Source organism: Caproicibacterium argilliputei (genome assembly GCF_029211325.2).
GTDB lineage: Bacteria > Bacillota > Clostridia > Oscillospirales > Acutalibacteraceae > Caproicibacterium > Caproicibacterium argilliputei.
Genome location: NZ_CP135996.1, coordinates 516,602 through 574,272, shown reverse-complemented (window position 1 = coordinate 574,272; position 57,671 = coordinate 516,602). Strand labels below are relative to the sequence as shown.

The 57,671-nt window shown below is 53.3% G+C and carries 49 protein-coding genes and 1 other RNA gene (2 of these 50 running past the window's edge); 11 read left to right on the top strand and 39 right to left on the bottom strand.

Features of this window, described 5'->3' with window-relative positions; all coding sequences use genetic code 11:
* Positions 1–4,391, top strand: partial view of an Ig-like domain-containing protein gene (locus PXC00_RS02675; protein ID WP_275845689.1) — the 3' portion only. Its footprint begins 1,108 nt before the window's first position; only the last 4,391 of its 5,499 coding nucleotides appear in the window; its start codon lies beyond the left edge, outside the window; its stop codon occupies positions 4,389–4,391.
* A gap of 320 nt (positions 4,392–4,711) precedes the next feature.
* Positions 4,712–8,320 carry a lipocalin-like domain-containing protein gene (locus tag PXC00_RS02670; protein WP_275845690.1) on the top strand — a complete coding sequence of 1,203 codons (3,609 nt, stop codon included), beginning with the start codon at positions 4,712–4,714 and terminating at the stop codon, positions 8,318–8,320.
* 298 nt (positions 8,321–8,618) lie between these two features.
* Here the strand turns inward: PXC00_RS02670 and PXC00_RS02665 are convergent, their stop codons facing one another.
* Positions 8,619–9,302 (bottom strand): hypothetical protein, encoded by a 684-nt coding sequence (locus tag PXC00_RS02665; protein WP_275845691.1) that lies wholly within the window; start codon positions 9,300–9,302, stop codon positions 8,619–8,621.
* Positions 9,303–9,325: 23 nt separating this feature from the next.
* On the opposite strand from PXC00_RS02665, the gene PXC00_RS02660 reads away from it, so the two are divergent.
* The 4 genes from PXC00_RS02660 to PXC00_RS02645 are packed head-to-tail and all read left to right on the top strand — an operon-like array spanning position 9,326 to position 11,942.
* A complete protein-coding gene (locus tag PXC00_RS02660) occupies positions 9,326–9,814 on the top strand; it encodes a GntR family transcriptional regulator (RefSeq protein WP_316935056.1) in 489 nt (162 codons plus the stop codon).
* Entirely contained in the window at positions 9,815–10,675 is an 861-nt protein-coding gene (locus PXC00_RS02655; protein ID WP_275845692.1) for an ABC transporter ATP-binding protein, read from the top strand.
* A gap of 18 nt (positions 10,676–10,693) precedes the next feature.
* Positions 10,694–11,293 (top strand): ABC-2 transporter permease, encoded by a 600-nt coding sequence (locus tag PXC00_RS02650; RefSeq protein ID WP_316935199.1) that lies wholly within the window; start codon positions 10,694–10,696, stop codon positions 11,291–11,293.
* A 31-nt stretch (positions 11,294–11,324) separates the two neighbouring features.
* Positions 11,325–11,942 (top strand): ABC-2 transporter permease, encoded by a 618-nt coding sequence (locus PXC00_RS02645; protein WP_275845693.1) that lies wholly within the window; start codon positions 11,325–11,327, stop codon positions 11,940–11,942.
* A gap of 138 nt (positions 11,943–12,080) precedes the next feature.
* On the opposite strand, the gene PXC00_RS02640 is transcribed toward PXC00_RS02645, so the two are convergent.
* The 3 genes from PXC00_RS02640 to PXC00_RS02630 all read right to left on the bottom strand — a co-directional run bounded on the left by PXC00_RS02640 (position 12,081) and on the right by PXC00_RS02630 (position 15,223).
* On the bottom strand, positions 12,081–14,252 hold the full coding sequence (locus tag PXC00_RS02640) for a beta-glucosidase (RefSeq protein ID WP_275845694.1): 2,172 nt from the start codon (positions 14,250–14,252) through the stop codon (positions 12,081–12,083).
* A gap of 208 nt (positions 14,253–14,460) precedes the next feature.
* Positions 14,461–14,913 (bottom strand): phage holin, LLH family, encoded by a 453-nt coding sequence (locus PXC00_RS02635; protein ID WP_275845695.1) that lies wholly within the window; start codon positions 14,911–14,913, stop codon positions 14,461–14,463.
* A gap of 13 nt (positions 14,914–14,926) precedes the next feature.
* Positions 14,927–15,223, bottom strand: a complete 297-nt coding sequence (locus PXC00_RS02630) for a hypothetical protein (protein WP_275845696.1) — start codon at positions 15,221–15,223, stop codon at positions 14,927–14,929.
* 200 nt (positions 15,224–15,423) lie between these two features.
* Between PXC00_RS02630 and PXC00_RS02625 the strand changes: the two genes are divergently transcribed.
* Entirely contained in the window at positions 15,424–16,302 is an 879-nt protein-coding gene (locus tag PXC00_RS02625; protein WP_275845697.1) for an ROK family protein, read from the top strand.
* A gap of 77 nt (positions 16,303–16,379) precedes the next feature.
* Here the strand turns inward: PXC00_RS02625 and PXC00_RS02620 are convergent, their stop codons facing one another.
* The 33 genes from PXC00_RS02620 to serC form a co-directional block, all read right to left on the bottom strand.
* The gene (locus PXC00_RS02620) at positions 16,380–16,604 is read right to left on the bottom strand and encodes a hypothetical protein (protein WP_275845698.1); all 225 of its coding nucleotides are present in this window, start codon (positions 16,602–16,604) and stop codon (positions 16,380–16,382) included.
* The gene (locus PXC00_RS02615; RefSeq protein WP_275845699.1) at positions 16,601–16,999 is read right to left on the bottom strand and encodes a pyridoxamine 5'-phosphate oxidase family protein; all 399 of its coding nucleotides are present in this window, start codon (positions 16,997–16,999) and stop codon (positions 16,601–16,603) included. Before PXC00_RS02615 ends, PXC00_RS02620 begins: the two co-directional genes overlap by 4 nt.
* Before the next feature lie 258 nt (positions 17,000–17,257).
* Complete coding sequence (locus PXC00_RS02610; protein ID WP_275845700.1) at positions 17,258–17,980, bottom strand: N-acetylmannosamine-6-phosphate 2-epimerase; 723 nt, start codon at positions 17,978–17,980, stop codon at positions 17,258–17,260.
* On the bottom strand, positions 17,977–19,497 hold the full coding sequence (locus PXC00_RS02605; RefSeq protein WP_275845701.1) for a DUF4127 family protein: 1,521 nt from the start codon (positions 19,495–19,497) through the stop codon (positions 17,977–17,979). Before PXC00_RS02605 ends, PXC00_RS02610 begins: the two co-directional genes overlap by 4 nt.
* Positions 19,494–21,659: a GNAT family N-acetyltransferase gene (locus tag PXC00_RS02600; protein ID WP_275845702.1), complete on the bottom strand. Its 2,166-nt coding sequence runs from the start codon at positions 21,657–21,659 to the stop codon at positions 19,494–19,496. The genes PXC00_RS02605 and PXC00_RS02600 overlap by 4 nt, the downstream gene beginning before the upstream one ends.
* Before the next feature lie 12 nt (positions 21,660–21,671).
* The gene (locus PXC00_RS02595; RefSeq protein ID WP_275845703.1) at positions 21,672–22,529 is read right to left on the bottom strand and encodes a carbohydrate ABC transporter permease; all 858 of its coding nucleotides are present in this window, start codon (positions 22,527–22,529) and stop codon (positions 21,672–21,674) included.
* A 3-nt stretch (positions 22,530–22,532) separates the two neighbouring features.
* The gene (locus tag PXC00_RS02590; RefSeq protein ID WP_275845704.1) at positions 22,533–23,465 is read right to left on the bottom strand and encodes a carbohydrate ABC transporter permease; all 933 of its coding nucleotides are present in this window, start codon (positions 23,463–23,465) and stop codon (positions 22,533–22,535) included.
* Positions 23,466–23,609: 144 nt separating this feature from the next.
* A complete protein-coding gene (locus tag PXC00_RS02585; protein ID WP_275845705.1) occupies positions 23,610–24,914 on the bottom strand; it encodes an ABC transporter substrate-binding protein in 1,305 nt (434 codons plus the stop codon).
* Positions 24,915–25,002: 88 nt separating this feature from the next.
* The gene (locus tag PXC00_RS02580; RefSeq protein ID WP_275845706.1) at positions 25,003–26,838 is read right to left on the bottom strand and encodes a beta-N-acetylhexosaminidase; all 1,836 of its coding nucleotides are present in this window, start codon (positions 26,836–26,838) and stop codon (positions 25,003–25,005) included.
* 320 nt (positions 26,839–27,158) lie between these two features.
* Complete coding sequence (locus tag PXC00_RS02575; protein ID WP_275845707.1) at positions 27,159–27,983, bottom strand: MurR/RpiR family transcriptional regulator; 825 nt, start codon at positions 27,981–27,983, stop codon at positions 27,159–27,161.
* Positions 27,984–28,150: 167 nt separating this feature from the next.
* Entirely contained in the window at positions 28,151–29,464 is a 1,314-nt protein-coding gene (locus PXC00_RS02570) for a metallophosphoesterase family protein (protein ID WP_275845708.1), read from the bottom strand.
* 237 nt (positions 29,465–29,701) lie between these two features.
* Positions 29,702–30,727 carry a DUF4340 domain-containing protein gene (locus PXC00_RS02565; protein ID WP_275845709.1) on the bottom strand — a complete coding sequence of 342 codons (1,026 nt, stop codon included), beginning with the start codon at positions 30,725–30,727 and terminating at the stop codon, positions 29,702–29,704.
* Complete coding sequence (locus tag PXC00_RS02560) at positions 30,727–32,292, bottom strand: response regulator transcription factor (RefSeq protein ID WP_275845710.1); 1,566 nt, start codon at positions 32,290–32,292, stop codon at positions 30,727–30,729. The genes PXC00_RS02565 and PXC00_RS02560 overlap by 1 nt, the downstream gene beginning before the upstream one ends.
* Before the next feature lie 16 nt (positions 32,293–32,308).
* Positions 32,309–34,048, bottom strand: coding sequence for a cache domain-containing sensor histidine kinase (locus tag PXC00_RS02555; protein WP_275845711.1), 1,740 nt, complete (start codon positions 34,046–34,048; stop codon positions 32,309–32,311).
* 98 nt (positions 34,049–34,146) lie between these two features.
* Entirely contained in the window at positions 34,147–35,025 is an 879-nt protein-coding gene (locus tag PXC00_RS02550) for a carbohydrate ABC transporter permease (protein WP_275845712.1), read from the bottom strand.
* Between the two features lies 1 nt (position 35,026).
* Entirely contained in the window at positions 35,027–35,926 is a 900-nt protein-coding gene (locus PXC00_RS02545; RefSeq protein ID WP_275845713.1) for a carbohydrate ABC transporter permease, read from the bottom strand.
* 113 nt (positions 35,927–36,039) lie between these two features.
* Positions 36,040–37,410: an extracellular solute-binding protein gene (locus PXC00_RS02540; protein WP_275845714.1), complete on the bottom strand. Its 1,371-nt coding sequence runs from the start codon at positions 37,408–37,410 to the stop codon at positions 36,040–36,042.
* Between the two features lie 226 nt (positions 37,411–37,636).
* Positions 37,637–38,380 carry an ABC transporter ATP-binding protein gene (locus PXC00_RS02535; protein WP_275845715.1) on the bottom strand — a complete coding sequence of 248 codons (744 nt, stop codon included), beginning with the start codon at positions 38,378–38,380 and terminating at the stop codon, positions 37,637–37,639.
* Between the two features lie 9 nt (positions 38,381–38,389).
* On the bottom strand, positions 38,390–39,451 hold the full coding sequence (locus tag PXC00_RS02530; protein ID WP_275845716.1) for an ABC transporter substrate-binding protein: 1,062 nt from the start codon (positions 39,449–39,451) through the stop codon (positions 38,390–38,392).
* Positions 39,452–39,480: 29 nt separating this feature from the next.
* On the bottom strand, positions 39,481–40,272 hold the full coding sequence (locus PXC00_RS02525) for an ABC transporter permease (RefSeq protein WP_275845717.1): 792 nt from the start codon (positions 40,270–40,272) through the stop codon (positions 39,481–39,483).
* A complete protein-coding gene (locus PXC00_RS02520) occupies positions 40,244–40,546 on the bottom strand; it encodes a thiamine-binding protein (RefSeq protein ID WP_275845718.1) in 303 nt (100 codons plus the stop codon). Before PXC00_RS02520 ends, PXC00_RS02525 begins: the two co-directional genes overlap by 29 nt.
* Before the next feature lie 270 nt (positions 40,547–40,816).
* On the bottom strand, positions 40,817–42,208 hold the full coding sequence (locus PXC00_RS02515) for a penicillin-binding transpeptidase domain-containing protein (protein WP_275845719.1): 1,392 nt from the start codon (positions 42,206–42,208) through the stop codon (positions 40,817–40,819).
* A 1-nt stretch (position 42,209) separates the two neighbouring features.
* The gene (locus PXC00_RS02510; RefSeq protein WP_275845720.1) at positions 42,210–43,979 is read right to left on the bottom strand and encodes an FtsW/RodA/SpoVE family cell cycle protein; all 1,770 of its coding nucleotides are present in this window, start codon (positions 43,977–43,979) and stop codon (positions 42,210–42,212) included.
* Between the two features lie 140 nt (positions 43,980–44,119).
* A complete protein-coding gene (locus tag PXC00_RS02505) occupies positions 44,120–44,971 on the bottom strand; it encodes a pyridoxamine kinase (protein WP_275845721.1) in 852 nt (283 codons plus the stop codon).
* Positions 44,972–45,044: 73 nt separating this feature from the next.
* Positions 45,045–45,707, bottom strand: coding sequence for a class I SAM-dependent methyltransferase (locus PXC00_RS02500; RefSeq protein ID WP_275845722.1), 663 nt, complete (start codon positions 45,705–45,707; stop codon positions 45,045–45,047).
* A 48-nt stretch (positions 45,708–45,755) separates the two neighbouring features.
* Positions 45,756–46,181 (bottom strand): Holliday junction resolvase RuvX, encoded by a 426-nt coding sequence (ruvX, locus tag PXC00_RS02495; protein WP_275845723.1) that lies wholly within the window; start codon positions 46,179–46,181, stop codon positions 45,756–45,758.
* Entirely contained in the window at positions 46,178–46,849 is a 672-nt protein-coding gene (locus PXC00_RS02490; RefSeq protein WP_275845724.1) for a histidine phosphatase family protein, read from the bottom strand. Before PXC00_RS02490 ends, ruvX begins: the two co-directional genes overlap by 4 nt.
* On the bottom strand, positions 46,843–47,754 hold the full coding sequence (locus PXC00_RS02485) for a dihydroorotate dehydrogenase (protein WP_275845725.1): 912 nt from the start codon (positions 47,752–47,754) through the stop codon (positions 46,843–46,845). The genes PXC00_RS02490 and PXC00_RS02485 overlap by 7 nt, the downstream gene beginning before the upstream one ends.
* A gap of 12 nt (positions 47,755–47,766) precedes the next feature.
* Complete coding sequence (locus tag PXC00_RS02480) at positions 47,767–48,522, bottom strand: dihydroorotate dehydrogenase electron transfer subunit (RefSeq protein ID WP_275845726.1); 756 nt, start codon at positions 48,520–48,522, stop codon at positions 47,767–47,769.
* Complete coding sequence (gene pyrF, locus PXC00_RS02475; RefSeq protein WP_275845727.1) at positions 48,519–49,442, bottom strand: orotidine-5'-phosphate decarboxylase; 924 nt, start codon at positions 49,440–49,442, stop codon at positions 48,519–48,521. Before pyrF ends, PXC00_RS02480 begins: the two co-directional genes overlap by 4 nt.
* Positions 49,443–49,502: 60 nt before the next feature.
* On the bottom strand, positions 49,503–50,771 hold the full coding sequence (locus PXC00_RS02470) for a dihydroorotase (RefSeq protein WP_275845728.1): 1,269 nt from the start codon (positions 50,769–50,771) through the stop codon (positions 49,503–49,505).
* 136 nt (positions 50,772–50,907) lie between these two features.
* Complete coding sequence (locus tag PXC00_RS02465) at positions 50,908–52,065, bottom strand: phosphoglycerate dehydrogenase (RefSeq protein WP_275845729.1); 1,158 nt, start codon at positions 52,063–52,065, stop codon at positions 50,908–50,910.
* Between the two features lie 38 nt (positions 52,066–52,103).
* Positions 52,104–53,189, bottom strand: coding sequence for a 3-phosphoserine/phosphohydroxythreonine transaminase (gene serC / locus PXC00_RS02460; RefSeq protein ID WP_275845730.1), 1,086 nt, complete (start codon positions 53,187–53,189; stop codon positions 52,104–52,106).
* Between the two features lie 261 nt (positions 53,190–53,450).
* Here serC and PXC00_RS02455 point away from each other — a divergent pair, with 261 nt between their 5' ends.
* Positions 53,451–54,434 (top strand): YdcF family protein, encoded by a 984-nt coding sequence (locus tag PXC00_RS02455; RefSeq protein WP_275845731.1) that lies wholly within the window; start codon positions 53,451–53,453, stop codon positions 54,432–54,434.
* A 72-nt stretch (positions 54,435–54,506) separates the two neighbouring features.
* Here the strand turns inward: PXC00_RS02455 and PXC00_RS02450 are convergent, their stop codons facing one another.
* Together PXC00_RS02450 and PXC00_RS02445 are read right to left on the bottom strand one after the other, a co-directional pair.
* On the bottom strand, positions 54,507–55,685 hold the full coding sequence (locus PXC00_RS02450) for an NAD(P)-dependent malic enzyme (protein ID WP_275845732.1): 1,179 nt from the start codon (positions 55,683–55,685) through the stop codon (positions 54,507–54,509).
* Between the two features lie 717 nt (positions 55,686–56,402).
* Positions 56,403–56,621 carry a hypothetical protein gene (locus PXC00_RS02445; RefSeq protein ID WP_316935055.1) on the bottom strand — a complete coding sequence of 73 codons (219 nt, stop codon included), beginning with the start codon at positions 56,619–56,621 and terminating at the stop codon, positions 56,403–56,405.
* Between the two features lie 302 nt (positions 56,622–56,923).
* On the opposite strand from PXC00_RS02445, the gene PXC00_RS02440 reads away from it, so the two are divergent.
* From PXC00_RS02440 to PXC00_RS02430, 3 genes are all read left to right on the top strand, one after another.
* Positions 56,924–57,232, top strand: coding sequence for a DUF1292 domain-containing protein (locus PXC00_RS02440; RefSeq protein ID WP_275845734.1), 309 nt, complete (start codon positions 56,924–56,926; stop codon positions 57,230–57,232).
* Between the two features lie 6 nt (positions 57,233–57,238).
* Positions 57,239–57,435: non-coding RNA, 6S RNA (ssrS, locus tag PXC00_RS02435), on the top strand.
* 135 nt (positions 57,436–57,570) lie between these two features.
* Positions 57,571–57,671, top strand: partial view of a DegV family protein gene (locus tag PXC00_RS02430; protein ID WP_275845735.1) — the beginning only. Its footprint extends 784 nt past the window's final position; only the first 101 of its 885 coding nucleotides appear in the window; its start codon is at positions 57,571–57,573; its stop codon lies beyond the right edge, outside the window.

The following is a 57,671-nucleotide window of genomic DNA, read 5'->3' as shown; positions in this document are numbered from 1 at the left end:
TTCCAATGAACATGGAAGGCGTGCTCGGATACAACAACGGAATCACCGTCAGCGTGCCATGGGCTATGCAGGACTTAAAGTGGCTGCGTGACCCAACTTATGTGTACGGCACTTGGTTGGCACAAGGTGAATACTCTGGCGACGACAACTATAAAAACAATCCGGGTCGCCCCGGTACTTGGACTTGGGATATGATGCAAAACACCTCTCAAGTCGGTCTAGAAGCCTATAAAATCCACGGCGGCGGAAGCAAAATCCTTAAAAAATTCGCCGATTATGCAAAAGGAGATGTTCTTGGTTCTCTCACACGGTTTGGCGGCACCGGTGACTTTGCAAATCTGATTTGCTATAACCATGGGCCAATCACCGGAAATGACGGAGACTGCGTAGGGATGCACTATCAATCCTCCAAAGGAAACAACTACGCACGTATTGACGGCAGTTCTACCGTATACGCAAATGCCGTTGCCGCAGCAAAAATGTATACAGAGCTGGGCGACTCCGCGAATGCCAAACTTATGAATGACAAGGCGGAAGCAATCCGTAATGCCATGTTGAAAGAATTCTGGTACGAGGGTTCTGATTTTGATGGTGACAAGGAAAAAGATACAGATGGTGAAGGGAGTTTTCTGCATCGTCAGGTTGCAACAAACGCATATGTGCCTTACCGGGACAACAATATGTTCGCATTCAGTTTTGGTGTTGCCCCAACTGCCTTAGAAAAAACAGCCTACCCTGATTATGCGAAATATACTACGCAACTGAAAGATTACGGGGATCCTGCATTTTATCCACTGTTTCCATTCTATACAGCCGATCAAAACAGTATTACAAAGCGTGTGAATGATTTAAAGAAAGGCGACACAGACAAAACTTGCTGCGACCACTTTGCGTGGTGCAACTTTGGAAATTATATCAATCTATTGCGTTCATCCATGCGATATTACCCGGTCTCTAATATCAATGCCGATACATATAAAAAATTGTTTGAATACGGTGCATGGCTGCATACAGTTGAACCTGGCAACACGGATCACTTAGATGCAAACGAATTCTTCTGGTCAAGTGATTTCGCGATGGACGCAACTGCAAATTCCAAACCCACTGGTAATTTGGTTCGCTCTTGGATCCATCACGATACGCTCGGCATGATGGACTATTCTGTAATCGAAGATATGGCAGGCCTGCAGCCGCGTTTGGATAATAAAATTGAATTATGGCCGCTAAATGTAAATGATGATCATTTTGTTGTAGATAATGTTCGTTATCACAATAAAGATCTCACTATTGTCTGGCAAAAAAGTGCTGGGACTTATGAAGGTGTACCACAAGGCTTCTCACTTTACGTCGACGGGAAACTGGTTATGAATAACAACGAAATGTCCCATGTTATTTACAATCCGGAAACCGGAACCGTTGAAAAGCCAACCGACGATGTACCCGGCGCAGTTGGAAATAATCAAAACACAGTTGTAAACACGCAAGCCCTCCCCGACTCCTCCATTTCAGCCGCGTCCAAAACTTCACTTGCAAGTAACAGCAAGACAGTGGATCTATTTAACAAGGCAGGAATTGATCTTTCGCACGATACAGAAAATTTAGCATTATCCGCCACTGTTACATCCAGTTACAGCGGCGCAAAGATTGAACGTGTAAAAGATGACTCCACAGTTACAGGAGGCGGCAGCACTTTCCTGGATAACTCCAAAAAAGTTGCACACACTGCACTCTTTAAAGGAACACCAAACGCTTCTGACACCATTGATTTTGACTTTGGAAGCGGAAAGGCCGTTGATACTGTAAAGCTTTATTTTTACAATGACAGAATGACAAACGGGTATGGCACACCGGCATCATTTGACATCTCTTATTTGGACAGCGACGGCTCTTTCAAACCCGTTGCGGATCAAATTCGACAACCAGCTATGATTGCATCCAACTACAACAACGTCGAATTTCCGCAAGTTACCACTTCCAAAATTCGCGTAACGCTGCACCACAGCACAAACGTCAGCACTGGGGTAAAGGAAATTCAGATTTATGACAACCATCTAGGAATTACACATTCGAACAACGAAGCACCGGAAGTCAGCCTACCGGATGCACTGCGTGTTGAGCAAAACTCCGTTTTACAGGTCACACCCGACGTATCTGATTCCACTTTGCCAAATGGGGCCTTAACTTACCAGTGGACAGTCGCAGTAACACCAGATAATGGAAATTGCACAATCACAAACGCTTCCGCTTCCACTTTAAAGGCTTCGTTTGACACCGTCGGCATTTATCAGTTAAAGTTAACGGTCAGTGATGGTGACAAGGAAACAGTTGTCCCATTCAACGTAACTGTTTTCATCCCTACCAGCGAACTGACTGACTTAATGGCACCTTACCTGGAGCAAAAAACTGCAGGCGGATTATCTCTCATTCGCAATCAGAATGATTTCACCTCTGCATCTTGGAACAAACTGCAAACAGAAATTGCTGCCGCACAAAAATTACTGGATGAAAAAGATTTTACGAAAAGTGAAATCGTACAACAGACTCAAAATCTTCAGAAAGCCATAAACAATTTAAAATATGTAAATATCGGTCTACTGGCAACTCCTACAGCCAGCTATACGGCCGGTTGGGAACATTTACCCGCTGTTAACGACGGTTTTGTTCCAACTGCAAACACTGGAGCCGAAAACGACACTTCCAACCAAAAACTGCAGTGGGGCAACTGGGGCAGCGGTTCCTCAACACAAAGCCTTACTTATGCATGGAATCAAGAATATAAAATTAGTGGCAGCAGCGTTTTCTTCTATGATGATGGCGGCGGCACAATGGTTCCATCTAAATACACTATTTCTTACTATGACAAATCCAATAAAAAAGCGGATCAGGATGGATTTGTAACCATTGTGACAAAAGACCTTTCAACAGACAAGGATCGCACAACGGCCCTTGGAAAATTTGTATCAGATTCTTTCCCTGCAGTGTCTACATCAAAACTCCGTATCACATTGTCAAATCGTGATGATGCATACAACGGCATCAAAGAGTGGCGTGTGCTGACACAAGAACCTGTAGCAGCGGAAAAGCGGATTCAATCTGCCACGCCAGTGTCCGTAGAAACTTATGTCAACCAAATGCCTTCTCTCCCCGCAACCGTACCGGTCACTTACACAGATGGTACCTCCGGCACTGCACAAGTATCTTGGTCTGCTGTTGCAAAGGATAAGCTTTCGATTGCCACTAGCTTTACCTTAACCGGTACCATCAGCGGAACCGACCAAAGTGCAAGCTGTACCATTGTAGTAAAATACGATAAGCGGGAACTGGATTCCCTGCTTGCAAAACTAAACGCATACCAAAAAAGCGCTGCCTCTTATCAGCCTCTGACAGCAGATGAAAAAGCCACTGTGCAGAATGCACTTACAAAGGGCAGCCAAGTTTCCACAAATACCAGCGCTACAGACGGTGACATTCAAGGAGCAGTCCTGACACTAAAAACTGCATTAGCACTTTACAAACCAGTTGCTTCCGCGCCTGCACCTTCTGTACCTTCCTCTGATACTGTTTCTTCTGATTCCGTTCCCCGCATTTCCACCGTTTCCGTCAACACCAATCCGGAAGCAAAGCTGGCAGTTTCCAAAGCAATCTCCGGCACAGACCACAGCGAGATTGCGATGATAAACAGTAACACCGATAAATGCATTGTGCAGGCAGTGCAGCTTTCTAAGCAAAAGATTTATTTATATCGCCTTCGTGCCGGTACACTGGAATTAGCATCTGCAAAATTGTTTTCCATTGATCAAAACGGCCAACTGCCCTTGTCAAAAGCAGATGTTTCAGCAATCTCTAGGCAACTGCAAAAAGGCACCTGCTTCGTTTTAATCCCCGCCACAGAACACCCACCGGTCAGTAGCATAACAGGCACTGTAAAAGTTGCACAGGGAAACACTGCTGTTTTTGATTTGACGGGCGGCAATGCAACAAGTTACACAGCTGGCAACGGAACCGTGATGCATACCCTTGTATTTGGAAATGGCAAGCTGGGCGCTTATGCCTCCGGGAAAATCGGTAAAAAAACAGGTGCCTATGTGAATGGCGTCAAATTGTTTGAAATTGAAACCATCAAAGCACCTTACCATTCGGATACGACTGTAGATATGACTCTAAAATCCGGGCAAACCTATTGGTTTAAAATCATAGCTGATGATCCCGCACAAACGGTCAGCTACACCGCTGGAAACGGACAAGTCGGTGCCACACGCTCTAAGGGAAAACAAGCTGACGGCAGCTATTTGTTTGGTATCACGGCAACCGGCAAGCAGGGCGAACGTACGGGCTTGTATATACACATAAACAACCAGACTTACTGCGTTTTTCATTTAACAATTTCCTAATGCCATTACGAAATAGACGGTTAGAAACAGCTTCCTGTAAGTGGACGCTGTTTTGAACCGTCTGTTTTTATGCGTGCAAGGTATTTTTACGTCGGTCTCCCTTACAACTTCTCCGTTTCAATCTGTTTAATATGGCAAATGCAACAGAAATATTTATATATTTTCCATAAATTTATAAATATATATTGATTTTTTTGCGTGTTCACTTTATAATTCATGCTATATTAAATCATATTCTAGCATCTATCTAATTTATAATATTATAAATTATTTTGGGAAGCTGGAATTTTTTCAAGTTGAAAGTGAGGAGTTGACACACCATGAAACACACGCATTTCCAAAAAGTCCTTGCGGGCACCTTGGCCGCTGCAATGGTTTTTTCAATGACACCGCTCAGCGCCTGTGCAGCGACAAAAACGACTGCTGCCAAAAATTCTGCCCCAACCACATTCACGCACGCCGTTGCGCACGATCCATCGATTGTAAAAGACGCCAGTTCAAAAAACTACTACATTCTTGGCTCACACACCGCAGCTGCAAAATCAAACAACCTTATGAACTGGACACAGCTAAGCACGGATTATCAAACCCCCAGTCAAGAACCGTTCTTTGGAAATTTGCAAACCACGCTGAAGGAGTCTTTCAAATGGGCAGGATACAATGATGGTGACGCTGCAAACGGAAATTACGCTGTCTGGGGACCGGACGTTATCTACAATCCACAATATGCTTGGAGTGACGGTAGCAAGGGTGCTTATATGCTCTACTACTGCACTTCCTCCACTTGGCGTCGCTCCTGCATCGGTTACTTGGTTTCTAAAACAATCGACGGCACTTACCAGTACCGAAATACCATCGTTTATTCCGGATTTACCAAAACTGGTGAACCTGACGGCAACAGTACCCGCAACACAAAATGGGACAATGATTATCTGAATCTGAAATCTTTAATTGCAAAGGGGGCAAAGAATGGCGGTATTGACAGTATTACAGACGATAAGTGCTTTCAATCAGACGGCTCGTGGAACAATCAATACGCTCCCAATGCAATTGATCCAACGGTTTTCTTTGATAAATCTGGAAAACAAATGTACATGGTTTACGGCTCCTGGTCAGGTGGATTATATATGCTGAAAATGAATCCTGAAACTGGAGAACCACTTTATCCTGGAAAAGACGGAACCGACAAGGTTTCCGGAAACTACGTGGACCGCTATTTCGGTATCCACATTGCCGGCGGCAATCATCAGTCCGGAGAGGGACCGTTCATTCTTTATGACAAAGCCAGTGATTACTATTATCTGTATGAATCCTATGGCGGATTAGCCGCAACCGGCGGCTATAATATGCGGCTTTTCCGCTCAAAAAATCCGACAGGTCCTTATGTGGACGCAGTGGGCAACAACGCCGCTGACAACGGAACAGATAATGCAAAATACGGCATTAAAGTCATGGGCAACTACAAGTTTTACAATCAAACCGGCAAACGTTCTGCGGGTGGAAACTCCGCGTTGCTGGACGATGACGGTTCCATGTATCTGGTTTATCATCAGCGGTTCGACAGCAACCCAAGCTCCGAAGCACATGAAGTACGTATTCATCAACAATTTTTAAATGAAGATAACTGGCCGGTTACCGCTGTTTATGAATACCGCAAAGAAACGATTACCACCTACCCAGACAAAGATGTGATTGGCACTTATGAATTTGTAAACCATGGTACGGCTGCAGCCGATGGTAATATGCTGACAACCCAACTGGTTCGCCTGAATCAAGACGGCAGCGTTTCCGGCGATGTGACCGGCACATGGAAAAAGGCCGCTTCCTCTGCAGGGTATGATTATATCACGCTGAAACTCGGGAACGTGACCTATAAAGGTGTATTCTTTAAGCAATATGATGAAGAAAATACTCCAAAACAAAAGATGACGTTCACCGCTATTGGCGGTAACAACACCACAGTCTGGGGCAGCATGGTAGATACTTCTTCCGATCAGACCATCGCAAACATGGCTGCAGAGTCCTTGGCAAAGCAAGTCCCCACTTCCGCTGTGGATTCCATTTCCCTGCCGACATCTGTAATGGGTGCTTCTATTTCGTGGAGTTCTTCCAACACAAAGGTGCTGCGCGCATCCGGCGCCGTGACACCTCCCACGAAAGATACTTCTGTCATATTGACTGCTGCAGTTTCCTATAAAACAGCGAAAGTCACACAAAAATTCACCGTAAAGGTACAGCATACCGCTTCATTGATTTATGATTTTGACTTTAATAAGAATCCAGATTCTGACCGTACTCTGCACCCGGCAAACGGCTCTGCAAAATCCGGGAAAGCCATTTTACAGGGTACCGCCTCTCTTGTCACTGACACCCAGAAAGGCCGCGTGCTAAAACTGACAAACACAGCAAAAGCGCAGGGAGTCAACTATTTAAAGCTTCCAAAAGATACATTCAGCACCGTCACTTCCGCCGGCTACTCCGTGAGTATGTGGGTCAAGGCATCCAGTGATACATTCGAACACAGCGCACTGTTCGAAGCAGACGCAGTCGGCACTTCCAGCAATGGCTATCCCATGACACGCATTGGCGTCAATTTAATCGGGCGAATCAATGCAAATGCATACAGCGACGTGCAGGGCAGCCTGCTAAAAAGCAACGGATTTCGCAATCAATGGGAAAAAGTTGTTTATACCGTGGGGCCAAGCGGAATTAAAGTATACTTGAACGGTGCACTGGTCGGTGAGGAAAAGAAAGACCTCAGCACCTGTTTTGCGAATGACAACGGCAGTATTCAAAAAGCAACACAAGTTGCCGTCGGCAGCGGACCTATCTGGGGCGACGAAGATGTGCGAAATGCGGAATTTGACAACGTCCAAATTTATGACGGTATCCTCCGCGAGAAGGAAGTTGCCCATGCATACAAGCAGGACATCGGCGCCGCAAATTCTACACTTTCCACAAATAAGCAATCTAAGGAACTGAAAGATACCGAAACCGGCATTTCCGTTCATGGAGAGCAAAAAGATTTTCCGGAAAACATGAAACTTTATGCACAAATGCTTTCTACCGAAAATCCAGAAGGGAATGCCGCTGTCAAACACCTGCCTAAGACTGTACAAAAAAATGCCGCCTGTGTTTACTCCATTGGTTTAACGCAAAATGGAAAAGAAATCACACCGGCACAAAAAGTAAGCCTGCTTATTCCACTTGCGAATACATTATCTGCAGATAAACTTGCTGTTTTTCAAATGCAGGCCGATGGTTCTTCCAAACTGGTTACCGGTGTGGAAGTAAAAGACCGTACAGTTACATTTGAAACCGCTTCCCTTGGAGTATTTGTCCTTGCACAAACTGGCGACACAAATGTCCCGCTGCCTTCCGTTGCCATGAACAACCATACCACCCAACAGCCTGCTCCGTCAGACACCTTGGAAATTCCGGCTTTCGGCACAATTACCCTGAACTTTGCTTCCAGCCTGACGCTAAAGGACTTTGCTTTCAACACAGGAAACGGAAAGGCCTTGCAGACCGACACTTCAAAAAAGTGGGGAAAGAACCAAGGACAATACTTCCTTTATGCAGGCGGTAAAATTGGTGAGACCACCGGCGTCTATGTCAATGGAAAACGACTCTTTAAAGTAAAGATTGTCGACCGTCCATTCCGTGCGGACACGACGAAAGACATCCGCCTTGCAGAGGGTCAAAGCTACATCTTCTCTATCTCTCCCAAGGTCAAAACGAACAGCTTTTCATTCGTGTCCGCTAACGGAAAGGCAATTGAAACATCCATTGTAGCCGCACGCTATCCGGACGCAAGCGGACGTTACGATTGCCAAATAGCCGTTAAGAGTCCATTCAAGGGAAAAGTCGGAATATACTGCAGTCTGAACGGCAGCACTTATAAAGTCTTCGCAGTTAGCAGTAAATAGGATAAAAAATCACTCTCCCTCCTGCTGTCAGCCGCTGCCGGCAGGAAGATACTTAGCAAAGGGGTTCTTTACGCCGATATCCTGCGTTCTGCCATACCTTCCTGCAGTAATCCCTGAAAATTTGTGATATCCTTTCTTTATGCCATGGGGCACCGATTGAATGAATGGTTCCGTTACCATTCCCTCACCGATGCCCCATGGCTTTTTATACATTTACAAAATTGCAAACACTCTTACACTCTGTCAAACACTGTGAGTCGTCCAACGAACATTAGTCTTTCCCCGCGCATCGTGCCGGCTATGCGGCGCTGTCAGCCGGTGTGGACTCTGGTACCGGCGTAATGCCACCGTTCTGCCCCGCTGGCGCTTCCTGGCTTTCCGGCTGTTCCGGCTCACTGGAAGAGGATGCCTCCGGCGCGGTACTCTGTACTGCTTCTGTCTCGCTTTCCGGCTCCTGTGGTGTGCTTTCCTCTGACTGTTCCGCTTTGCTTTCCTGTGGTTCCGGCGTGCTTTCCGACCGCTGCGGTTCACTTTGCTCCGGTTCGGCGGCATTGTCCCGGGTGCCGTCCTGCGCCATACTACTGTCCTGCTGCACCACACCCTGCTGCGCGGAAGGAGCCGCAGAACTGAGCGCCGAGGAAGGCGCGGAAGACGCCGTGTCGTTTGCCACACTGCAGGAACGCCCCACCACAGCAAGCAGCAGCACCGCAACAATCACCGCAACCACAACACCCGCAATCCAAAGCGGGCGGCTGCCGCTGCCGGGGTCCTCCACCGGTTGCTGCCTGTCTTCGTAATATCCCGTATCCCCCTCATAGGGATATTCCTGTTCCGGCTGCTCCTCATCATAAGGGTCGTATGCCTGCTCATCATATCCGTCTTCGGTAAAATCCCGCGTATCTTCATCGGTTTGATCCAGGTCTTCCCGCGGAATGTACTGGGTTTCGTCCTGGTCTTTTTTCCCGTATCTGTCTTTTCTCATGCTGGGTCTGCTCCTTCCCGTTTTTGGACAGTATAACACAAATTTTCATAGAAAGAAATGCTCCGATACTTGACAGCACCACAAAACTGTGTATACTGTTCATATACAGTAATGAACAGGAAGGAGGCTCTCCCACGGAAATTCTGATCAGTTCTGCGTCCGGTCAGCCGATTTACAACCAAATCCACACCCAAATTAAAGCGCTGATTCTCTCCGGACAGCTGCACGAGGGAGATATTCTCCCGTCCATCCGCGCACTGGCCCGCGACCTGCGCATCAGCGTCATCACCACCAAGCGCGCCTATGATGAATTGGAACAGGAAGGGCTTGTTTACACCGTGGCCGGAAAAGGCTGCTTTGCCACCCGAAAAAACATCCGGCATATGCAGGAAGAAACGCGCCGGGAAGTGGAATCCAAACTGCACGATGTCCATTCGCTCGCCAAGGCCTGCGGCCTTTCTACAGAAGAGGTTATCAACTTGTACCGCGCTTTATCCAAGGAGGAGTTATAATTGAACGCCATCGAAATCAAAAATCTGAGCAAACACTACAAAGACTTTTCGCTCGACAATGTCAGCTTTTCCCTGCCGTCCGGCTGTATCCTCGGCCTCATTGGTGAAAACGGCGCCGGAAAAAGCACCACCATCCGCATGATTATGAACACTGCCCGCCGGGACAGCGGCGAAATTTCGGTGCTCGGCACCGACAACCGCCTGCCCGCATTTCAAGCGGTCAAAGAAGACATCGGCGTTGTGCTGGACGAGGCGAATTTTCCCGAAATGCTGACTGCCAAGCAGGTGAACAATGTCATGAAATACACCTTTGCCCGCTGGGACGAGGCCATGTACTTTGACTACCTCAAAAAATTTGCCCTGCCGGAAAAGAAAGCCTTCAAGGACTTTTCCCGCGGCATGAAAATGAAGCTCGCCATCGCGGCAGCGCTTTCTCATTCCCCAAAGCTGCTGGTGCTGGACGAAGCCACCGGCGGTCTGGACCCGATTGTGCGCGATGAAATTTTGGATATTTTCAACGACTTTACCCGGCAGGACGAAAGCCACTCCATCTTGATGTCCTCTCACATCGTGAGCGACCTCGAAAAGCTCTGTGACTATATCGCGTTTCTGCACAAGGGCAAGCTGCTGTTCTGCGAGGAAAAAGACCGCCTGCTTGAAACCTACGGGGTGGTGCACTGCAGCAAAGAGGAATTGGCTGCTCTGCCGAAGTCTGCGGTTCAAGGCGGCACCCGCACCTCTAAATACGGCGGCGCAGAAGCGCTGGTTTTGCGCAGCAAAGTGCCCGCGGATTTGAAAGTGGACTACGCCAGCATTGAAGATATCATTGTTTTTCTGGCAAAGGAAAGGTCTGCAAAATGAGAGGGCCGCTGCTGAAAGATTTTTTACATTCTGACAGGAAAGCTGAAACTCTTTTTGTTCATTCTGTTTTTTCCTGTGCTGCTGCTGCCAAACAGCTATCTGTTCACCTTTGAAATGACTTATATCACCTGCTTAACCTTCACGCTTTTGCTTTCCGATTCGGATGTAAAATGGGACCGTTTGGCACGCACCATGCCGTGCAGTGCTTTTCAGGTGGTTTTCAGCAAGTATTTTCTGGTGTATATTCTGCAGTTTCTGACTGCTGTGCTTGCCTTCTTCAGTTCCCAGATACTCGGATCTTTGCTAGAAAATGTCGTTACCCCTGCTGTTTTCTGCCGCGCCTTTCTGCTGCCGGGGGGCTTGATTGGGCTGCTTTTTCTGGCGGTCTGTATGCCCTTTGAAATCCGTTTCGACATCCGGAAGAGCCAGTGGGTGGTGACTGTTCTCTGCATCGTTTGTGCGCTTCTTTTTACTTTTCCCACACAGACCCGTTGCCTAAAAGCTTTCTTCCTGCAGGTTTCCCCGCTTGCCTGGATTCTATTGGGTATTACCGCCGTTCTGCTGAACGTCGTTTCCATTTTTCTTTCTGTTCGTTTCTACAGTAACAAAGAATACTGACCGCTGCTTTTACAGAGGAGGATTTTTCGATATGAAAGCACTGTTATTAAAAGATTTTTATGTCATCATCAAGCAAATGAAAGTTTTTCTAGTGCTAATTGTTCTATTTGCGTTTCTTCCGGGAACGTCTATGACTGTTTTTGCCATTGTCTACGCGGCCTTGCTGCCCTTTACCGCCTTGGCATATGATGACCGCGCCAAGTGGGACACCTACGCGCGGATGCTGCCCTACCCCGAAACCTCCGCCGTCATGAGCAAGTATGTGCTGGGGTACTTGCTGATGGCCGGTTCTGTGCCGGTTGCCATTCTCGGCGGTGTCTTTAAAATGCTTGTTTTCAAAGATGGCACCAATTTTAACGAAGAAGCTCTGCAAATCGGTCTAAGTGTTTTGTGCGGTCTGCTGTTTCTGGCAATTGAACTGCCATTCGTCTATCGCTTTGGCGTAGAAAAGGGACGCCTGGTCTTTATCGGTCTTTGTGCCATTCTGGGCGGTGTCGCCGGCGCCTATTTTGCTGTCAACGACGGTTCCCTGCATTTCCCTGCAATGTCTGAAAGTCTGTTCATCGTGATTGCCTGCGTGGCGGTCGCTGCGCTGCAGGCACTTTCCGTTTTCCTGTCTGTCCGGTTTTACAAAGCGCAGAAAAAATAAAAATCAGCTATCCAAATGACGAGCACCGCACGGCTTCAAAAACCGTGCGGTGCTCTTTCCTTTTGGGAATGATATGAAAAGCAGAAAGTGCAGAGGCCGTCCCGCACTTTCAAACGTATAAGCAATACCTGCCGGCAGTCACTCCGCTGTGATGTGACGGTAAACCGTGCGCAAAGATTCGCGCAGGCGGATATCGCGCGAAGAGCTGCCCGCCAAAAGCTGAAACTCGCCCGGCTCTGCCACAAAAACCTGCAGTTCCGGATCATAAAACGAAAAGTCTGCCGCAGACAGCGGGATTTCCACGGTTCCGGTTTCTCCCGGTGCAAGGAAAAGCTTTTGAAAACCGCGCAGTTCCTTTGCCGGACGTGCCGCGCTGCACACCGGATCGCGCACATACAACTGCACGGTTTCTTTGCCCGCGCAGCTGCCGGTGTTGGTCACAGTGCAGACCGCCACGGCACGCAGGCTGTTTTCGCCCTCCTCCAGCTGTACAGAAAGATGGTCGTACCGGAAAGTCGTGTAGGAAAGCCCATGTCCGAAACAAAATTCCGGCTCCACAGAAACTGTATCAAAGTGCCGGTAGCCCACGAATATTCCTTCATGATAGTACACCGTCTTGCCGCCGGGAAATTCCCCAATGCTGTGGGCAGGGCAGTCCTGCAGCCGCTTTGCAAAGGTTTCCGGCAGCTTGCCGCTGGGATTCACATCGCCGAACAGCACTTCGGCAAGCGCACGACCACCCTCCATGCCGGCGTACCAACCCCAGACAACTGCCTTCGCCTGCGGCAGCCACCGACCCATCTCAACCGGCGAACCGCCAGTCAGCACAACTATGGCATTCGGATTCACCGCAAGCACTTCAGCAATCAGCCGATCCTGTTCATACGGCAGCTCCATGCTGCTGCGGTCGCCACCTTCGGTATCCTGCCGGTGGTTTAAGCCGCACACCAGCACCACATTCTCGTACTCTTCGGCGAGCTTCCGTGCCTCCTCCCGCAGAGCCTGCCGCTTTTTCTGCAGCGATGCTAACACCGATTTGAGAGTTTTGCCCGCATTTTCCTTGAGGCTTTCCGCCTGCCACGCGGTGCTGCCCTGGTCGGTCTCTGCGTCCGGACAGTAGCCGCTGACCCAGCGCACCTCGGTATTGCCGCCGAGCACTGCCTTGATGCCCAGCAGCGGTGTCACTTCGTACAGCGCTTTAATCTCCGCGCTGCCGCCGCCCGGCGCATGGGTACGCACCGCGTTATCCCCGATGACCAAAAGCTTTTTCAGCTTCTTTTTTTGCAGTGGCAGCAAGCCACCCTCATTTTTCAGCAGTACCACCGACTCCCGCGCCGTGTCCAACGCCGCCGCCCGGTGCGCCGCCGTATCGTAGCAGCCTGCCTTGCGCTCCGCGCCATCCAGCATATGCAGTTTCTGCATCAGCACCAGAATCCGCTCCACTTTTTCATCGAGCAGCGACTCAGAAATTTTACCCGCGCGAACCGCTTCACAAAGCGGCTGTGCCAGATAATACTGGTCAAAATTGTCCGTCACGGACATTTCAATATCCAGTCCGCCTTCTGCCGCAAGCTGGGTGTCATGCACCGCGCCCCAGTCGGAAATCACCACGCCGCGGTAGCGCCACTGCCGCCGCAGCAAGTTGTTGAGCAGCGCCTTGCTCTGGCTGCAGAACTCGCCAAACAACCGGTTGTACGCACTCATCATGGTGTAGGAAACCCGTGCGCACGCACGGAACGATGGCAGGTACAGCTCGTGTAGGGCGCGTTTGTTAACCTGCACATCCACCTGCAGGCGCTCGGTTTCCTGATTGTTGAGCGCAAAGTGCTTCACACACGCCGCCGCATCCGACTCCTGTATGCCCTCAATCAGCGGCACTGCCAGATTTTTGGTCAGGCAGGGGTCTTCGCTCATATATTCAAAGTTTCTGCCGCAGAGGGGGCTGCGCTTCAGGTTAATGCCCGGCGCAAGAATCACGTCTTTGCCACGCCCGCGCGCCTCCTCTCCCAGCACTCTGCCGGTTTCGCGGGCGAGCTGCGGGTTCCAGGTCGCGGCAACGGCACTGTTGCTCGGCAGGTAGGTCACATAGTCATCCGGCAGGCCAACCGGCTCCCAGTGGTCACCGTGGATTTCGTTGCGCACGCCCATCGGCCCGTCTGACAGTTTCAGCGGCGGAATGCCAAGGCGCGGCACCCCCGCTGTGCAGAACAGCTGCGCGCCGTGCAGCATACCGACCTTTTCCTCCAACGTCATCTGTGCGGTCAGCTCTTTCGCGTGCTCCCAAAAGCGGGTTTCCTCTGCTTTGCCCATGTATCTGCCTCCAAAATTCCGGTTCGTTACGCTTCGTAAACCAACCAGAGAAATTTCCTGTTTCATTATAACCGTTTTCCGTATAAAATTCCTATCGGAAGATTTACAGAAAAAGCACCGGAATTATTAGAGATATTTCTTGGTTTCCGCTGCAAACGCCAAAAAAGGCCGCCGCAGAACTGAAACTCTGCGGCGGTCACGGGCAAATTCAGGAACCCTGCTTTGTGATTTCCTGCAGCTGCGCCGCAAGATTGGAAGCCGGCAGCGCGGCGACGGCGCACTCTACCGCACCATCAATCGCCGTTTGGATTTCCGGCGTTACCTCCACCCCTGCCGCTTTCAGAACCGCCAGCAGATAGTTGGTAGCGGTTTCCTTGCGGGCCTTGGCATCAATCTGCCCGCTTTTTGCCAGCTGCTCCGCCGCCTGCACCCCGATTTTTGCGTAATCTACAATTTTGTCGAGCAGCAAAACCCCTTTGTTGTCCGGCAGCACCTCTTTCAGTGCATCTGTAAGTTTATCCGCCGCCTCCGCGGCAGTTCCCGCCGCCGTCAGCCCCTTCAAAACCGTTGTTTCGTTCTTGCCAAGTGTGTGCACCAACCAGCAAACCGCCACCAGGCAAACTGCCGAAGCCACCACCACAATTGCTGCTGTCAAACTCATAAAAACTTCCTCCTCACTTCAAAAACAAAACCAAAGCCGCACTTACCAAACCCGTTGAAACCGAAGCGATGACCGTGTTGACCAGCAGCTCCCATTTTCTGCCCGGCCGTGCAGTCAGCACCGCAAGATTTTTTTTGACATCCCCCATGTCCTCCTTCATGTTTTCCATTTCCTTTTGGGTTGCAGCCATTGCCTGCGCCAGTGCGTGAATATCCTTCACGTCCGCTTCCAGACGATCCAGACGATGGTGCGCGGAGCGGGCGCTCTGCAGCGCCAGGGCCGCAGTCTCCGGCTGTCTTTCCGTTTCCACACTGCTCACCTCCTCTGCCCTGCCCGCGAAAGCGGGGCCAGATTCGCCTGCCACGACGAATTTTTCAAAAAAGCAGTTTCAGAAGAAAAATTGAAAGTACCTTCAGAATACGGCCGTTTCCTTGCAAGTTTGCGGCTGCTGCGCGATAATAGAAAAAAGAAAAACCGTTAAACAATCCTTTGCCTGGAGGAGGTGCCCGCTTGAAAATCGCAGCATTGGACATCGGCGGAACCGCAGTAAAATCCTTGCTTTACACCGGTCAGCCGGTTTCTCAAAAGGAAGTTTCCGAAACACCGACCAACGCTTTTCTGGGAGCAGAAACTTTGATGCAGACTGTGCAGAAAATTCTCAAATCCATGGGCAGCTTTGACCGCATCGCCGTCAGTACCGCAGGGCAGGTAAATCCGGTTTCGGGTACCATTCTGTTTGCCACAGAAAACCTGCCCGGTTACACCGGCACGCCGGTCAAACGCTTGTTGGAAGAAGCCTTCGGCGTTCCGGTCACCGTGGAAAACGATGTCAACGCCGCCGCACTGGGCGAAGCGTATTTTGGCGCTGGAAAGCCCTATGACAGCTTTCTGTGCCTGACCTACGGCACCGGCATCGGCGGCGCCATCGTGCAGAACGGCAGCATCTATCACGGAGCGTCCTGTGCAGCCGGCGAATTCGGTCACATTCTGACACACGCAGGCGGTCTCCCCTGCACCTGCGGCGGCCACGGCTGCTACGAAGCCTACGCTTCTGCCGGCGCACTCTGCCGCCGAGTGCAGGAAGAAACCGGCCTGCAGCTTTCCGGTCGGGAAGTTTTTGCCCGCTTGCCAAAGCAGCCGCAATTGTACCAAATTGTACAGGACTGGATTGAGGAAATCCTCTGGGGGTTGGTTTCGCTCATCCACGCATGGAACCCGCCCTGTGTCGTTTTGGGCGGCGGCATCATGAACGAACCGCTGATTCTGGACCGCATTCGGCAAAAACTCCCGCAGACTTTAATGCCCAACCACCGCGCTGTGCACCTGGAAAAAGCCGCGCTCGGCAACATGGCCGGTCTGCTCGGTGCCGTGCATCTTGCCGAAAAATAACTTGGCACTTGGAAAAGTGGGCCGCCGGACAAAAAACCGGCAGCCCACTTTTTTTCTCCACGAACAGCTTGGAACCCTTAGGCGCACGAAAACCGCGTGGGCGGCAATCCGCCGAAACGCAGCCTGCACGCCAAGCCCTGTGTTTCCGCCGCGCGGCGCTGACTGTCACACTGTGCCTGCTTGATGGCGGCAATGGACTGCCCCAGATTTTCCGCGCTGCCGGCATACATCTGCATCGTCGGCTGCCAGCTGCTCTGTGTCGAGCTGCTGTTTGAACGGCAGTTCCGTCTGCAGTTCCTCATGAAAGATCGCTCCCTTCGTTCAGGACAGAGGTAATCTCCCTGCCCGAAATTTCCGCCGCGTACACTTCAATGCTCCGCAGATCCGGCCCGCAAGGTGGAACAAACCGGTACACCCGCCCCTGCACGACCACCGTGCGGATTGCCCCATCCACTGGCAGTTCCATCTCCAGTGCGACCAGGCTGTTTGCCTCCATTTCGTCCATTTTCCGGCCGCAGGGTTCGCTGAACAGACGAAACCAGGCGCGGCCGTTTTCGTCAAACCGCCACCGGTAATACATGGGAACCACATACGGCTGATCTTCCTGTGCGGTTCCCAGCCTGCAGTATTCGGCACTGTCCAGCACCTCAAAAATTTCATCCCGATTCAAGTTCCTGTAACTCTGACAAACTGCCATGAAACGTCACCCTCTCTGTGATTTGCTGAAACCCGACAGGTTCTTTGGCTCATTGGGATACGGTCAGCCTTTTTCTGCCTTATGAGAAAGATTCCGCAAAATTCGCAGAAGCGGCTGCCTTGCCTAATTTGATTCTGGATACCCACAGCCCATACTATGCTTTCCCACGCCGGTAGGACACTTTTGCAAAACAGAAAACGGCTGCGCCGCATTTTCATGCAGAGCAGCCGTTTTTCTAATTTGCCTTTCGCATTTTGCTCAGGCGTTTTTTCGTGTTTGGCAGCCATCTTCTTTGGAAATTGCCTGCACGTAACGCCGGGTAATTTCCCGTGGGCGGGTAATTGCCGTACCGATAACAGCCGCGAACGCGTGCTGCGCGAACGCCTGCTTCAAATCCTCGGCTTCCCAGATGCCCCCCTCGGCAATCACGGGAATCCGCAAGGCATCCGCCAGCCGGCCAACAAGCGGCAAGTTTGGCAGCAGCGTATGTTTTGTATCCTCGGTGTATCCGCACAGCGTCGTGCTGATGATGTCAAAGCCGAGTGCCTGCGCGTGCACGCCCTCTTCAAAAGTTGCGCAGTCCGCCATAAAAAGCTGATGCGGATATTTTTCGCGGACACGGGCAAAAAACTCGTCCAGTGTCAGACCGTTTGGGCGCGGCCGGTTGGTCGCATCCATCGCAATGACTTCCGGATGTTCTGCCGCAAGCGCGTCCACTTCCGCTCCTGTCGGCGTAATGTATACCGAAGAGTCGGCGTAGTCCTTTTTATACAGTGCCAGAACCGGCAAATTGACCGTCGCCTTGATTTCATGAACATCCTCCGGTGTGTTGGCACGGATGCCGACTGCCCCACCCAGCATCGCCGCATATGCCATGCGGCTCATAATATAGGAGCTGTACAGCGGCTCTTCCGGCAGCGCCTGGCACGAAACAATCAGGCCGCCCCGAAGCGCCTGCAGGATTTCCTCGTTGGTTTTCATGACGATTCTCCCTTCCTTTTCCCCGTATAAACAGCGCGCACGCCGACTTCAAACATTCGCCGCCAAGGCATCCAGACTTTTTGCAGCACCACTTTCCCCGCAAGTGACGGCAGATACGCCGCCGCAAATGCCTGCAGACCGTCAAATACCAAGTTGCTAACCGTACCCTCCTGCTCCTGAACATCAAAGTAATTCATGCCGTACTTTTCCAGTACAGAATTGACCTGCCAGCGCACCAACGCACAATACCCGGCGTCTTCCAGATACCGCTCCATCAGGAAATCCATGTGTTCCTGTGTGCAGCCGCTGTGACAGGCGTCCACGCCCTCAGCAATTGCAGTGCCAAGGGTATTTGCCGAGGTGTTCCACCCGGCATAGCCCGCCACTTTGTCCAACAAGCCGCACCGATCCAGCATACTGATGAGTTGCAGCTCGCCGCCGTTTCCGTAAGCATTGTCTGCCACGGAAACCAGCTTGCCTTCCTTCACTCGCTCACAGAGAAAATCCAGCAGCTCCGGCAGGCAGCGTTCCACGCAATAGCCCTTTGCGGCGGAAGGCTGCCTGTCCGCTTCTTCGATTTTCTCTGACGGCGCGGTCACAGCCAGAATAAAGTCCGCCGTATCGTAGGTATCCGTGAGCTGGCACCCTGCGGCAAGAATCTGGAAATGAACGGTGGTGTCCAGAGAATTTCCTTCATAAATCGGCAGGACGCTTTTAGCGCCTTCTGCGGCGTACTTGACATATACCTTGGGCTTGCACCCGCTCATATGGTTGACCATGCGGGCAAGCAGCGTCATGCCCACTTCATCCGCACCAGGGTACATGAGGATTTTTGTCTGCAGACGCTCCTTCATGATTTTCTCCCGTACATCCTGCTGGTCCATTGCGGCATAACCGTAAGCCGCAGAGTCGTCCTGCGGAATAATCAGCATATCTAAAATGCCCTCTTTGACATAGCTGATCATCAGGTAGTTTAACTCCCGATTGCACTCGCGGCGGGAAACATAATCTGTCAGTTCCTTTTCATCAATTTTTTTGAGAATCGACTTGAGCTGCTGCTCCTGGCACAGCCCCAGACGACTGCGGTGCAGCGCCTCGCCCGCCTGATGAATCAGCGCGCCGCTGTGTTCATAGTAGTCCGGTTCCTCATCGCTGCTGGAATAGCTTGGGCAACGCATAATGCACTGGAACCCGTAAATCAGCAAGCCGGGATTTTCCTGCCGGATTTCCTTTAAAATCACCGCCGCCTTTTTCAGTTCCGCCGCGCTGTGGTGGTGCAACCGTGAGGGCACCAGCCCGCCGTACAGCAGCATATCCACAGACACCACCAAACCGTCTGCGGTTCTGCAGGCTTTTTTCAGAAAGGCCGCAAGCGCCGCCCGGTCGGCGGGTTCTTTTTTGTTTCCCAGCTTTTCAGGCTTCACAATTTCAAAGTCACCGTGTGAAAAAAGCCGGTCTGGAAAGTCGTAATTGCACGGCCGCTCATCAAGTGGCAAAAACACAATTTTCTTTTTCATTTTTCCTGCACCTGCTTCCAGCTTCCCCGGTAGGTTCTAACCGGCTGAAAGCCGAACTTTCCGTAAAAATCTTTTAAAATAGTCCAGTCGATGCACACTTCCCGCGCCCCAAGGGAGCGCAGATGCATGAAGGACTGCCGCTGCAGATATTCGCCGACGCAGTGCCCACGCACCGCTTTGGCAATGCCGATGGGGCCCAGACCGCCGCTGCCGTCCTCTTTCACAGAAACATGGCAGAACCCCTGCACCTGCCCCGCTTTGTCTTTCAGCAGTACAAAATACGGCTCCTGCCGGCCCTGTGCAAGTTGTTCCCGCGCTTCCAGCGCCCAGCGGCCCGGAAACTCGCGGTCAAGGAACGCAAAGAGCGCTTCCTTTTCCACCGGAGAAAGCTGTTCCGTGGAAAACTTCTGCGCAAACGGCGCCGTATCAAAGCGGTCAATCAACGGATTGTTCGTAATATCCGCCGTGAGGTCATAGTGGTCTTCCGTGTTGTTGGTACAGCCGAGGTTTGCGAAAAAGCGGAGCTTTTCCGGCGTAGGCGCCGGGATACCGGAAAAGAAATTGCAAAATTCCTGCCCCAGAAAAATCTTTCCGATGCCTTGCCGGCGCAGTGCCCGTTCGCAGGCGAAAAATAACTGCGTGCCGAAGCCGCGGTTTTGCAGCGCTGGGTCAACCAGCAAAGCACTCAGGCAGCCCGCATGCCGGTAAAGCTCCACATCTTCGTGAAAAGCCTTGCCCACCACCGCGCCAAGCAGGGTACCGTCCGCTTTTTTCAGGGTAAAGGAAGCCTCGGCGCAAAAGTCCGGGTCGCCGAAAATGCGCGCCCGCAAATCGTTTTGCCGCATGGCAAACGCGGGTGGAAAACTGCGCCGCCACAGCATTTCCAATGCAGGCAGGTCGCTTTCCTGCAGTGGCCGCAGCTGCGGCACACCATCTGCATCCACACCCACCAGCGGCCACCAGTTGTTTTGTTCCAAATACGAAAGGTCAAACAGCATACAGCCCGCCGAACGTGCAAAGCACATTTGCACCGCTTCCGGCATAGCGGCTAAGTCCTGCGCGTACTGCTCCAGAAACAGCCCGCCAAACACCGGCGCCACGCCCCGCGTCACTGTTTTTGCCATACGTGCGGAGCCTTCCACGCTGTACCACCACGCGGGGCGGTCCGCTGCCGCCGCGTCTGCTTCCCGCACTTCCGGATAATAGAATCCGGAAAGCAAGCCATCCAAAAGCTCCGCATAACCGGTTTGGGCGTAAGCCTGCGGGTTTACCCACGGATACTCTTTTTCCGGCACATACTGCGCGGAAGCCCAGTTTGCGCCGACCTGGTGGTACAGCGGATACCAGGAACCGGTGTAGTCCAGAAAGCGAAACTTTCCGTCATATCGGTCAACCAATGCCCGCACCTGCTCCACAAACTGCCGGATGGTTTGGGCGCGGAACTCCAGGAAGCTTCCGAAATCCGCCCCCGGAACCAGCCGCAGTTCCCCGCCGTCCGGCTCCAGCTGATAAACGGACGTTGGCCAGCCGGCGCTGCTCCTGCCGGTAAATGCTTCCCACTTTTTGCGCGTGAGCGCACCAAAGTCGGAGCTTAGCCCAACGTAGCGCACACGGTCCAGTGCAATGCCGTCGATGTCGTACCCATCCATCAGTTCTTCCAGCAGAGAAAGTTCGTAGCCGCGCACTTCCTCCTTTGCCGGATTTACAAAAATCTCGCCGAAATCATCAATGCTGCCCAACGTCCGCAGCGGCTGCGGGTCTGTGACCGACTGCACATGGGCAGCGCCCTGCGCGTCCAAACCATACACATCCGTCTGCCAGTCCGGGTGCAGCAGGCCATGCATCGCAGGGTGCGGACGCTGCTTGTTCCCTTCGGCAAAAATGTCGATGGAAGCATAGCAGTGCATTCCCAACTCTTTAAGAATCGCAAGACACTGGGCAAGGTAGTCCTTCCCCGGCACAAAGGTGGTATCATACCGCGCATAATGCGGTGCAAATCTGCTGTTGTAAATGGCAAAGCCGCTGGTATCCTTTACGCTTAAAATCACAGAGCCAATGCCTGCGCGCGCGCATTTCTGCATCTGGCTGCGAAAATCAGCCGGATTGCAGATGGTCTTTTTGTTTGCCTGAATTTCAATCCATACAGAATATTCCGGATACATACAAGCCTCTCCTTATCCTTTGATTGCGCCGCTGACGGCTTCGATATAGTTTTTCTGGCAAAGGACAAAGACGATGATAACCGGAATAATGGAAATAATCGCACCGGCGGCAATGTAGCCGAATTTGTAGTTAAAGGAGCCGTTCAGGTACTGCAGGGCAGTTGCCAGCGGATACTTCGCCGGGTCCTGCAGGACGATGACAGGCCACAAAAATTCGTTCCACTTGCCGATGAAATCAAAAATAACAACCGTGCTGATGGTTGGCAAAATGCCCGGCACCATGATTTGTCCCCAAATGCGCATTTCGCGTGCGCCGTCAATGCGTGCCGCTTCAATCAGCTCTTTCGGCACCCCCAGGTACGCCTGCCGCAGCAGAATGATGCTGAAAACCTTTACCGCGCCGGGAATAATCGCGCCGGTCAGGGTGTTGAGCAGATGCATGGAGGAAATCGTCAGGTAATTGATGACCATCCCTGCCGCCGCCGGAATAATCATAGAAGCAATCAGCAGGCTTAAAATCGCGTCGCGGCCTTTAAACTTCATGCACGCCAGCGGGTACGCGCACAGCGCGGAAAACACCACATCCAGCGCGATGCTCGCCACGGTCATAATCACCGTATTGAGCAGATACTGCGGTACGGAAAGGAAGTTCCAAACACCCAAATAATTTTCCATCGTCGGGGAAGTCGGCAGAAGGCTCAGGTCGTAAATATTCTGACCGGACTTAAAGGAGGCGCTCAGCATCCAAAGGAACGGCCCCGCGCACACCACTGCAATCAGCAGCAGCATGAGGTAAGTCAGAACCAATTTCAAAGTTTTCATTCCCTTGCGCCGCCGGTGCAGAGCCACGGAATTGGTTATGGTTTTCATCTGTCATTCCTCCTCTGCTTTTCTGCCGTACCAATACACGAAAATGCTGAACACACCGGTAATCAACGCCTGAATGAAACCAACCGCGGCAGAGTAGCCGAACTGGAAGTCATTGAACGCCTTGATGTAGGAATAGTAGTTAATGACCATGGTTGCATTGTCCGGGCCGCCTTTGGTCAGCACATACACCGCATCAAACACGCCAACGGCAGAAATCACGGAGTTCAGTGTGCAAAACCAAATGTACGGCTTGAGCAGCGGCAGCTTCACTTTAACAAAGGCAACCGCCGCATTTGCGCCGTCCACCATGGCGGCCTCTTCCACATCGTGCGGAATGGACTGCAGCCCCGCCAAGTACATCATCATGTAGTAACCAAGTCCCTGCCAGATGGTGATAAACATAATGCACAGCATGGCGGTTTTGCTGTCTGTCAAAAAGCCAAGCGGTGATTTAATGGCGCCCATGTTGAGCAGCAGGGTGTTAATCAGCCCATTTGGGTCGAAGATAAATCCCCACATAATGGACACCGCCACCATGGAGGTGACAACCGGAATGTAAAACAGGGTACGGAACACCGTGATGCCCCGCAGCTTGCGGTTGACCAACACGGCAAGCAGGATGGAAAGAATCTGGATAATCGGCACAACCACCACGAAGATGACTGTGTTGACCATGGCGATTTGAAAGTCGCGGTCCGCAAATGCTTCCTGAAAGTTTTGCAAGCCGATAAACTTTGTTTCCCCCAGCACAGAGTAATCCATAAACATCAGCGGCAGGCTGCCCAAAATCGGAGCGAACACGAAAATCGCCAGCATAATCAGCGCCGGTGCCATAAACAGATACGCGCGCAGTGTTTCCCGTGCGGCAGGCGTTTTCAGCAGCCTGCGCGAACGCTTCGGCGGCTGCGCCGCGCCTGCGGAACTTGTAGTCCTCATAAAAAATACCTCCTGATAAAGCACAATCTGTTTCAAGCACGCAGGCACCTGAAACAGATTGTCAATACTTTAACTATGCGCTTGCTTTTGTAAAACGCCTTGTTTCAGTGCCCGCACAAAGGCGGCGTTTCGGGACAAAAGCGCTTATTTTTTCAGCAGAGAGTTGACCTTGGTTTCGGCATTCTTCAGGGCTGTGTTCACATCCTGACCGCTGGTAATGGCCGCTTCATACACTTTGTTGACCGCATCCTGAATGTCGCTCTGCCCTTCCACGCCGAGAGAATAGTCCTCAGAAGTCTTGCTGACTTTTGCGGACATATTGCGTGCCTGCCCTTCCAGCGTGCTGGTGTCGGAAGTAAAGTAAGAGTCTTCGCTGGCTTTGGTGGTAGAGGGGAAGATGGCTGTCTGCTTGCAGAAAGCGAGCTGGTTTTCATCGTTGGTGATAAAGGCAGCAAACTTGATGGCTTCCTCGTGGTTTTTGCTCTTCGATGGAACAACCAGATTCATCAGGGCGTTGCGGCTGATGTCTTTGCTGCCGGTCAGCGGCGCCGCCACACCAATCTTTTTGTACACGTCCGGTGCCTCGTCCTTAATGCGGGTCAAGGAAGAACCAGAAGAACTGACAATGGCAAGCTTCTGAGTTTCAAACAGCTTCAGTTCAGTGTCCCACTGCCCCCAGTTGGTCTTTGGCAGGTAGTCTTTGTCGGTCATAGTTTTAAAGCTGTTGATGAGTTTGACGGTATCTGCCGTATTGAACGCCGCGGCTGTGTTGTCGCTGTTAAGCACCGGAATGCCCTCTTCAAACAGCAGATTAAAGAACTCCGGCGGATTGTACAGGTATGCGCCGGTCTTCTCTTTCATGGTCTTTGCTTCGTCAAAAGCTTTCTGATACTCTGTCGGCAAATCTTTGATGCCCGCCTTGGCAAACAAATCCTTGTTGTAGAACATGATGTTCGGGGAAGCGTACCACGGGAACGCATAGGCGGAGTCACCGATTTTTGTGGAGTCATACAGGCTCTTGATGTAAATGCTGCGCTGCGCATCGGTTGCTTCTTTTTCCAAGTCAACCAGTGCGTTTTTGCCTGCCAGTGTCAGCGCCATCTGGGTGTTCAGATTGACAACATCCGGGGAGGTGCCGCCGGCGGTTGCGGTCACCAGCTTCTGCTGAATGGATTCGTAAGGCAGGTCCACCCAGTTGACCGTGATGTTCGGATTTTCTTTTTCGTACTTTTTAATCAGGTTGTTAAAGAAAGTTGTAAAGGTAGGCTGCAGGGAAATTGTCCAGAACTGAAGCGTGGTCTTTTCACCGGTGGCAGCGGCACTGGAAGCGCCGCCCGCTGCAGCGGAGGCTGTAGAAGCGGTGCTGCCGCTGCCGCAGCCGGTCAGCGCGGTGCTGATCATGGCTGCCGCCATCGTAAAGCCAAGAACTTTTTTCAACATCTTTCTCATAATTTTGTTCCTCCTTTAATAAGCGAAACTTTTCTGGGCTGTATCTTCAGGAAAGCGAAAAGTCGTTTTCCGTATCCTGCCTTTGCATTCATCCAATCACGCCGGGCGTCACAATCACGCTCCAAAGATTATAATTGAGCTTTTCAAGATCCTGCTCCTCAAAATAAGAAAAGGGAATGCGCGGCGCTTCCAGCTCTTCAATGCAGCTCAGCTCCCCGTTAAGGTACTGCAGAAGCACCCCTCGCACCTCCTGCAGGCGCGCTTCCAAACCACCCAGACGAATGGTCTGCACTTCAAACCCAAACGGTTTGTTGTCCTGCATCCACTGCCGCCGAAAGACCTGCCGGAACGCGCCAAGGTCTGCAAGCAGCTGTGGCATCTCCTCCTGTGCAAGCCGCTGCAGGCAGCCGCGGTCCTGCGCGTGGTAGGCTTCGTAAATCGTGCGGCTCAGTGCCGCCTTGTGGGAAAGCACGCGGCAAAGCTGCCTTTGCGTTTCAAACACATAGCCGAAGCGCGGCGTTCCGCACAAAGGCTCCAGCTGCTCCGCCGTCTCGCTGTAAAAAGCAGCAATTCCGTCCGGCACCACAGAGTCAAAGGTTCCGTACAGTGCATCCTGATACAGCAGGTACTTGCTGGCATTGTTGTGCACACCGGCGCGCTCGGAAAAGCGGCACGGCAAGTCTATTTTTAAGAAGTCGTGCAAAGAAATCCCGGTGATGGAGCAAAAACGTGCCGCATCTTCCGGCGCATCGTAAGCCAGCTGTGCGTCCGCGTAAAGTGCCGGCAAAACTGAAAAAGGACTTGCTTCCGCGCCGTTGTCCCCCCAGGTGGTTACGACTACCGACCGCACACCGCTTTCCCGGCAGGCAGCCAAGCCTGCCCGCCCGGTTTCCATGCTGTAGGAATTGTGTGGCGTAAAGCCTGTCCATTTCCAAGCTCCGGCGGCAAATGCCACGCGGTCGGTCATCTGCCGGTGCTGGCGCAGAATCTCCTTGTAGTGTTCCTTGTCGCAGGAATAATAGTCCCAGTATGCCAGCTCTACTTCCGGCGGTATCCGCGGCACATCTCCTGCGTTCAAACAGGTTTTGCCGTCCATCTGGTGAAAGAACAGGTCACTCCACATCTGTGTCTGAAAGCCGTACTTTCTGCAAAGCTCCAAAACGCGGTGCAGGTGCTCCAGCAGCACCTCGGTACGGGGATGGTAGCCGTTGCGGTCCAAATATTTGCCAAGACCGGCCATGTGTGCTTCGTCCATACCGATGTTGAGCTTTCGGCTGCGAATATTCTGGGAAATACTGCCCAGCAGCCGGTCCAGCAGTTGATAGGTGCGTTCGTCCCCCACCAGCAGAATGTCGTCTGTGTCGATGATTGGCTCATAAGTCTGGTACCTGGTAATCTGATTGATGTGCGCAAGCGTCTGGATATAGGCGCGCAGTTCCACACCAAGCGACTCCGCATAGTGGTCAAGTGCCTGCAGTTGTGCGCCGGTGTAAGCACCGCGCTGATTTCCAAAGCAGGGCTCCCCCTCGACCTCAACCGTATCTTCCAAGTACAGTCCCACAAAACGGTACCCCATCAGAGCCGCCAGCCGCAGAAAGCGACAAACCGCTTCCGGCTTCATGACCGCATTTCGGGAGCAATCCAAAGAAACCCCAAAGTCATCAAAAACGCAGCTTTCCTGTGCCTGCCAGCCGCTTTCACCAGCATGGGCACAAACCGCCGCGAGCGCCCGGCAAAAATCCACACGACTGCCATACTGAACCGTGACGGTGCCGTTTTCTTCCTGCACGGTAAAGCCGGGCTTTTCCATGCTGTGTGCCGCAAGGCAGATGCCCTCTGTACATAGCTGCACATCCAGCTCCTGCCGCATCTCCTCCAAAAGGAACCGCGCGGTATGGTCACAGTCGTTTGCTTGTATTTTCACGCTTTCCGCCTCCTCTCCTGCATACTCTTTTTCTTGTTTGTTCATTTTTTTGTGGAACACCTGTATTATAGCAACCCCAATTCTGCATTGCAATGCATTTGCCGTATCCTGAAAGTAGTTGCAAATCTCTTTTGAATTGGGCGTTTCACTGAAAGTACATCCACAGCAGGCTTTCTTTTTATTGGTATTGAAGCAGAAATTCTTCACTTTGCAAAGTCCTTCTTGCTTTTTCTAAAATACAACCGAAAGGGTTTAAAAAAGAGCCATGCAGCTTTCTTGCAGGATTTTTTCAAGAAAGTTGCATGGCTCCGATTTTTTCTTCAGCGGCGATGCTCTCGCTGCAAAGCCTCCAGGGTTTCCCGGTGCTTTTGGGTTTTTAAACTCATATCGCTTTCTAAAAAGTATGTGTACAGCATATCTAAAATAACCAGAACCGGAAACTGCGGTGAAATCATCGCGCCTGTGTCCAGACCTTCCACGGCCGCAAGTGCCAGCACTTCATCATAAGTTCCCTCTGAGGCAAGCTTTGTCAGCCCTGTCAGCAAAACCGCGCGTGCATGATTTCCCTTGGCAAGATGCAGGCTTTCCAGAACCTCTTTCGTTTTTCCGCTCAGCGTAATGCCGACCACCATATCCTGCGCGCCCAGCACCGCAGAATTCATGCGCATCATCTGCGGGTCGGTGATTGCCTCCACCGCCAGCCCAAGCCGCATAAACCGAAGCTGAAATTCCTGCGCCGCAAAGCCGGAACTGCCCATGCCATACACAAAAACCCGCCTGCTGCTGCTCATCAGCCCGGCAACACGCGCCACCTGCACCTCATCCAGCATCGAAAATGCATGCTGCAGCAGCTCCCAGTAGCGGTCGTGCACCTCCTGCGCCATTTTGCTGACATCCGGCTCATCCGTTTCTTGCACCAGATCGTTCTGATAATTAAAAATCAACTCCCGATACCCTTTGTAACCGCATTTTTTCGCAAAGCGGGACAGTGCGGCCTCTGAAACATACAGAACTTTGGAAAGATTCTTCGAAGAAAAGTCCATCTGTTTGGTATTGTGCAGAAAAAAGTCAGCCAAACTGTTTTCAACCGGCGTAAATTCTTCCTTCACGCTCAGGATGCGCTGCTTTACAGCACTCTGATACATTTGATTCCGTCCTCCCGTCTTTGTATAGAAAAGGGCCGTTCAAAATGCGTACATTTTGAAGGCCCTCTTTGTCCCCGTCTATGTCGAAAGCGAGCCGGACAGCCACCGCCGCCGCTCCTTTCGGACAAGCAGATTATACAGCTTCATCGTCATAAAAGCAAGAGCACCTAAAGTACCGCATCCACTGCAGGACTGCACAGAGGTTCACTCAGCTGCCCAAACGCGGTTGCTGCGCACACCTGCACGCGCCACGTTCCCTGAAAGGGAACCGCCGTTTTTACACGCACGCACCAATCTTCGCGCTGCTCCCGCCGGTAAATGTCCGAGAAAATCCACCGACACACCGGCTCTCCGCCATCCTCCCGCAGGAGCTGTATCCGATACGCCTGCACCCGGCTGCAGGCACCGGTGTCGGCCGGCCACGCGCGCGGAAACTGAACCGCAGCTGTATCTGCCCGCTCAAACTGCAGCCGCGCACGCGCGTCCGGCAAAAACACCGGAGCAGTCCCGGTACGGCCTGGCGTATACGGAAAGCACAAAGGCTGCCCCGCCTTTTTTGCCTGCAGAAGTGCCGGAATGTCGATTTCCCACGGGGCGGCGCAAAAGCGGCCCGCCGTCAGGTTTAACCGGTGCACCACCACTTTTCCGGACGCCAGCACATCCGCCAGCAGCGCCTGACAGGCCTCCTGCCCAAAGGGCGGCACCGTTGCCGGTTCTCCGGTTTCCGGGTCCTGTTTGCCGGTTTCATTTTCAAAGTAAGCACCGGCGGTGCTGTCCTGTATCGCTGTAAACCCCAGACTTTGGTCAATGGAGCGTTCATCCTCCAACACCGCGTGCGAATGCCCGGAAACATGAATGACCTGCGGGTACTGCTGCAAAAGCCGCACCAAATCGTGCTCGGTTCCCTCACCGTAATTCCCGTACCACTCGTCCGTTGCGTAGGCAGTGCCGCGAATCCCGTGGTGCGCCAACACGAAAATCGGAAGCCCCGGCACCTTGGAAGCTGCCGCATACAGACTCCGCTTCAAAAAGGAATAACAGCCGGTGTAGTCATCCTCCGCGTTTGGTCCGGGTGCCAGCTTAATCACGGGGACAAGGTTCACCCATGTCAGTTCACAGGGATTCTGTCCAGTCTGCGCAGCAAAAACCGCTTGGGCACGGTGCACGCCCGGCTCAAAGGTATCGTGATTGCCCATGCAGTAAAGAATCTGCGTCGGCGCACCGGTCGTGCCTCTGTGCCCCGCTGTATATTCGGCAGTAAACCGGCGCAGAGCCGCATACTGCTGTGCATTTCCACAGTCGGTTAAATCCCCCACAAAGGCAGCGGCGTCCAGCTGCGGAGCCAGCTGATAAAAAGCAGAGAAAACAGCACCGAGTTTCTCGCGGGAAGGATAAGCTTCACACACGTGCAAATCGCTGCAAATCCCAATGCGCGCGCGGACACCCTGCCGCGGCAGCGGCTGCCATTTTTGTTTTTCCATCTGGTTCCCTCCGCATTCCAAACTGTTCTATTCTATATTGTACATCAGCTACAAAAATTCCGCAAGTATTTGTTGAAATCTGAAAGAAGCACACACTTTTCTCGGAAAAGCACGCGGATTTTGCAGGCTGCTTTCAAAGGCACCGAATTTTTGCTCCCCTTTTCGCTTGAGCAAATATCCGCTTTATTTAGGATAAAGCAAAGGGCATCCCGGAAAATTTCCCGAATGCCCTTTATCTTACCCGCACCATTCTGCAACCTTCTGAACCAGCGCCTGCACCTGCGCGCGGCTCACCGTAAAAAATGTGTGGCCGTTAACGGTCAGCGTTTCCGTATCTCCACTCTGCGGTGTGTAAACATAGCGCATTTCCGGCGCCGCCGCCATGCTGCGGTGAAACGTGACTGTCAAATCTGCCGCAGTGCCGGAAGCAGGTTTTGCTTTGACCTTTCCGGTCAGCTCCACACCCAGCAAGTCCTGATACAGCGTGGTGAAATTTGCCTTCGACAGTGTCCTGCCGCTGCCCGTGCGGTATGTGCCGCTGTCCACGGAAACCGTATAAGTTTTGCCGCCTGATTGAAGCGTCAACCCTGATACACTAGCAACATTGACAACACCTGCAATCTTCAGCACATAATCGTAGGGCTCCAGCTGGCGCAGCGTATCCGCTGTGGATTTTGATACGCGAAACACTGCCGATGCATTTCCCTTGACGGCCGCATACACATTGCCGCTGCCGTCTTCCTTTCCCAGAAACACCGTTGCCGTGCTGTCCGGATTCACGGATGCCACCGCGGTGGACTCCTCTTTGGTCTGCAGGAACTGCACCGTAAAGGAATCCTCACTGGAAGAAAGGCCGGTGTCGGTATCCTTTTTGACCTGCACGGGCGCAGAAAAATCAATGGCGGCAAGCTTGTCAAACAATTCATACAATGCCTGTGTATCCACCATGACTGTGTTTTGGTACGGCTGTGAAAGCTGCCAGCTGTCAAAACTGCTCTTATAGGAAGCCGGCGCGTAGGACGCCTGAAAAACCACTTGACCGTTCTTCTGCACGCACAGCGAGCGAATGCCTTTGGCAACAAACTGCGGCCGCGTCTGCTGTTTAAAAGACGCTGTCGACTGCACTTCCGAAGAAACCGTTCCTGTGGATTCTTCCGTAGAGGAAACCCCCGTGCTGCCGCCCGAGCGGACTTGACATCCGCCGAGGAGCGCAGCTGCCAGCAAAAGAGAAATTGCCGTGCTGCTATATTTTCTTCGCTTCATTACGAAACCTCCGTTGTATTCCTGCGTATTTCCTCCCGGTACTGCGTGGGGGACTGCCCGGTATGTTTTTTAAAAGCAAGGGAGAAGTAATTGGTGTCCCGGTAGCCGACCATCATCGCAATGCGGCCGGTTTTCAAACTGGTGGTTTCCAGCAGGGACTTCGCCTTTTCAATGCGCTTGCGCACAATGTACTCGTTGCAGCCCTCGCCTGTTACCCGCTTAAACAGCCGTGAAAAGTAATTGGGGGTTACAAACAGGGAGGAGGCGATACTTGCCACCGAAAGTTCCTCTTCCAAGTGGGCGTCGATATACCGTCTGGCTGCAGAAACCAAGTCATGCACACCGTGGCTGCCCTGCTCCAACAGTTTGGTCAGGTACATCCGCGTCATTTCACAGGCATCCGCGCGGACCGCGTGGGTCAGGCTCTGCGCCAGTGCGTTCAGGCTTTCCCCGTTTTCCACACTTTTCTGCGTCAGAATAGAATAATAAACCGAACTGGCGATTTCCAGGCAGCAGCGCCGGGTGTTGGCAGCAGAAAGGTTGTAGGAATCCACTGCTTTGCAGAACGTTGCATATGCTTTCAGCACTTTATCCGTGTCGCCCACATTGGCGCACATCATGCCCTTGAGCTCTGTATACACATCCTGAAACAGAGTTTCCCGCCTGCGGTCCGGCACCGTCTGCACAATGCTGCAGAACTCTGTCTTTTCATCCTGCAGCATCATGCGTGCGTCATTGTAGGAAATGTACAGATTGGAAAATCCCTTCTCGCAGCTGCCCAGCACGATGCGCGGCGCCGTATCGAAATCGTCCGCCAGCACGCCGGTCAGCGACTCCGCCTGCTCAACCCCGCTTTCCGCGTTTTCTCCCAAAAAGAAGACCAGAATAATGGTTCCGTCACTGTCGGCAAAAGTGACACCCTTGCCCTGTCTGTCCACCATGCTGATACAGATGCTGCGCGCCATCATCGCCCGAAACCCGTTGGCACCCTGCTGCTCCATGTACAGTTCCGGCACCAGCACAGCCGCCTGCAGCAGCTGCCCGCAGTCAAAGCGGTTGCGGCGGCACAAATCCGCAGTTTCCTGCTCAGAAAGCTTTCGGCGCACCAGCGCCCGCATTTCCTTTTCCAGCCGCATCTGTTCCTGCAGACCGGTGGCGCGCAGCTGTGCGGGCCGGCTTTCCTGCTGCAGCTCATCCAGCGCCTGTACCTGGCGGAAGATGGATTCGCGCAGCACCTCGCCGTCAATCGGCTTCAGCAGAAAATCCTCCACGTGCAGGCGCAGACACTCGCGCGCGTAGTCGAAGCGGTCATAACCGGTTAAAACAAGAACCCGCAGGCACGGTACGATGCTTTTGGCAGCTTCAATCAGCTCAAGACCTGTCATTTCCGACATATAAATATCCGTCAGCATAATCTGCGGGCGGTGTTCCCGAAGCTGCTCCAGAGCCTCTTTTCCGGAAGACGCAGTGTAAACCCTGTTAATGCCCAGCGTGTTCCACGCCAATGCGCGTTTGATTCCCATGCGAATCATCTGCTCGTCATCCACCACCAATATCTGATACATCTCTAATCCCCCTGTGTTAGTCCTCGTCGACCGGCCGGTCCGGCAGGCAGATGGTCACTGTTACGCCTCCTTTCTCATTGCGGGAATAATGCAGGCCATACGGCGACCCGGCAATCAGCTGAATCCGCCGGTGCACATTGCGCACACCATAGCCAAAACGTTCGTCGTACTGCGAGATAGCCTGATTGATTTCCTGAACCTCTTCCTGTGTCATACCGGTGCCGGTATCCGCCAGCGTCAGCCAGATGTCACCGCCGCCGCGCCGCGCGGAAAGCACCACACAGCCTCGCCGGCCTTCCTTGACCTTAATGCCGTGATAAATGCTGTTTTCCACTAAAGGCTGCAGCGTCAGTTTAGGAATCGCGATGTTTTCCAGGTTAGGGTCAATGTCAAAATTGCTGTCAATAATATTGCCGTAGCGCATATTCTGAATGATGAGATAGCTGCGCACACACTCGATTTCCTCTGCCAGAGAAACAATGTCGCGCCCCTCGCTCAGGCAGATGCGGTAATACTTTGCCAGCGCCATGACCAGCGTGGAAATTTCCTTATTGCCGTCTGCTTCCGCCTGCCAGTGCACACACTCCAGCGTATTGTACAGAAAGTGCGGCTTAATCTGCGACTGCAGTGTATTGAAGCGGATCTGCTCCATTTGGTGCTGCTCCTCTTTCACCTGATCCATCAGAAGCAGCATTTTATCCATCATGGTGTTGAATCCGGCGGCAAGCTTCTTAAAATCCGCGCCCATGTGCTGCTCGTTAATGCGGGTCTGTAAAGAGCCGTTGGCCACCGCGTCCATTTTTCGAACCACTTTGTCCAGGGGTTTGTACAGCACGCGGACCATGCTGTTCACCACAAGCAGACTGAGCACCACCGCACCCGCCACCAGCACCAGCAGCAGTGCAACCGTTCTTCTGCTGGATGCGTACAGATCTGCCGCCGCAACACTGCTGACCACATAAAACGGCCAGCCCGTAACGCGCTGATACAGGTAAAACCGCCCGCCTCGCTGGCAGGAACCGCTGTCACCGGAAAACCACGAAACGTCAATTCCTTCCGCAGCGCCGGACTGGCTGCTGCGCGCCATGACCACGCCTTCGTCGCTGAGCACCGCAACACCGCTGTGCATACTGTCATCCTGATGCTGCAGCACTTGCTCCAGACTGCTGTCGTTGAAACTAAAGCAGAGCATCCCGCGTTTTTTGCCGATATAGTTGGTGTCATACACTGGAAAGTACACATTCAGCGTGTAGCGATTGTAGTAAGACTTCGTATAGTTAAGATGCATACCTGCGCCGCTGCTGTACAGACAGCCACGGTAATCTTCCGAATAGACCTCGGCAAATCGGGTCGTAAAGGAAGAGCCGTTGCCTTTGTACAGAAAGTTGCCGTCCGGATGAACCAACGCCACAAAGTTCAGCGAGGAATACATATTCAGTGTGCTGCGCAGAACATTGCGTGCGCTGTTTGCGCGCGTCACGTCACCGGGATTATAAAGGTAGCGCTGCACCGAGTCGTCCAGCACCAAACTGTATGCCAGCGACTTGTAGTTGTTCAGGGAATCTTCAAAGCCGGCGGCAACCGCCCGGTTCTGCTCCTGCAGCAGCGAGCGGGACTGGTCAGTCAACGCAGCGGTGGAGGATTGCAGCGAAACCAAAAGCATGATGGTTGCGGTTGCGATGAGCGCGGTGGAAACCAGAGCTTTGATTTTTTTGTCAAAATTCCAGCGATGTACAGAATTCATCAATTTGCTCACTTTGACACCCTCATTAAACTGATTTTTGTGTCATAAGCATAACAGACAGCGTCGCTATTTGCAATACACTGTCTGTTTCTTTTGTGTCCGCAGTTCCTTCAGCCCTTAACAGCGCCCGCAGTCATGCCTTTCACGAGTTTGTCTTGAAAAATAATAAAGATAATCACCATGGGCAGCAGGCTCAGCGTCAGCACCGCCATAATCATCGGCGTATTCATGCTGTACTGCCCCTGAAAGTCCCACACGGCCAGCGGCAGGGTACGCGAGTTTGCCGACTGGGTTAATGTGTATGCAAAGCTGAACTCATTCCACATATTGACGCCATTGTAAATGGCAAGTGTCGCCAGCCCCGGCTTGGACAGCGGCAGAATCATTTTGAAAAAGATCTGCACTTTGTTGCAGCCGTCAATCTCAGAGGATTCCTCAATTTCGCGCGGAATTTCTTTCATAAAGCTGGTCAGAATGAACACGGAAATCGGCACGCCAAACGCCACATACGGCCCAATCAGCGACCACACCGAGTCATACAGGTGCGAAGCCTTTGCCATGCGAAAAATCGGAATCAGCGTGATATGTACCGGAATGCACATACACGCCACAATCACCGAGTAAATCGGCGCGCGCATCTTAAAGTGGAAGCGGCTTAGCGGGTAAGAAGCACACGCGGAAACAAACAGCAGAATGAGCAGGGAAATCACCAGAATCATCACACTGTTCAGCAGATAGTGCAGGAAGTTTCCCTGCAGCACTGAGCTGTAATTCGAAAAGCTAAGGCTTTTCGGCAATGCAAACACACCGCCGACCAGCATTTCAAATTTCTCTTTAAAGGAATTCATCACCATAAAAATGAACGGTGCCAGAGAAATCACCAGATAAATAGCAGAAAGCACCCCTGCCACGGTCCACGCCAGCACTTTTTTACGCCTGCTCTGCTTGATTTTCAAGGCAAGCTCCTGCGAATGAATGGTTCCTGTCATGTTACTTCTCCTCCTTTCCGGTAATGGCACGCATGGTCAGCAGCGAAATGACGGTAATCAGAATAAACATACCGCCCGCAATCGTTGAGCCGTAGCCCATGTTGAAGTTTTTAAACGACTCCTTGTACATATACGTTGCCATCAGTTCCGTAGAGGTGCCCGGGCCGCCGCCGGTCATCACATAAATCAAATCAAAGTATTTGAGCGAACCGACCATTGAAAGAATCGCGGCACTTTTCATGGAAGGTGCCAGCAGCGGCAGCGCAACGTGCAAAAAATACTGTCCGCGCGTCGCGCCGTCAATGGTGGCTGCCTCGTAAACATCAAACGGAATGTTAGTATACGCCGCCATAAAATACACCATGTAAAACGGCGCAAACTGCCAGCAGATGACCATGATTACCGTCATCAGCGCATTTTTCGGATTGCCGAGCAAATCTACATTTCCCCCGCCGAACAATGCGGAAATCGAACTGATTAGGCCGCCGTTTGTCGCCAGTGCGTAGGTGAACAGAAAGCCGATGGCGACGCTGGACATCAGCATCGGGATGAACCACAGAACCTTAAAAACCGTCATTTTCTTGCCGCCGAAATCAATGAACGTTGCCATGGCAAGCCCCAGCGGAATTTGAATGACAATGGACAGAATCATGATAATGATATTGTTGAGGAACGCCGTCCAAAACTTGCTGTCCTGCAGCAGGCTGCTCCAGTTTGCAAAGCCCACCCACTGCCGGTCAGCGGAAATTCCGTTCCAGCGGTACCCGCTGATTGCGAATGTATCCACAATGGGGTAAAAAACAAACACCAGCAGTACAATCGCCACCGGCGCCAGAAATGCCAGCGCATACAGTCTGGTGCTGCGGCGCCTTCTGACTGCCAGAGATTTTGACGCATTCATTATGACAGACATCTCCTTCTGTATCGTACATCAGCCGCCGCTTCCGGTAAAAAAGCGCCGCCCCGCAGCAACTTGCAGCACAGGCGGCGCTTTTTAGCGGCGTGTTTCTTGTTTTACTTTTTGGAGCTGCTCTTGCTTGCCAGATAATCCTTCATGGATTTCTGCATTTTTGCCGCGGCTTCCTTTGGTGTCATGGTCAGACCAAACAACTCCTGGCAGGTATTCAGGTGTGTTTCCGCCACAGCCGGCGGCAGGTACTGGTCGTACCAAAGCTGCACACTGGAGGCTTTGTTGGCTGCCTCGCAGATCTGCTTGGTCAGCGGGTCGCTCAGCTTGTTTTCCACGCCTTTTACCGGCGGAATCTTGCCGTTTTGAATCATGAGGTCGACCGCTTCATCCGAAGAGTAAAGGGAAGCGCACTCAAAGGCAGCCTTCAGTTTGTCGCCCTTACAGTTAAAGGAAATGAACTGGTCGCCCACGGTACCGATTTGAATGGTATCGTCTGCGGTGCTGCCGTCAATCTTCGGGAAGGGGAACCAGCCGACTTTCTTATAAAACTCTTCGCTGTCGGTCTTGATATTGCCGGTGTACCAGGAACCAATCAAATCCATGCCTGCTTTCTCCTGATACAGCAGCTGACGTGCCTGCCCGTCATCCTCACTCAGGGAGTTCACGCCGTCCGGGAAGTAGCCTTTCTTGGTCCACTCCTGAATCTTCTCCCCCGCGTAAGTAAAGCAGTCATCCTCAAAGCTGCCTTTACCGGCCACCGCGTTGCGGAAGGGTTCCAGCCCAGCTTTACGTGCCGCCAGGCACTGGAAGTACATGGAACCGGTCCATTTGCTGCTGTTTGCAAGCGCAAACGGTGTGATGCCGTTCTTTTTCAGTGTATCCGCCGCTTTCTCCAGTTCAGAAAGCGTGGTCGGCACAGAAATGTTGTACTTTTTGAACATCTCCTTATTGTAGAAAATGCCTGCCATGGAAACGTTCAGCACAGGCACCGCATAGATATGTCCGTTGTAGGTTGCCTGCGAAATGGATGCTTCCATCAGTTTGTCCTGTACGCCGGACGACTTCATCAGGTCGTCAATCGGCTGCGCGTAACCAGACTCGATGTATTCATTCATCGGGCCGCCGGACCAGCTGGTGTACATATCCGGACACTCGCCGGAACTCATGGCAACAACCAGCTTTTCCTTGTAGTTATCGTTCTGCGTCGGCACCATGGTGACGTGGTAACCATCCTTGTTGGTCTTATTGAACTTGTCGACCGCGTACTCCATGATTTTTTTGTCCGGATCCTCTGTGGCGATGTTCCAGAAGGTAATCTCCTTGTCCCCTTCCGCCTTGGCGGCGGTGCTGCTGCCGGACGCAGCGGTCGAGCTGCCCCCGGAAGTGCTGCTTTCACCACCGCAGGCGGTAAAAGAAACCGCCATCGCTGCGGTCAGGGATACAGCGATGAACCTTTTCAAAACACTCTGCTTCATGACGCATTTCCTCCTTTATTTCTTTCAGCTTCGTTCCTCCCTTGAGCGTATTTATATAATATCACAATAAATTTTCAATTATAATAAAATAAACTGTCCTTATTCTATAAATTTCTTACATATCGTTTTTTGCACACCGCTAAAATTCCCCAAAAACGCAGCAAGACCGCGGCATACTGCATACCGCGGTCTTGCTGGAATCACTCTGACTTTCGATTCCCTATATTCAAATTTTCAGCAGTTCAATAATCCTGCGCTTGTAGCCCAGAAACGTTTCTGTCAACGTAAAATCCCGGGTGCGCGGGCGCGGCTCGGTCACCGGCATCTCCGCAATCATGTGTCCGGGCCTGCCCGCAAGCACATAAATACGGTCGGAAAGCAGGATGGCCTCATCAATGTCATGCGTAATAAACAGCGTGGAAAGCTCAATCTTCTGCATGACATTCAGGTACCAGGTGTGCATGGTATCCTTGGTGATGGTATCCAGCGCAGAAAACGGCTCATCCAGCAGCGCAACCCCCTCACTGCTCAGGTACGTGCGCAGCAGCGCCGCGCGCTGGCGCATTCCGCCGGAAAGCTGCGCCGGCCACTTTTTCTGCGTCCCTTCCAGACCAAAGTCCGCAAAGAGCGCGCCGGCTTTCTGCCGCGCCTCTTTTTTGGGTACGCCGTGCAGCAGCAGCGGCAGCGCAACGTTGTCTACCACAGAGCGGTACGGCAGAAGCAAATCTTTCTGCAGCATATAGGAAACGTGGCCGGCCTGCCCGGTGATTTCACTGTCTTTCAGAAAAACATGGCCGCAATCCGGCTGTGAAAGCCCTGAAATCACATTAAAAAGCGTTGTCTTTCCAGCGCCGCTGACACCAAGCAGACTCACAATCTCCTGGTCGCGCAGCTCCAGGCTCACGTTTTCCAGAATTTTTACGCCATCGTAGCTTTTGGTGATTCCCTCTGCTGTCAGTTTCGTTTCCATAGGCGCTCCTTACTTTTCCAGATAAGCATCCGAGAAGCCGGTGCCCGCCGGAATCTCCTTGCTGATGAGCTTGTTGTCGTACAACCATTTGTAAAATGCATTCCAGCGCGACGGGTCAATGTATCCCCACTGCTGCACTTCTGCCTTGTACTGGTCTTTCAGCCATTCCTGACTTTTGATGACCAGCTTCTCACTGCTTTTAAGATCCGGCACCTGCTGCATGAGCAGCTTTGCGGCTTCATCCGGCTTTTCAATGGCGTACTCGTAGCCTTTTTTTGCGGCGCGCAGGAACTTCTTCGCGGTTTCCGGTTCCTTTTTCAAAAATGCATTGTTGGCAATGAGCACTGGCGTGTAGCAGTCCAGCACCGGGTCGATATCTTTAAACGTAAAGAAATTCAGCGGTACGTTCTGCACCTCTGCCGCAATGCCGTCCCATGCGTAGTAAATCCAGGCGGTGTCCGTATTGGTCTGAATCTGCACGATGGAGTTGTCGCCGGAAGGAATCATCTTTACTTTAGAATAGTCGCCGCCATCCTTGTTAATCACATACTTGAGCATTCCCTTTTCCACCGGTGTGTCCCAGGTGGCGTAAGAGTGACCGGTCATATCCTTCGGGCGTGTGATATTTTTGCTTTTGACCGAAGCGATGCCGGAAGTGTTGTGCTGAATCAACGCCGCAACCGCCGTAATCGGCAGCGGTGTGTCTGAAGTCAGCGCAGATGCCATGTCTGTGTCCTGAAACCCGACGCCGAACTGCGCATTGCCGGAACCGACCAGCGCGGCAGTGCCGGACTCCGGCGGCTGTTCAATCTCGACTTCCAAACCTTCATCCTGAAAGTAGCCAAGCGCCTGCGCCACATAGATGCCGGTATGGTTGGTATTCGGCGTATAGTCCAGTACGAACTTAATTTTCTCCAACTTGCCGGTCGCAGCGGAAGCGGACGCTGCAGATGCCGCTGTGCTTCCGGCAGAAGAGGTCTGCGATGCGCCGCCGCACGCAGACGCCGCAGCAGCGACTGAAGCCGCCAGCACTGCCGCCGTGATTGATTTCCAAATTTTTATCTTTTTCATGGATTTTTCTCCTTAAACATACCTTACCCTCAAACTTTTGCCGCATCGGGTGCGGACTGTACCGCCGCTTCCCACGGCATACACACCCGCTGCAGCACATCCACCAGTTTCATCAGCAGAAGGCTGATGATTGAAACCAGAAAAATAACCGCAAACATCCGGTCATACGCATAGCTTTTGCGCATATGCGTCATATACACACCAAGGCCGCTGTTGCCGCCCAGCCACTCCGCGACCACCGCGCCGATGACCGAATAGGACACACTGATGCGCAGACCGGAAAAAAAATTGTTCAGCGCACTGGGAATTTTCACATGGCAAAAAATCTGCCAGCGGCTGCTGCCCATGGTGCGCATCAGGTTAATCACATCCGGATCCGCACTGGAAAAGCCATTGAGCAGCCCCACCGCAATCGGGAAGTAGCAGGAAACAATGACCAACACAATCTTTGGGGTCATATCGTAGCCAAGCCACAGCACCAAAAGCGGCGCGATTGCCACCGAAGGAATCGTCTGTGTGAGAATCAGAATGGGGTACAGGCTCTTTTTGACCAGCTGAAAGCGGTCCATCAAAAATGCGGAGCCAAATGCCATCGCTACCGCGATGAGCATTCCCCAAAAGGTTTCCTGCAGAGAGGTGGAGGCATTCAGCATCAGTGCCGGAAAGTCATCTACAAACGCCTGCACCACCTGCACCGGACTCGGCAGCATGAAATTGGGCACTACACCGAACGAAACAACCGCCTGCCAGACAATCAGCACCGCCGCCAGCAGAAACAGCGGCGAAAGCTTGTCAGTGATACTTTGTAACTTTCTGTGCAATCGTCAGCACCCCGCCTTCCGGCTTAAAGCTGATCTTCACATACGCCGCCACCTGCGGACAGCCGGCCTTGACGGCAATGTACTGGCACTGCTTCACAATCTCCATCAGTTCTTCGTAGTCGCCCTCCAGCGTTGTTTCAAACGGGCCGACATAGTAATTGACGCCGGTACTTTTGATATACGCAATGACCTCGTCCACAATCCGCACAACTTCCTCATCGGTATCGACGTGCGGCAGAACCTGAATAGCTACGCTTGCTGGGAATTTTTCCATGTTTCACAATCTCCTTTATAAAAAATCATAGAATTGCATCCCGGATACCTGGACAGCTTGAGAACGCGCAGAAAAAATGCCGCCTGTCTTGACAACAGGCGGCAAAAGGTTTGCAACAAAACTGTTATGTTACCTCCGCCGGCATTGTCCGGATCAGGCAAAAGGGTTCGGGATTTCTCCCGTCTCAGCACGGCCCCGTAAGGCCCAGCACCCCATTTGTAGATGCATAGTTATTGTAGCGCAGACCTTGTCATTTGTCAAATTCTCAGTTCAGTCATGGTTGTCGACCGCTTCGTTAAGCAGCGCCCGCGCAATCGGGCCTGCCGCGTTGATGCCAAATTCATCGGTGTTCTGTACCACCACGGCAAACGCATACGGGGTGCTCTCATCAGCAGAAAAACCGACCATCCAGCCGTTGTTGCCCTTCTCACCGCCAAGTTCGGCGGTGCCGGTTTTTGCGCACATTTGCTTCATATCGCCGAAGAAGTCATCCCCATAAGAAATCTTCACATCGCCGCGCAGGTAGTTTTTCAGCCGACTTGCCACATCTGTTGTCATAAGCTGGCGGCCAAGCTTCGGCGTGCCGAATTTGTTGGGGCTGGTCAGGTCGCCGGTGACACTTTTGATAATGCGCAGCTCCTGCGGCGTGCCGCCGTTGGCGATGGCACCCAGCAGACGAACCATATACGCCGGACTCACCTGGTCCGTGTACTGCCCGACACCGGACCATCCCAGCTGATTGTCACTAGCATTGGCCACATTGTAGTTAGACTTTGGAACCGTGAGCGTATCGATGTTAAATGATTCATTCAGCCCCAGTGAATTTGCCGCCGCAGTCATCTTATTCTTGCCCATTTCGATGGCCAGCTGTGCAAACGTCACATTGCAGGAATCCGCCAGCGCGTGCTGAAAGTCAATGGTGCCGTGCTTTTCGCCATTTGCGCAGGTGATCGCGTTGCCGTCTACAATCACGGAACCGTTGCAGTGGAAGGTGCGGCTGTCCAGATTTGAAATGTTCTGAATGGCAGCGGCAGACGTGATGATTTTGAAAATAGAGCCGGGTGTCAGCTGACCGGTCAGCGCCTTGTTCACGTAAACCCCCTGATAGGCGCTTTCATTGGTTTTCAGGTCAGAGGGCGGATTGGCGGGGTCAAAGGTCGGCGTACTGACCAGGCACAGAACCTCGCCGGTTTTCCAGTTTGTCACAATAGCGGCGCCCTTGCGCCCCGCAAGCTTGCGGTATGCCAGCTTGTTTAAATCCGCATCGACTGTCAGCCGAATGCTGCCGCCCTGTTTCGTCGTTTTAATGTCGGTCAGGCCGGTCACAATGTTGTAACCGGTCAGTTCTGTTTTAAAAGCATTCTGCACGCCTGTGGAAATATTGCCGGCAGAGTCCCCCACCAGATGCAGGGTGGATTTGCGCACCGTTTCATCGTCACTATAGGTGCGCTTTCCATTGTTGGTTGTCAGCAGCTTCAGCCCGTGGCGATCCACCACGCTGCCGTTGGCGGTTGTGGAGGTACCGCTTAAATGCGCGTTGTAGGGCTGCATGGCCCACTGCCCGCCGTCTGTGACATATTCAAACAGGAAAAAGCACATACCGCCTGCAAAAAGCAGCAGAAAGAAAAACAGAAAAAGGGAACGTTTTCCGGTTGTTTTCACGTCAACTTCGCCTCCTGACTGCATATGTCCGCTCGTCGCTGGATTTGACAAATGCTAAAGCCCCCCAAACCGCCATCATGCTGCTGCCGCCTGCACTGATAAAGGGCAGTGTCACGCCGGTAAGCGGAAACACATCGGTGCTGCCGAAAATATTCAGGCACGCCTGAAACAGCAGCATCCCCGCGGCGGCGCAGGCGGTAATGGAGTAAAAGGTGGAGCGGGAGCGCGTGGCGTCACTGCGCGCAAAGAAAAGGAACATTGCAATCACGCCAACCAGAACCACCGCCATGAGCAGCCCCAGTTCCTCGTTCATCATGCCGAAAACCAAGTCGCTGGTGTTGGCAGTGACATTGGTGTAGCCCTTGAGCGGGCCGGTGCCGCCGCCCAGACCGCCGTTGCCGATACCGACACCGAACAAACCGCCGCTCGCCGAGTAAGTCAGCACGCGCGTCTGCTGAAAGCCTTTGTCGTAAATGTTATTTGCGTCCCACACATGCCGCCAAACTGCAAAACGCTCTTTAACATGGGAGAACATTCCCAGCACCGTCACAATGCCCACACCCGCGGCCGCAACGCTCAGCACCACGGTTCGCATGGAACCAGAACGCATAAAAGCGATAATCAAAAAGGTTGCAAAAAACACCGCTGCGCCGCCGATATCTTTTTCCAAAATCAGAATGCCCATCACGCAGGTCAGCAGGCCGATGAACCCAATCAAGTTGCGTCTGGTCTGCAAATGATCCAGCGTTGCCGAGCCTGCAAAAATGAAGCACAGCTTCACAAACTCACTGGGCTGTACCGAAAAACTGCCCAGATGAATCCAGTTTCTGGAGCCGTTGATGCTGCTGCCAATGCCCGGCAGCAGCGGCATTGCCAGCAGAAGCAGCCCGATGGCGGCAATCGGCGTGCGCCATTTGTTGACACGCGTAAGATCCTTCATAAACCAGATTAGGAAGCTGAACAGTACCAGCCCGCCAATCATCATGATCACCTGCGAGTACACGGCATCCATGGTCGGATGAAACAGCGCATTCGCCGACGGAGCCGTCTGCGTTTTTGTCAGCTTTTCCCGCGTGCCGCACAGCAGCGCAATGCCCACGCCGGAAAGCGTGAACGCCAGCGTTTCCAGTTCAAAGTTTGTACGGCCCAGAACGTGCCGCGAAATGACGTAAAAGCCCCACTCCGCCCCAATGACCGCCGCCATGGGCAGAAACGGCAGCATGGAAAACTGCTTATCCGCAAAGAATGCCTGCATAAAGTACAACACCTGAATGATGCTGCACAGCACCAGCAGGCTGGCTTGATTGGCAGCGCGGCGCGGGCGGCGGCGCGGCGCTTTTCCATTGGCATCCGTCACACGGCGAAAAACCAAGTTGGTGCGCCCGATGCCGATTAAGTCACCGGGAATTACCTTGACCGTATCCTTTATACGCTTGCCGTTCAGGTAAGTGCCGCCTTTTGAGCCTGTATCCGTCAGGAGCCAGCCGCTCTCTCTGCGCATAAGCACCGCATGGTCACGGCTGACCGCGCTGTCCGGCAGCATGATGTCACAGCTCTGGCTGCGGCCAAGGCTGTTCTCCCAGTACAGCACCGGGATGTTTTTGTGGTTCCTTTGATTTTCCAAAAAGACAACCGGTTCCTCGCGGCGGCGTCCCGCCCGCATGGAGGTGTAGCAGCAAATGACCAGGAACACTGTCAAAACCGCTGCCACACCGCGCAAGACAAAGAAAGCAGGTGTCAATACAGAAAGCATCGCCGAAATATCCGGCACGTGCCCACCTCCTATGATTTCCGCAATTGCGCAAAGCAGCCGAACTGCTCTGCAAATAACAAAGAATCAAGAAGCACGGCTCCTTGATTCTTTGCTTACTTTTATTAGTATATCCTTTTTGCCTGTATTTGTAAAGATGCTTACAGGCCCAGCTCATGAATCAGCCGCGGCAGTTCCGGCTCAAAGCACACACCCCAGCGCGGGTCGCCGCGCGCTTCCCGTGTGCGGCGAATGGCGCCGGCCGTAAAATCCACCGCCAGCTGCAGCGCATCGCGCAGCTTGACGCGGCGCAGCAGTGCCCCCAGCAGCACTGCTGCAAACAAATCACCGGTGCCATGGTAGCCGCCCTGCACGCGGGCAGAAAGCGCATAGCTTAGCTCGCCGGTCATACGGTCGTACCCCGCCGCACCCAGCAGCTCCGGCGAAAACCACACACCCGTCATCACGGCGGTGCGCGGGCCAAGTTCCGTCAAGCGGTGCAGGGCGTCCTCCACCCAGGCACGCGTGTACGGCCCCTCACGGTACGGCTCGCCCAGCAGCAGGCACGCCTCCGTCATATTCGGCACAATCAGATCCGCCTCTCGGCACAGCTGCTTGGTGCCTGCCGCCATTTCCGGTGTGTATGTACGGTACAGGCTGCCGTTATCCGCCATGGCGGGATCTACCATAACCAGTGTATCCTCCCGGCGGAACGTCTTTATGAAATCATGCACCACCCGCAGCTGCTCCGCGCTGCCCAAAAAGCCGGTGTAAATGCCGTCAAACGGAATCTGCAGCGCGCTCCATTGGCGCAGAAAGCCGGGCATTTCCGGTGTTAAATCCCGCACGGTCACATCCGACAGTCCGCCGGTGTGAGAGGAAAGCACCGCCGTGGGCACACAGCACACCTCATGCCCCATGCTGCTGAGCACCGGCAGGATGACACTCAGGGAGCACTTGCCGAATCCGGACAAATCATGGATGGCCGCCACCCTTTTTTGTATTGGAACCATATCATCACCTCAAACCGTTTTACAGAACAGATTACCACATCGGGCCTGCCCGGCGCAAGCAAAAGCTGTCGGCTCAGTCCGGTTTTTTTACCAGCACATGATAATGCCAGCCGCCCGGTACGCCATCCGTCAGAATATCCTCAATTTGCTGCACAGTCAGAATCTGAAATGCGGCGCAAAGTTCCCTAATCGTGTCATAATCCGCAAAGAAGTGCGGGATACCGTTTTCCGGGCCGTCTTCCACACGGATTTTCGTGTTGGCGTCCACCACCGGCCAGTCCTGCCCGAATCCCCACGAGTTTTTGGAGCACAGGGTAAAGTAAAACTCGCCGCCTGGCTGCAGGACTCTGAATGCCTCGCGAAAAACCTTGCGCACGCCGGCTGTGTCCGAATGGGAAATCACGTTGCGGCAGAAAATGCAGGAAAAACTTTCCGGCGCGTAGGGCAGCGCCAGCATATCGCCGCTTTTGCAGGATAGCGACAGGTGCTCGCGCTGCGCCCACTGTTCCGTTTCCGCCACCGCCGTTTCGCTCAGGTCAAACGCAGAAACCTCGAAGCCGCCTTTCGCAAACAGAATGCTGTGCCGCCCCAGCCCGCAGCCGAGGTCTAAAAGGGTGCGCCTGCCCTGCTGCTGCCAGCGGTGCAGCAGATAATAGGATTCTGCACTGGGCGTTTGCCAGTATGTGCGGTCTTTTTCCCCGACAAGGTTCCAGTTCCATGGCTTTGATGCTGTCATAGCTGTTTCTCCAGTTCTGCCCGCGCGGGGCGGGCGTTTTGTCCGTTATTACGAATGGTTCCCCAACTTTAAGGAATCCAGATAGCCCTGCAGAATCACCGTGGCCGCAACGGCATCTACCACCGCCTTGCGCTTCTTGCCGCGCACGTTGCTTTCATTGAGGTAGCCGTGCGCGGTGATGGTCGTGCAGCGTTCGTCCCACAGAATTACCGGCACACCGGCAAGCGCTTCCAGCTTTTCGCCGAAAGCGCGTGCATTCTGTGCGCTTTCGCCCTCTGTGCCGTCCATATTTCGCGGTAAACCGACCACCACTTTTTGGGCGCCGGTCTGCTTGATTTTCTCTGCCGCAGTCGGCAGCAGCTTGTCCCAGTTGTAGGATGGCACCACTTCCAGCGGCGAAGCGAGAAAACCGCTTTCATCACTCACTGCGAAGCCGGTGCGCGCGTGGCCAAGGTCAATCCCCAAAATTCTCATGCTTTCTGCTTCCCCCAGCCAAAGCTGCCCAGCACCGAAAGGCCGTCACCTAAGTGTGCCGCGTCACCCATGCGTACCACCGTACAGCTGCCGTCATCTGCAAAACGAACCTCGGAAATGCCGGTGTTGTCGCTCAATGGGATTTCGGAAATCCGTGACAGCGGTAGTCCCTTTGCCCGACAGAGGAAGCATCGCAGCGCACAGCCGTGTGTTGCGATGCAAACGGTTTTGTCCGTTCCCGGCTCGTTTTCCTTTTGGAAGATTGCCTGTACGCCGTTCCACATCCGCTCGGTTACCTGCATAATGCTTTCACCCTGCGGGGCAACAAAGTCCTGCAGGTGGTTTTTCCACGCATCCGCTTCTTTGGGAAAGCGCTTAGGCAAGTCTTCCCACTTCATGCCTTCCATCTCTCCCACATCAATTTCAATCAGGCTTGCATCTTCCGTAACCGGTACATGGTGATACTGATTGATGGCGTCCGCTGTTGCGCGGGCGCGCTTTAACGGACTGCTGTAAATTGCCGCAAACGGCACATTGCGCAGCCGCGCCGCAACCAGTTCCAGCTGCTTTTTCCCGATTTCCGTAATGTCGCTGTCGATTCGTCCCTGATAGGTTCCGTCCACATTGCCCTGCGCCGCGCAGTGTCGTACCAGATAAATAGTTACCATGGTTCCACCTTCCCCGTTAATTCCGTTACGCTTGCAATTCCGTTCTGCTCCAAATATGCATCCAGCCCTTTTAAAATCTTCACCGGCGCATACGGGTCTGTGAAAAACGCCGTTCCCACCTGAAACGCCGACGCACCTGCCAGCAGCATTTCCACCGCATCCTGCCAGGTGGAAATGCCGCCCAGACCGACCACGGGGATTTTGACCCGCCGCGCCGCCTGCCACACCATGCGCACGGCAACCGGAAACACCGCCGGACCGCTCAAGCCGCCGGTGTTGTTGCGCAGAACCGGCCGGCGCGTGCGGATGTCGATGCGCATACCCGTCAGGGTATTGATGAGCGAAACCGCGTCCGCACCGGCAGCCTCCGCCGCCGCGGCATTTTCCGCAATATCCGCAACGTTTGGGCTTAGCTTCACCATCAGCGGTTTTTTACAAAACCTGCGCACCTGTGCGGTGATGCTTTCCACCCCCTGGCAGGTGACGCCGAACTGCGCGCCGCCCGCTTTCACATTCGGACAGGAAATGTTCAGCTCCAGCATATCCACATCCGTGTCGGAAAGTCGCTGTGCCATGGCGCAGTAATCCTCCGGTGTGCTGCCGGCGATATTGGCAATCACCACCGTGCCCTGCCGCTTGAGCCACGGCAGGTCTTCCTTTATAAAATGCTCCACGCCCGGATTCTGCAGACCGACCGCATTGAGCATGCCCGCGGGCGTTTCTGCAATGCGCGGCGGCGGGTTGCCGGGGCGCTCTTCCAGCGTAATGCCCTTGCACGAAATGCCCCCCAGTGTGGAAAGCGGGTAAAACTCCGCATACTCATGCCCGAACCCCACGGTGCCGCTGGCGCCGATGAGCGGGTTTGCAAACGGCACACCGGCGATGTTTCCACTTAAATCTGCCATACCTGCCCTCCTTTACAGCACAAGCCGGTCTGCTGAAAAGACCGGCCCGTCTTTGCACACATGACCGTAATACCGACTGCCGTCCGGTCGGCGCAGTTCCACCGCACAGCCCAGACACGCACCGATGCCGCACGCCATGCGCTGCTCCATAGAAAGATAACACGGCACGCCGCGCTTGGCACACAGCGCCGCCACGGCACGCAGCATTGGCAGCGGTCCGCAGGCGTAGCAAACGTCAAATTCCAATTTCTGCAGCACATCCGTCACAAAGCCTCGCACGCCGAAGCTGCCGTCCTCGGTGGTTAAAAATGCCTCGCAACCCGCATGGATAAAGTCCTTCATTAAGATAACCGCATCCTTGCTGCGAAAGCCCAGTACCGCGGCCTTTCTGCCCGGAAAAGCTGCCGCCGCCCCCAGCAGCGGCGGCACGCCGATGCCCCCGCCGACAAAAACCGCGTGCTGCTTTTCCTCGCCGTGTGGAAAGCCGCTTCCCAGCGGCGCCAGCAGATTCAGCGTATCGTCAACCTGCAGGCGCGCCAACTGCGCCGTTCCCTCGCCGCGCACCTGAAACACAAACCGCAGGGTGTCCTGCCCGATTTCGCACAGGGAAATCGGCCGGCGCAGCGTTTTCCCCGGCACCAGAATCTGCGCAAACTGCCCCGGCTTCGCAAGCGGCGCAAGCTTTGGCGCCAAAACCGTCACGTCAAAAATATCCGCCGTCAGTTTTCGCTTTTCCACAATGGAACACTGTTCTGTATCGTATTTCATTCGAACCCTCCGACTTCCGCAACAATCTCGTCGCGCATCCGCACCGCCTCCGCCGCCGCTGCCTTGGCGTAATCCTGCTCGTCTGCGCCGGTCTTCTGCCACGCGGTCAGAATACTGCGGGAAGCGTTGATGACCGCGCCCCTGCCGTGTGCGTCAAACGCGGGCGCGACATCCTTTGCGCCGCCGCCCTGCGCCCCGTAGCCGGGCACTAAGAAAAACGTGTGCGGCAGTGCCCGGCGCAATTCGCCGAGCTGCGCCGGATAGGTCGCGCCGGCCACTGCACCGACGCGGCTGTAGCCGTACCGCCCGCGCGTCTGCGTCCCCCAGTCTTCACACAACGAGCCTACTGTCGCATACAAAGTGCGGCGGTCTTCCAGCAGGCGGTCCTGCAGTTCTCCCGATGAGGGATTGCTGGTTTTTACCAGAATAAAGACAGACTTATCCCGCTGCGCGCACAGGGGCAGCAGCGGCGCAACACCGTCTGTACCCAGATAGGGATTCACGGTCAGCGCATCGCCATCAAAAGCCGACAGCTCCGTCCCGTCCACCTCCACGGTGCCGAGAAGCGCCTTGGCGTACGCTTCCATCGTGGTACCAATGTCGTTTCGCTTGCCGTCCAGAATCACATACAGACCCTTTTCCTGTGCATATCGAACCGTCGCTTCCAGTGCGCGCATCCCCTGCCAGCCAAACTGCTCATAGTAGGCACACTGCGGCTTGACCGCCGGCACAATCGGTGCAAGCGCGTCAAGCAGTCCCTTGTTAAACTGAAGGACGGCAGCCGCCGCGCCCTCCAAAGTTTTGCCGTACTGCGCGTATGCCGCACGCCGGATGAACGCCGGAATATAGGCAAGCTTCGGGTCTAAACCGGCAACTGTGGGATTTTTCTTTGCGCGGATGGCATCAATCAGTCTGTCCATATTTTACTCCTTGTTATATCGTTTATATTCTATACAATTTGTTCATTAAAAAGCAGCCATTTACGCTTGGTATACCAATCTGCCGCCGCAGTAAGTCCGCTTCACCCTACCCTGCAGGGTCAGCCCCTTAAAGACGGCATTTTTGCTTTTGCCGTGCAGGGCTTCGGGGTTTACTGTCCACGACTCGTTCGCGTCAAACAGCACCAAATCCGCCGCCGCCCCCGGTGTTAATCCCCCGTACGGCAGGCGCAGAATTTTCGCGGGTGCAGCACTCATTTTGTATAAAAGCTGTGCCAGCGTTAAAAAGCCCGGCTCAACCAGATAGGTAATACCTGCCGCCAAACTGGTTTCCATGCCGACAGCCCCGTTCGGTGCCGTCAGAAAATCCGCCTTTTCCGCCGGTGTGTGCGGCGCGTGGTCGGTGGCAATGGCATCAATGGTTCCGTCGCACAAACCTGTAATCACGGCACGACGGTCTTCCTCCGTGCGCAGGGGCGGGCTCATGCGCAGGTCGGCATCTTTTTGCCGCAGGGCTTCCTCGGTCAGGGCAAAGTAATGCGGCGCCGTTTCGCAGGTCACCTGCACTCCACGCTTTTTGGCGCTGCGAATCATGGCGACACTGCCCTTGGTACTCACATGACAAACGTGCACCGGCAGTCCGAGCGCTTCCGCAAGCGTCAGCACCTGCATGGTACCGCACTCCTCCGAAGCACGCGGTACGCCGGGCACGCCCAGTTCGCGGCTGACCGCCCCCTCATTCATTTTGCCTCCGTCGGTCAGCTCTGGCACCTCGCAGTGGCACAGCACCGGCAGCTCCAGTACCGCTGCCTGCTGCATGGCCTGCGCAAGCAGGCGGCTGTTTTCAACCGGACGGCCATCATCCGAAAGTGCGGTCACTCCCGCATCGCGCAGCATCTGCTGATTCGTGCGCTTTTCACCCCGCAGCCCCATGGTCAGCGCACCGGCCACGCAGACACGCACATCCGCCTGCTGTGCCTTTTCCAGAATATAAGTCACCGTGTCCGGCTCGTCCACCGGCGGGCGTGTATTTGGCATACACAGCAGGGTGGTCACACCGCCTGCGGCGGCAGCGCGGCAACCGGTCTGTATATCTTCCTTTTCAGTGAAGCCCGGGTCTCGCAGATGCACATGCATATCCACCAGACCCGGCGCCACTGTCAGGCCGGTGCAATCCACCGTTTCTGCATCCTCCACAGTGATGTGCCCGCCCGCGCCAACAATGCGCCCGTCCTCCAGCAGCAAATCTCCGGTTTGGGGGGAGCTGCGCTCCGGGTCTGCCAGCTTGGCATTCTTCAGCAAGATTTTCATGCGATGCCCTCCTTGTCATTCTCCATTGTATTATACAATATTTTATAGTAAAAAGACAGGGGCAGCGTCGGCAGCAAAAAGAGCCGGCACACAGTGCTGCTGTGTACCGGCTCCAACTTGCTTTTCTGTTGAAAACTCAGCGAATCACACGTGCGCGGATGACTTCCTCCAAAGCAGAAAGTTCCTCCACTGCCTGCGGCGTTACCACACCGGTGACATCCAGAATGGTGTAGGCGTAGTTTTTGCGCGACTTCGACTGCATATTCTCAATGTTGATACCCAGACTCGCCACCTTGCCGGAAAACTTGCTGATGGTGTTCGGCACGTTGCGGTGCAGAATACAGATGCGCTCGCTGCTTTCGCGCGGCATGGAAACCGCCGGCATGTTCACACTGTTGTGAATATTGCCGTTTTCCAGATAATCCTTCAGTTCTTCAGCCGCCATGCGGGCGCAGTTGTCTTCGCTTTCCGGCGTAGACGCACCCAGATGCGGCACAGGCAGCACATTCTCCATGCCAATCATCTCTGCTGTGGGGAAGTCGGTTGCGTAAGCCGCCACCTTGCCGCTGTGCAGTGCCGCCACCATAGCCTCGGCATCCACCAAGCCGCCGCGGGCAAAGTTCAGCACGCGCACACCGTCCTTCATTTTAGCAAGAGAATCCTTGCCAATCATTCCCTTGGTGTCCGGCGTCTGCGGCACATGAATGGTCACATAGTCACAGGCAGACCAAATTTCGTCAAGCGAGCGCGCGTGCCGAATGGAACGGGACAGCCCCCACGCAGCATCTACCGAAAGGAACGGGTCGTAGCCGTAAACCTCCATGCCGAGGCTGTGCGCGGCGTTTGCCACCAAAATGCCGATAGCACCCAGACCAATGACACCCAGCTTTTTGCCTGCGATTTCCGGTCCGACAAACTGACTTTTCCCTTTTTCAATCTGTTTGGGAATATCCTCGCCAGTTAAGGCTCTGCACCAGGAAACACCGGAAACAATTTTGCGAGAGGTCATCAGCAGCGCGCACAGCACCAGTTCTTTGACAGCATTTGCGTTTGCGCCGGGGGTGTTGAACACCACAATGCCCTGCTCGCTGCATTTGTCCAGTGGAATGTTGTTGACACCTGCGCCCGCGCGTGCAATCGCCAGCAGCTGCTCTGGCAGCTCCATGTCGTGCATGGAAGCGGAACGAACCATGATTGCGTCCGGATTCTGCACGGCTTCGCCGGTTTCGTAATTATCCCCGAAGCGCTTGGTGCCCGCTGCGGAAATCTTATTTAAATATTGAATTTTATACATGACTCTAACGCCCCTGTTCTGCTATAAGCGGTTTTTCTTCAGCCATTCACTTTTTCAAATTGCTCCATGAACGAAACCAGTTTTTCCACGCCCTCGTACGGCATTGCGTTATAAATGGAAGCGCGCATACCGCCGACCGTGCGGTGCCCTTTGAGGTTGACCAGACCGGCCTGCACCGACTCTTTGACAAACTTCGTGTTCAGTTCCTCGCTGTCGGTGACAAACGGAACATTCATCAACGAACGGTCCTCCGGCACCACGGTGCCGCGGAACAGCTTGCTGCTATCCAGAAAATCGTACAGCAGCTTTGCTTTTTTCCGATTGCGCTTCTGCATTTCCTCAAGACCGCCGACCGTGTCGCGAATCCACTCCAGTACCAGCATACACATATAAATAGTCCAGCAGGGCGGGGTGTTAAACATACTGCCGCCGTCCACATGGGTTTTGTAGTTGAACATGGTGGGCGTCAGTTCCTGTGCATGACCGACAAGGTCTTCGCGCACAATCACGATGGTCAGTCCGGCGGGCGCAAGGTTTTTCTGCGCACCCGCAAACAGCAAGCCAAACTTGCTGACATCCAGCGGCTCGCTGCAGATGCAGGAGGAAATGTCCGCGACCAACGGCACGCTGCCGGTTTCGGGCAGTGTGTGGTACACGGTTCCGTAAATGGTGTTGTTCATACAGATATAAAAATAATCCGCATCCGGCGTAAAGGTCTTGGGGTCCAGCTTCGGGATATATGTAAACGTTTTATCCTTGCTGCTGGCAATGACCTTGGTTTCGCCGTAGCGGGAGGCTTCCTTCCAGCTTTTGGTTGCCCACTGGCCGGTCAGCACATAGTCGGCTTTGTGCGAGCCGGTCATCAGGTTAAGCGGCACCATGGCGAACTGGCTGGAAGCGCCCCCCTGCAGAAACAGGACTTCGTAATTGTTCGGAATACCCATTACTTCACGCAGGAGGGACTCCGCACGATCAATGATGCCCTGAAACGTACTAGATCGATGGGACATCTCCATGACTGACTGGCCGCAGCCCTGATAATCCAGGATTTCATCCGCGGCCTTGCGGAGTACTTCCTCAGGCAGCATGGAAGGACCGGCAGAAAAGTTGTACACACGTTTCATACGACTGAACCTCCAATTTCTTTAAATAAATACGTTCGTAACGGCTGCAGCGCACTTTTGGCTGTTCCGAAACTAATACAGTAAATTATATTGCTTTAAAATGATAAAGTCAAGATATGCCCCGAAAAAAGTGTTTTCCACCTGTTTTGGCAAATGAAACTTGCAATTCCGTTGTTCTCCGCCGCAAAAAATGGTATACTGACAAAAAAGGTCCCGCCGCGACAGTTCAAAAATTGTGCCGCGGCAGAGGGAGGGATACTCATGGACCACAAGGAACTTGAAGCAGCAAAACCAAGCGGCGGCAATCCACTGCTGGTGCCGGGGCTGCTGGCAGTGACGGTTTTTTCCGTCCTTGCTATTGTACGGATGTTTCAGCTGCAGAAAATCTGGAATGCAGGCAAGCCGGACACCGACCTGCTTTTGCCGCTGTTTCTGCTGCTGATGGCGGCAGGACTGGTGCTTGCCCTGTGGAAATCGCTGAAAAACGCAGCCCGGCACACACCCGCGCTCGGTTGGGTGCTGCGCATTCCGCTGGTTCTGCTGTTTGCTTTCACGTTGTATTCGGCGATTCGCCAATACAACATTATGAATCTTGGCAGCTGGCTGTTCTGTGGGGCGGCTGTGCTGGGCATTGTGGGCTGCCTGCTGTGGCCTCTGCTGCGCAAGCACCGTGTGCCGCGTATGCTTTCCACAGTTTTCGCTGTTTTGTATCTGCTTGCGGGGTTCGTCTGCCTGTTTCTGGGTCTAAATATGTATTTGGGAACACAGGGGCCGTCCGCGCCTGCCGGCACGCCGGCGCTAGTGCTCGGCTCGCAAGTAAACGGAACCACGCCAAGCGCAGACCTGCAGGTGCGTATCAACACCGCTGCCGCGTGGCTGAAAAAGAACCCGAGTTCCAAAGTTGTCGCCTGCGGCGGCAAAGGAAAGGGCGAATCCATTACGGAAGCGGAATGCATCCGCCGCGGTCTGACCGCAAAAGGAATCGCCGCCAACCGCATCCTGCTTGACGACAAATCCGTCAACACAGATGAAAACATCAAAAATGCCAAAAAGCTGCTGGGAAGCGCAAAGTCTGTTGCAATTGTGACAGACGACTACCACACCTGCCGCGCACGTCTGCTGGCTGAAGCTGTCGGTCTGCAGGCGTATCCGGTACCTTCCAAAACGCCGGACAGCTGCCGCACCGTCAGCGTCATGCGCGAATTTCTCGCCCTGCCGGTACAGATGTTGAACCTTCATTCTTAAATCAGCAAAAACGCTGCCACTTATAAAAATGCCGCTCTCCGAAAAGGAGGCGGCATTGTTTGTTTTGTCCGTTTATGCTTGGGGCGCTGCGGCGCCGCTTCTGACGGCTGCCTCTGCCACTGCCTTTGCCACAGCGGGCACAATCCGGCTGTCAAATGCTTTTGGCAGGATACAGTCCGCCGCAAGCTCTTTGTCTGTAATAATACCGGCAATCGCATACGAAGCCGCTGTTTTCATCTCGTCATTGATGTCGGAAGCACGCACATCCAGCGCGCCGCGGAAGATGCCCGGAAATGCCAGTACGTTGTTGATCTGATTTGGGAAGTCAGAACGGCCCGTTCCCACCACGGCAGCACCTGCTTTGAGGGCTTCCTCCGGCATGATTTCCGGCACCGGATTCGCCATGGGAAACACAATCGGTGACTCTGCCATGCTCTGAATCATTTCGGGCTTCAGCACACCGGGTGCGGAAACGCCGATAAACACATCCGCGCCGGAAAGCGCATCCGCAAGGCTGCCCTGCCGGTGCTCCGGATTGGTAAGGCGGCTCATTTGCTCATGCGCGGGATTCAGCCCTGCCATCCCCTCGCAAATGATACCAAAGCGGTCGCACAGAATCACATTACGCACACCGAGGCGCATTACATGCTTCGCAATGGCGATGCCCGCGCTGCCCGCACCGTTAATCACGCAGCGGACGCTTCCCATTTTTTTACCGACCACTTTCAGCGCATTCATCAGCGCTGCGCCAACGATAATCGCGGTTCCGTGCTGGTCATCGTGAAACACGGGAATGTCGCACAGTTCCTTTAAGCGGCGTTCCACTTCGAAGCAGCGCGGCGCGGAAATGTCCTCCAGGTTAATACCGCCGAACGAACCGGAAAGCAGGTAAATCGTGCGCACCAGTTCATCCACATCCTTTGTTTTTAAGCAAAGCGGCACGGCGTCAATATTCGCAAATTCCTTAAACAGCACACACTTGCCTTCCATAACCGGCATACCGGCCTCCGGGCCAATGTCCCCCAAACCAAGGATGGCTGTACCGTCTGTAATCACGGCAACGGTGTTCCACCGGCGTGTCAGTTTGTAACTTAAAGAGGGGTCTTTCTGAATTGCAAGGCACGGCTGCGCCACGCCGGGAGTATAGGCGATAGAAAGGTCGTGGCTGTCGCGGATTTTCACGCGAGACTTGACTTCCAGTTTTCCCGCCCACTCCGCGTGCATTTTCATGGCTTCTTCTTTCACGTCCATAAACATCCTCCTTGTAGTAAAACAGCAAAATATACAATTTGTATTATTTGCGGAATTTCCTACTGTTACAGTATCACAAACCTGCGCCGGTTGCAATGCTGAATACCTGCGTCGCCCTCTTTCGCACATAAAAAAGCGGCCCCGGCACGCCACGTCTGGCTGCACCGGAACCGCTTCGGCTATGAAAACGTGCTTTGCACGATTTTACGTTGGACTACTGCATGGGACTTCTCCTTCTGCACAAATGCATATTTGCTTTTCAGGTGTTTTCGACTGCTGCATTGGTGGCATCCCATTTGCAAACGCCCTCTTGAAAGGGCAGCCTTTGAGCAAGGCAAGTAAACTTTGGGGCGGCCAATTCCAGATCACCCTGCGAGCTGACTTAATCCAGTCTTATCCGTAACGAATATCCATCCTTTCGGGAATATTGCGGACTGCTTCTCCTGTATTTGGGAATCAAATCCTTTCCGTTACCTTGTCTGATTTTCTGCAAACAGATTTCATGCGGAAGAACGCCTTGTCTGTCAGTACATATACCGGCAGAAACTTTGCTTTCTGAGCCGCAGAACCCGTTCTATTTCCTGTGCATGGGACTCAAACTCCTCCGCCTGACGTCTCGTTTTTCATCTGCCTGCCGCTCCGGGGAAAGCCCCGCAGCGGGTAGAGCACACACACAAAACCCAACGCCTGTAATCCGCTTGCCGGACGGGGCAGCGCTTACTTTGCCGCGCAGGCTTTCACCGATGCCCGCCCCGGTTCCTTGGGGAACCACTCCGTTGTTTTATTACGCAGCGCAGCCGCATGAACTGCACTGCTGTAAACTGCCGATTGGATCTTCGCCCATGGGACTCGCTCCTTTCTTCCTGCCTGTGGCAGGTTTTTTGTTGGTTGTTCTGAAACAGTGAGCCGCTCGCGCTCCGCCTTTGCACCACCCACACTGAAAGTTCCTTTTTGGGAACCCCCTTGCGGCTGTGCCGGAATCTGTTTGCCAACTCCCTGTTTCTGCTTATAGTATACCCGCATTGATATGCAATGTCAATACTTTTTTTGCTATTTTATATTTTTTTTTATAAAATTCAGCAAGTCCCCCGAAAATTGATTCTTGACTTCTCCACACCAGCTGTGTACAATAGATATACATCAGCGATGTGCCGGTGCAGGCTCTGGCAGCACGCGCTTTTTTACCGCACGCAGAAAAATATGCCGGTCATTTTCCGGCCGTTTGGAGGAACTCTATAATGAGCGACGAATTTGGAACGGATTTGCTCACTCTGGTGGACGAGGAAGGCAAAGAGCATGAGTTTGAGGTTCTCGATGTGATTGACAACGACAAGGGAACCTTCTACGCGCTGCTGCCGACTTTTGACGATGCACAAGAAAAAATCGAAGACGAAGGCACCTATTTCATCTTCCAGAGTATCGATGAAAACGGCGAGCAGGAGCTGGCAGAGGTCGAGGACGAAAGCCTTCTGGATGCACTGGCTGCGCAGTTTGAAGCACACTTTGAAGAACTTTATACGGACGAGGGCGAAGCGTTCGGCGAATAAATAATCCGCTTCCTGCCTGGTACGCGGACCTGTGCTAAGAATAACCCTACAATTTTAAATTGGGAGCCCGACTCCGGCGGCGGAATGCAGACCTCCCGGCTGTTTTGACAGCCGGACGATGGGAGTATGAGTCCGCTGGGAGGACACCCACCTGTCTTTCGTAGGCAGGTTATTTCTGCACTTTACGGCCAGGCGGGCATTTATGAATGTTTGTGCCGCCGCGGACCCCCTGTCGGGGATTCGCGGCGGCCTTTTTGTGCTGTGGACTTTTTTCGTCCGCTGTGGTATGATATTGAAGAATTGTCCGACTGTATGCCGCAAAGGAGGCCGTCCATTTTATGGACCGATCATATCAAATCATCACCGACGCAACCTGCGACCTGCCTGCCGATTTGGTGGAAAAATTTCATTTGGCTGTCATCCCCATGCCTTTCATGAT

Coding starts and splice junctions, on each gene's coding strand:
- PXC00_RS02615 (WP_275845699.1), bottom strand. CDS start 16,999: ATGGCAGTTTGTCAGAGTTACAGGAACTTGAATCGGGATGAAATTTTT.
- PXC00_RS02670 (WP_275845690.1), top strand. CDS start 4,712: ATGAAACACACGCATTTCCAAAAAGTCCTTGCGGGCACCTTGGCCGCT.
- PXC00_RS02550 (WP_275845712.1), bottom strand. CDS start 35,025: ATGACAGGAACCATTCATTCGCAGGAGCTTGCCTTGAAAATCAAGCAG.
- ruvX (WP_275845723.1), bottom strand. CDS start 46,181: ATGAGAATTTTGGGGATTGACCTTGGCCACGCGCGCACCGGCTTCGCA.
- PXC00_RS02620 (WP_275845698.1), bottom strand. CDS start 16,604: ATGAGGAACTGCAGACGGAACTGCCGTTCAAACAGCAGCTCGACACAG.
- PXC00_RS02500 (WP_275845722.1), bottom strand. CDS start 45,707: ATGACAGCATCAAAGCCATGGAACTGGAACCTTGTCGGGGAAAAAGAC.
- PXC00_RS02585 (WP_275845705.1), bottom strand. CDS start 24,914: ATGAGAAAGATGTTGAAAAAAGTTCTTGGCTTTACGATGGCGGCAGCC.
- PXC00_RS02610 (WP_275845700.1), bottom strand. CDS start 17,980: ATGAAAACCAACGAGGAAATCCTGCAGGCGCTTCGGGGCGGCCTGATT.
- PXC00_RS02485 (WP_275845725.1), bottom strand. CDS start 47,754: ATGGCAGATTTAAGTGGAAACATCGCCGGTGTGCCGTTTGCAAACCCG.
- PXC00_RS02570 (WP_275845708.1), bottom strand. CDS start 29,464: ATGGAAAAACAAAAATGGCAGCCGCTGCCGCGGCAGGGTGTCCGCGCG.
- PXC00_RS02455 (WP_275845731.1), top strand. CDS start 53,451: ATGGACCACAAGGAACTTGAAGCAGCAAAACCAAGCGGCGGCAATCCA.
- PXC00_RS02540 (WP_275845714.1), bottom strand. CDS start 37,410: ATGAAGCAGAGTGTTTTGAAAAGGTTCATCGCTGTATCCCTGACCGCA.
- PXC00_RS02665 (WP_275845691.1), bottom strand. CDS start 9,302: ATGAGAAAAGACAGATACGGGAAAAAAGACCAGGACGAAACCCAGTAC.
- PXC00_RS02440 (WP_275845734.1), top strand. CDS start 56,924: ATGAGCGACGAATTTGGAACGGATTTGCTCACTCTGGTGGACGAGGAA.
- PXC00_RS02465 (WP_275845729.1), bottom strand. CDS start 52,065: ATGTATAAAATTCAATATTTAAATAAGATTTCCGCAGCGGGCACCAAG.
- PXC00_RS02450 (WP_275845732.1), bottom strand. CDS start 55,685: ATGGACGTGAAAGAAGAAGCCATGAAAATGCACGCGGAGTGGGCGGGA.
- PXC00_RS02645 (WP_275845693.1), top strand. CDS start 11,325: ATGAAAGCACTGTTATTAAAAGATTTTTATGTCATCATCAAGCAAATG.
- PXC00_RS02575 (WP_275845707.1), bottom strand. CDS start 27,983: ATGTATCAGAGTGCTGTAAAGCAGCGCATCCTGAGCGTGAAGGAAGAA.
- serC (WP_275845730.1), bottom strand. CDS start 53,189: ATGAAACGTGTGTACAACTTTTCTGCCGGTCCTTCCATGCTGCCTGAG.
- PXC00_RS02635 (WP_275845695.1), bottom strand. CDS start 14,913: ATGAGTTTGACAGCAGCAATTGTGGTGGTGGCTTCGGCAGTTTGCCTG.
- PXC00_RS02545 (WP_275845713.1), bottom strand. CDS start 35,926: ATGAATGCGTCAAAATCTCTGGCAGTCAGAAGGCGCCGCAGCACCAGA.
- PXC00_RS02565 (WP_275845709.1), bottom strand. CDS start 30,727: ATGAAGCGAAGAAAATATAGCAGCACGGCAATTTCTCTTTTGCTGGCA.
- PXC00_RS02605 (WP_275845701.1), bottom strand. CDS start 19,497: ATGAAAAAGAAAATTGTGTTTTTGCCACTTGATGAGCGGCCGTGCAAT.
- PXC00_RS02600 (WP_275845702.1), bottom strand. CDS start 21,659: ATGTATCCGGAATATTCTGTATGGATTGAAATTCAGGCAAACAAAAAG.
- PXC00_RS02470 (WP_275845728.1), bottom strand. CDS start 50,771: ATGAAAATCTTGCTGAAGAATGCCAAGCTGGCAGACCCGGAGCGCAGC.
- pyrF (WP_275845727.1), bottom strand. CDS start 49,442: ATGGACAGACTGATTGATGCCATCCGCGCAAAGAAAAATCCCACAGTT.
- PXC00_RS02480 (WP_275845726.1), bottom strand. CDS start 48,522: ATGAAATACGATACAGAACAGTGTTCCATTGTGGAAAAGCGAAAACTG.
- PXC00_RS02590 (WP_275845704.1), bottom strand. CDS start 23,465: ATGAGGACTACAAGTTCCGCAGGCGCGGCGCAGCCGCCGAAGCGTTCG.
- PXC00_RS02490 (WP_275845724.1), bottom strand. CDS start 46,849: ATGGTAACTATTTATCTGGTACGACACTGCGCGGCGCAGGGCAATGTG.
- PXC00_RS02530 (WP_275845716.1), bottom strand. CDS start 39,451: ATGAAAAAGATAAAAATTTGGAAATCAATCACGGCGGCAGTGCTGGCG.
- PXC00_RS02560 (WP_275845710.1), bottom strand. CDS start 32,292: ATGTATCAGATATTGGTGGTGGATGACGAGCAGATGATTCGCATGGGA.
- PXC00_RS02505 (WP_275845721.1), bottom strand. CDS start 44,971: ATGGTTCCAATACAAAAAAGGGTGGCGGCCATCCATGATTTGTCCGGA.
- PXC00_RS02595 (WP_275845703.1), bottom strand. CDS start 22,529: ATGAAAACCATAACCAATTCCGTGGCTCTGCACCGGCGGCGCAAGGGA.
- PXC00_RS02535 (WP_275845715.1), bottom strand. CDS start 38,380: ATGGAAACGAAACTGACAGCAGAGGGAATCACCAAAAGCTACGATGGC.
- PXC00_RS02520 (WP_275845718.1), bottom strand. CDS start 40,546: ATGGAAAAATTCCCAGCAAGCGTAGCTATTCAGGTTCTGCCGCACGTC.
- PXC00_RS02640 (WP_275845694.1), bottom strand. CDS start 14,252: ATGGGCAAAGCAGAGGAAACCCGCTTTTGGGAGCACGCGAAAGAGCTG.